Source organism: Stenotrophomonas sp. PS02301, assembly GCF_029959485.1.
Classification (GTDB): domain Bacteria; phylum Pseudomonadota; class Gammaproteobacteria; order Xanthomonadales; family Xanthomonadaceae; genus Stenotrophomonas; species Stenotrophomonas maltophilia_Z.
This window is the reverse complement of record NZ_JASCOO010000031.1, coordinates 1-42,294: the sequence shown is the minus strand read 5'-3', so window position 1 is coordinate 42,294 and position 42,294 is coordinate 1. Positions and strand designations below refer to the sequence as shown.

At 63.6% G+C, this 42,294-nt stretch carries 28 protein-coding genes and 1 pseudogene; 27 read left to right on the top strand and 2 right to left on the bottom strand.

Annotated elements, in window-relative coordinates; translation table 11 throughout:
• The first annotated feature begins 99 nt into the window (after window positions 1-99).
• The 20 genes and pseudogenes from QMX81_RS10055 to QMX81_RS09960 all read left to right on the top strand — a co-directional run bounded on the left by QMX81_RS10055 (window position 100) and on the right by QMX81_RS09960 (window position 31,611).
• Window positions 100-16,605: a hemagglutinin repeat-containing protein gene (locus QMX81_RS10055; protein ID WP_282261106.1), complete on the top strand. Its 16,506-nt coding sequence runs from the start codon at window positions 100-102 to the stop codon at window positions 16,603-16,605.
• Complete coding sequence (locus QMX81_RS10050) at window positions 16,602-17,225, top strand: hypothetical protein (RefSeq protein WP_147433819.1); 624 nt, start codon at window positions 16,602-16,604, stop codon at window positions 17,223-17,225. The genes QMX81_RS10055 and QMX81_RS10050 overlap by 4 nt, the downstream gene beginning before the upstream one ends.
• Window positions 17,226-17,309: 84 nt before the next feature.
• Window positions 17,310-17,525, top strand: a complete 216-nt coding sequence (locus tag QMX81_RS10045; protein ID WP_147433820.1) for a hypothetical protein — start codon at window positions 17,310-17,312, stop codon at window positions 17,523-17,525.
• A 7-nt stretch (window positions 17,526-17,532) separates the two neighbouring features.
• Window positions 17,533-19,644: a hemagglutinin repeat-containing protein gene (locus QMX81_RS10040; protein ID WP_282261099.1), complete on the top strand. Its 2,112-nt coding sequence runs from the start codon at window positions 17,533-17,535 to the stop codon at window positions 19,642-19,644.
• Between the two features lie 175 nt (window positions 19,645-19,819).
• Window positions 19,820-20,146: a hypothetical protein gene (locus QMX81_RS10035; RefSeq protein ID WP_147433931.1), complete on the top strand. Its 327-nt coding sequence runs from the start codon at window positions 19,820-19,822 to the stop codon at window positions 20,144-20,146.
• A gap of 117 nt (window positions 20,147-20,263) precedes the next feature.
• A complete protein-coding gene (locus tag QMX81_RS10030) occupies window positions 20,264-20,743 on the top strand; it encodes a hypothetical protein (protein WP_220668932.1) in 480 nt (159 codons plus the stop codon).
• 248 nt (window positions 20,744-20,991) lie between these two features.
• Window positions 20,992-21,282 carry a barstar family protein gene (locus QMX81_RS10025; RefSeq protein WP_282261094.1) on the top strand — a complete coding sequence of 97 codons (291 nt, stop codon included), beginning with the start codon at window positions 20,992-20,994 and terminating at the stop codon, window positions 21,280-21,282.
• Window positions 21,283-21,354: 72 nt separating this feature from the next.
• Window positions 21,355-22,110, top strand: a complete 756-nt coding sequence (locus tag QMX81_RS10020; RefSeq protein WP_282261092.1) for a hypothetical protein — start codon at window positions 21,355-21,357, stop codon at window positions 22,108-22,110.
• A gap of 45 nt (window positions 22,111-22,155) precedes the next feature.
• Window positions 22,156-23,589, top strand: a complete 1,434-nt coding sequence (locus QMX81_RS10015) for a toxin glutamine deamidase domain-containing protein (RefSeq protein ID WP_259462223.1) — start codon at window positions 22,156-22,158, stop codon at window positions 23,587-23,589.
• Window positions 23,590-23,974: 385 nt separating this feature from the next.
• On the top strand, window positions 23,975-24,289 hold the full coding sequence (locus QMX81_RS10010; protein WP_121042179.1) for a DUF1153 domain-containing protein: 315 nt from the start codon (window positions 23,975-23,977) through the stop codon (window positions 24,287-24,289).
• Window positions 24,289-25,113, top strand: a complete 825-nt coding sequence (locus QMX81_RS10005; RefSeq protein ID WP_282261085.1) for an IS3 family transposase — start codon at window positions 24,289-24,291, stop codon at window positions 25,111-25,113. The genes QMX81_RS10010 and QMX81_RS10005 overlap by 1 nt, the downstream gene beginning before the upstream one ends.
• Before the next feature lie 307 nt (window positions 25,114-25,420).
• Entirely contained in the window at window positions 25,421-25,897 is a 477-nt protein-coding gene (locus tag QMX81_RS10000; protein WP_147433817.1) for a hypothetical protein, read from the top strand.
• A gap of 499 nt (window positions 25,898-26,396) precedes the next feature.
• A pseudogene (locus QMX81_RS09995) lies at window positions 26,397-27,483 on the top strand (IS3 family transposase).
• Window positions 27,484-27,648: 165 nt separating this feature from the next.
• On the top strand, window positions 27,649-27,975 hold the full coding sequence (locus QMX81_RS09990) for a hypothetical protein (protein WP_121036598.1): 327 nt from the start codon (window positions 27,649-27,651) through the stop codon (window positions 27,973-27,975).
• A 295-nt stretch (window positions 27,976-28,270) separates the two neighbouring features.
• Window positions 28,271-28,501: a hypothetical protein gene (locus QMX81_RS09985; protein ID WP_336619085.1), complete on the top strand. Its 231-nt coding sequence runs from the start codon at window positions 28,271-28,273 to the stop codon at window positions 28,499-28,501.
• 126 nt (window positions 28,502-28,627) lie between these two features.
• Entirely contained in the window at window positions 28,628-29,152 is a 525-nt protein-coding gene (locus tag QMX81_RS09980) for a contact-dependent growth inhibition system immunity protein (protein WP_282261071.1), read from the top strand.
• A gap of 103 nt (window positions 29,153-29,255) precedes the next feature.
• Window positions 29,256-29,726 (top strand): hemagglutinin repeat-containing protein, encoded by a 471-nt coding sequence (locus QMX81_RS09975; RefSeq protein WP_282261069.1) that lies wholly within the window; start codon window positions 29,256-29,258, stop codon window positions 29,724-29,726.
• 119 nt (window positions 29,727-29,845) lie between these two features.
• Window positions 29,846-30,112: a hypothetical protein gene (locus QMX81_RS09970; protein WP_282261068.1), complete on the top strand. Its 267-nt coding sequence runs from the start codon at window positions 29,846-29,848 to the stop codon at window positions 30,110-30,112.
• A gap of 133 nt (window positions 30,113-30,245) precedes the next feature.
• The gene (locus QMX81_RS09965) at window positions 30,246-30,596 is read left to right on the top strand and encodes a hypothetical protein (RefSeq protein ID WP_282261066.1); all 351 of its coding nucleotides are present in this window, start codon (window positions 30,246-30,248) and stop codon (window positions 30,594-30,596) included.
• Window positions 30,597-30,696: 100 nt separating this feature from the next.
• Window positions 30,697-31,611: a PoNe immunity protein domain-containing protein gene (locus QMX81_RS09960; RefSeq protein ID WP_336619084.1), complete on the top strand. Its 915-nt coding sequence runs from the start codon at window positions 30,697-30,699 to the stop codon at window positions 31,609-31,611.
• A gap of 544 nt (window positions 31,612-32,155) precedes the next feature.
• Here the strand turns inward: QMX81_RS09960 and QMX81_RS09955 are convergent.
• A complete protein-coding gene (locus QMX81_RS09955; RefSeq protein ID WP_282261062.1) occupies window positions 32,156-33,607 on the bottom strand; it encodes a hypothetical protein in 1,452 nt (483 codons plus the stop codon).
• Window positions 33,608-33,904: 297 nt separating this feature from the next.
• On the opposite strand from QMX81_RS09955, the gene QMX81_RS09950 reads away from it, so the two are divergent.
• The 6 genes from QMX81_RS09950 (at window position 33,905) to QMX81_RS09925 (ending at window position 39,763) form a co-directional block, all read left to right on the top strand.
• Window positions 33,905-34,651 carry an N-acetylmuramoyl-L-alanine amidase gene (locus tag QMX81_RS09950; RefSeq protein ID WP_282261060.1) on the top strand — a complete coding sequence of 249 codons (747 nt, stop codon included), beginning with the start codon at window positions 33,905-33,907 and terminating at the stop codon, window positions 34,649-34,651.
• Entirely contained in the window at window positions 34,648-35,820 is a 1,173-nt protein-coding gene (locus QMX81_RS09945) for a murein transglycosylase A (RefSeq protein WP_121044490.1), read from the top strand. Before QMX81_RS09950 ends, QMX81_RS09945 begins: the two co-directional genes overlap by 4 nt.
• Window positions 35,821-35,911: 91 nt before the next feature.
• Window positions 35,912-36,970, top strand: coding sequence for an ATP-binding protein (locus QMX81_RS09940; RefSeq protein ID WP_121044488.1), 1,059 nt, complete (start codon window positions 35,912-35,914; stop codon window positions 36,968-36,970).
• Window positions 36,963-38,414, top strand: a complete 1,452-nt coding sequence (gene ntrC / locus QMX81_RS09935; RefSeq protein ID WP_121044485.1) for a nitrogen regulation protein NR(I) — start codon at window positions 36,963-36,965, stop codon at window positions 38,412-38,414. The genes QMX81_RS09940 and ntrC overlap by 8 nt, the downstream gene beginning before the upstream one ends.
• A gap of 93 nt (window positions 38,415-38,507) precedes the next feature.
• A complete protein-coding gene (locus QMX81_RS09930) occupies window positions 38,508-39,074 on the top strand; it encodes a superoxide dismutase family protein (protein WP_259260601.1) in 567 nt (188 codons plus the stop codon).
• A 53-nt stretch (window positions 39,075-39,127) separates the two neighbouring features.
• A complete protein-coding gene (locus tag QMX81_RS09925) occupies window positions 39,128-39,763 on the top strand; it encodes a superoxide dismutase family protein (RefSeq protein ID WP_121044480.1) in 636 nt (211 codons plus the stop codon).
• 103 nt (window positions 39,764-39,866) lie between these two features.
• Here QMX81_RS09925 and QMX81_RS09920 read toward each other — a convergent pair whose 3' ends face one another.
• Window positions 39,867-40,754, bottom strand: a complete 888-nt coding sequence (locus tag QMX81_RS09920) for a hypothetical protein (protein WP_070472014.1) — start codon at window positions 40,752-40,754, stop codon at window positions 39,867-39,869.
• Between the two features lie 92 nt (window positions 40,755-40,846).
• On the opposite strand from QMX81_RS09920, the gene QMX81_RS09915 reads away from it, so the two are divergent.
• Window positions 40,847-42,142 carry an acetyl-CoA C-acetyltransferase gene (locus QMX81_RS09915; protein ID WP_121044474.1) on the top strand — a complete coding sequence of 432 codons (1,296 nt, stop codon included), beginning with the start codon at window positions 40,847-40,849 and terminating at the stop codon, window positions 42,140-42,142.
• Window positions 42,143-42,294: the final 152 nt, after the last annotated feature.

Sequence of the window (42,294 nt, the reverse complement as noted above, 5' to 3'; positions counted from 1 at the left end):
TGGGCCTCCACCGGGGGGGCCGGGTCCGCCCCCCCGCGCCCCGCCCCGCCGCCCCGGGGCGCCCCGCGACCCCACACCGCATTGAAAGGAAGCAACGCCGTGAATCGAGTCTATCGCCTGGTTTTCAACCGTACCCTGGGTGTCATGCAGGTCGCCTCCGAACTGGTGACCGCACCCCGCGGGGGCTGCGATGCGCGCGGCGGCAACACGATGGCCACGCTGCGGCCGATGAGCTTCGCGCTGTGGCTGGTGCTCGGCTGGGTGGGCCTGGTGCAGCCGCTGTCGGCGCAGCAGGTGCCCGATGCCGGCCGCATCATCGCCGACCCCGGCGCACCGGCCCAGCAGCGGCCCACGGTGGTGACCTCGGCCAACGGCACGCCGCAGGTCAACATCACCACGCCCAGCGCGGCCGGTGTCTCGCGCAACCAGTACCAGCAGCTCGATGTCGGCCGCCAGGGCGTCATCCTCAACAATTCGCGCACGGACGTGCAGACGCAGATCGGTGGCTGGGTGCAGGGCAATCCCTGGCTGGCCACCGGCACCGCGCGCGTCATCCTCAATGAGGTCAACGGCAGCAACCCCAGCCATCTCAACGGGTATGTCGAAGTGGCCGGGGCCCGGGCCCAGGTGGTCATCGCCAACCCGGCCGGCATCCAGATCGATGGCGCCGGCTTCCTCAATGCGAGCCGGGTCACCCTGACCACCGGCACGCCCATCCTCAACAACGGCGCGCTGGAAGGCTACCGGGTCCAGGGCGGCGCGATCCGCGTGTCCGGTGCGGGCCTGGATGCCAGCCTGACCGACTACACCGACATCATCACCCGCTCGCTGCAGGTCAACGCCGGTATCTGGGCCAACCAGCTGCAGGCCAGCCTGGGCACCAACGTGGTCAGTGCCGACCACAGCAGCGTGACCGCCCAGGTCCCCACCGGCGGTGCGCCGGCCTTCGCGCTGGATGTCGGCGCGCTCGGGGGCATGTATGCCAACCGCATCTGGCTGGTCGGCAACGAGCATGGCGTCGGCATGAGCAACGCCGGCAAGATCGGCGCGCAGGCCGGCGAACTGGTGGTCACCGCCGATGGCCGGCTGGAGAACACCGGTGCGCTGCACGCGCAGCAGGACACCCGGATCACCGCCGCCGGCGGCGTGGCCAATGCGGGCACGCTCAGCGCCGAGCGCGAACTGCGCGTGGAGACGCCCGCCGATCTGGACAACAGCGGCGGCACCCTCAATGCCCGCCGCATCGAGGTGAACGCCGATGCGCTGCGCAACCGCGGCGGCAGTATCGAGCAGGTGGGCAGCCAGACGCTGCAGTTGAGCGGCGCGGACATCAGCAACGAGCAGGGCCGGATCGGCACGGTGGCCAGCACCTCGCCGGGGCAGGAAACCGGCGGCGGCACTACCGGACAGCCCGGCAGCGGCGGTACGCCAGGCACCGGCACGCCCACGCCGGGCCAGGGCGGCACCGGCGGTACCACGCCGCCCACGCCCACCGCCCCGCTGGCGGCAGGCACGCTCAACATCGCCACCTCGCTGAACAACGACGGTGGTGCCATCGATGCCACCGGCATCCTCCAGCTGAGCGCCCGCAACAGCCTGGACAACAGCCGCGGCACGCTGGGGGTACAGACCCTGCAGGTGGAGGGCGAAGCGCTGCGCAATGTCGGCGGCCGGCTGGAGGTGCAGGGGGCGGCCTCGGCCCAGGTGCAGACGCTGGACAACAGCGGCGGCCACCTGGCGCTGGCGCAGACCTTCCAGCTGCAGGCACAGTCGCTGTTCAACCGCGGCGGCACCCTCGCGCACGGTGGCAGCGCGGCCACCACCTGGTCCATCGGCACGCTGGACAACAGCGACGGCAGCCTGGCCAGCAACGCCACCACCTTCGGCCTGGACCTGGGCCATCTGATCAACACCCGCGGCAGCCTCAGCCATGCGGGCAGCCACGGGCTGCAGCTGCGCGCTGATCGCCTGGACGGTGTGCAGGGCACCATCGCCACCGCCGGCGACATCGCCCTGCAGCTGGGCAGTGCCGACCACCGCAAGGCGCAGTTGATCGCCAACCAGGTGAGCCTGACCGCCGGCGACGTCGACAACCGCGGCGGGCGGGTGCTGTCCACCGGGCAGCGGGCCAGCACGCTCACCGTGCAGGGCACGCTGGACAACGGCGATGGCGGCACCCTGGCCAGCAATGGCGATCTGCAGATCACCGCAGCGCAGTTGGGCAATGCCGGCGGCACCGTGCAGCAGGCCGGCACCGGCAGCCTGCGTATCGATGCGGTCAACCTGCAGGGCCAGGGCGGCACCGTGTTCAGCAATGGCAGCTTGGTGGTACAGGGCGACACCACCAACCTGCGCGATGGCACCACCTCCGCGCAGCGCATCGTGATCACCACCGGCGATCTGATCACTGCCGGTGGCACGCTCACCTCGGCCGGCACCGAGGTACTGGACCTGCAGGTGGCCCGCACCCTGGACAACACCGGGGGCACGCTGGGCAGCAACGGCGCGCTGGCCATCGACAGCACCACCTTGATCAACACCGGCGGCAAGCTGATCGCCGCGGGCACCGGGCAGACCACGCTGCACGCCAGCGAGGCCCTGCACAACCAGGGCGGCACGCTCTCCAGCAATGGCGACCTGCGCATTGATGCCGGCCGTCTGCTCAATGGCGGCGGCAGCATCGATCATGCCGGCAACGGCGCGCTGCAGATCACCACGGCCACCCTGAGCGGCGGCGAAGGCAACATCGCCAGCAACGGCCTGCTGCAGTTGCAGGCGCAGACAGTGGACCTGCACAAGGCCACGACCCGCGGCCGCGAGGTCGACATCCGTGCCGGCGCGCTGGACAACACCGGCGGCACCCTGCTCTCGCTGGGCGAGCAGGCCATGCAGCTGCGCATCCGTGGCAGCCTGGTCAATGACGGCGGCACCCTGACCGCCAACGGCGCGCAGCAGATCGAGGCGGGCGCGCTGTCCAACCGGGCCGGCGCGCTGAACGCGGCCGGCACCGCCGATACCCGCCTGATCGTGGCCGGCACGCTGGACAACACCGGTGGCACCGTGGCCAGCAATGCAGGCGCACTGCAGCTGCAGGCAGGTGCCCTGGTCAATGCCGATGGCACGATCAGCCATGCCGGTCAGAACGGGCTGTCCATCACCACCGGCCGGCTGGACGGTCAGCGTGGCCGCATCGGCACCGCCGGTGCGCTGGAGCTCAGCGCCGGAGCCGTCGACCATCGCGGCGCGTCCGTGGCCGCCGAGCAGCTGGACATCACCGCGCAGTCGCTGGACAACCGCGGTGGCAGCATCATCGCCACCGGCACCGCCGCCAACACGCTGCAGGTCACCGATACGCTGGACAACGGCGATGGCGGCACCCTGGCCAGCAATGGCGATCTATCCATCAGCGCCAACACCCTCGGCAACGCCGGCGGCACGATCCAGCAGGCCGGCACCGGCACCCTGGCCATCAAGGTGGACACGCTCAACGGCCACGCCGGCACGCTGCTCAGCAACGGCGCGCTCGACCTGCAGGGCGACACGCTGGATCTGCGCAATGGCACCACCTCGGCACAGCAGATCCGCATCGACAGCGAGCGCCTGATCACCGCCGGTGGTCAGCTCAGCGCACTGGGCACCCAGGCACTGCAGGTGCAGGCACGCAACCTGCTGGACAACAGTGGCGGCACCCTCGGCAGCAACGGCGCGGTGGACATCAGCGCCGGCCGCTTCATCAATGACCACGGCAAGCTCATCGCCGCTGGCGAGGCCGCCTCGCAGGTGCGCGTGGCCCAGCTGCTGGACAATACCGGCGGCGCGATCTCCGGCAATGGCGATCTGCGGATCGAGGCCGAGGTGCTGCGCAATGCCGATGGCACCCTGGTCGCGGCCGATGCGCTGCACCTGCAGGGCGAAACGCTGGACCTGCGCGATGGTGCGGTGGGCGCCACGCAGATCACCGTGCAGGCCGGCAGCCTGGACAACACCGGTGGCACGCTCAGCGCCACCGGCACGGCGGACATGCACCTGCAGGTGCGCGAGCAGCTGACCAACGATACCGGCACGATCGCCGCCAACGGTGCCCAGCGCATCGAGGCCGGCGCGCTGTCCAACCGGGGTGGCACGTTGAGCTCGGCTGGCACCGGCAACAGCCAGATCCACGTGACCGGTCAGCTGGACAACAGCAAGGGCGTGATCGCCAGCAACGCCGCTGCACTGGAGGTGGCATCGGGCAGCCTGCGCAACATCGACGGCACCCTCAGCCATGCCGGCACCCAGGGGCTGACCCTGAGCACCGGGCAGTTGCTGGGCCAGGACGGCCACATCGTCACCGCCGGCGGCCTCACGCTCACCGCGGGCGAGGTGGACCACCGCGGCGCGACCCTGCAGGCCACGCAGATCGCGCTGGCGGCACAGGCGTTCGACAACCGCGGCGGGCAACTCGTGGCCACGGGTACCCAGGCCAACCACATCGACGTGGCCGGCGCCCTGGACAACGGTGACGATGGCCTGGTCGCCAGCAATGGCGACCTGACCCTCAACGCAGCGCTGCTCGGCAATGCCGGCGGTACCGTGCAGCAGGCCGGCAATGGCCTGCTGGCGATCAACGCCGCCACCCTCAACGGTGCTGGCGGCACCCTTCTCAGCAACGGCACGCTGCACGTGCAGGGCGACACCACCGACCTGCGCGCTGGCACCACCTCGGCCCAGCGCATCCGCATCGAGACCGGCGATCTCACCACTGCTGGCGGCACGCTCACCGCCACCAGCACCGATGCACTGGTACTGCAGGCCCGCGAGCGGCTGGACAACACCGGCGGCACCGTGGCGACCAATGGTGCGCTGGGTCTGCGCGCCTCCACCCTGCTCAACACCGGTGGCAACCTGCAGGCCGCAGGGGCCGCCGCGAGCCAGCTGAGCATCGGCCAGGCGCTGCAGAACCGCGGTGGCAAGATCCTCACCAGCGGCGATCTCGACGTCACCGCGGCCAGCCTGGACAACCAGGGCGGCACGGTCCACAGCGCCACCGACCTGAGCGTGGGCGTGGATGGCCTGCTGGACAACAGCAACACCGGCCTGATCGCCAGTGGCGGCGATGCGCAGCTGCGCGCGGGCACGCTGGACAACCGCAGCGGCAGCATCGAACAGGCCGGCGAGGGCCAGCTGCAGATCGATACCGGCACGCTGCAGGGCGCCGGTGGCCGCATCATCAGCAACGGCGCGTTGACCCTGCAGGGCGAAGCACTGGATATCCGCGGTGGTACCACCGCAGCACGCCAGGTCACGGTGACCGCCGGCCGCCTGGACAACGCCGGTGGCACGCTCAGCAGCACCGGCGAGCAGACCATGGTCCTGCAGGTGCGCGACGCGTTGGGCAACGATGGCGGCACCATCGCCGCCAACGGTGCGCAGCAGATCAACACCGGTACGCTGTCCAACGTTGCCGGTACGCTGAGTTCGGCCGGGACCGCAGATACCCACATCGAGGTGGTCGGCCAGTTCGACAACACCCGCGGCACGTTGGCCAGCAACGGCGGCGCCCTGACGGTGCAGACCGGCAGCCTGGTCAATGACACCGGCCGCATCCACCATGCGGGCCAGAATGGCCTCACCCTGCAGGCCGGCAGCCTGCAGGGCCAGAAGGGCAGCATCGCCACCGCCGGCACACTGACCCTGCGCGCGGACGCGATCGATCACCGCGACGCCACCCTCAGCGCCGGCCAGCTGGACATCATCGCGACCGCCCTCGACAACCGCGGCGGCACCGTGCTCTCCACCGGCACCCAGGCCAACACGGTGCGGGTGGATGGCACGTTGGACAACGGCGACGACGGTACCCTGGCCAGCAATGGCGACCTGCAGATCACCGCAGCCACCCTCGGCAACGCCGGCGGCACCGTGCAGCAGGCCGGCACCGGCACGCTGAGCATCACCGCGGCGACCCTCAATGGCCACGGCGGTACGCTGGTCAGCAATGGCGCGCTGGCGCTCAGCGGCGACACCACCGATCTGCGCAACGGCACCACCTCGGCGCAGCAGATCCGCATCGACACCGGTGATCTGACCACCGCCGGCGGCAACCTCGTCGCCACCGGCACGGGGCCGCTGGCGCTGAACGTGCGCAACCGCCTGGACAACACCGGCGGCACCTTGGCCAGCAATGGCACGGTGGATCTGCGCGCGGCCACTCTCATCAACAACCAGGGCACGCTGCAGGCGGCTGGCGCGGGCAGCAACCAGCTGCAGCTTGGCCAGGCGCTGGAGAACCGCGGCGGGCGCATTCTCGCCACCGGCGCGACCGTCATCGGTGCGGCCAGCGTAGACAACCGCGGCGGCACCCTGCAGACCGGCGGGGCGTTGACCATCGGCGTGGACGGGCGGCTGGACAACAGCGGCCAGGGTGTCATCGCCAGCGGCGGCGATGCGCACCTCACCGCCGCCACCCTGGACAACCAGACCGGCAGCATCGAGCACGCCGGTGAAGGCACGCTCGCCATCGAGGTGACCGACCTGCACGGTGCGGGTGGCCGCATCGTCGGCAACGGGGCACTGCAACTGAAGGGCGATACGCTCGATCTCAGTGGCGCCACCACCGGCGCGCGTCAGGTCACGGTGACCGCGGGCAGCCTGGACACCAGCAAGGGCACGCTCACCTCCACTGGCACGCAGGCCATGACCCTGCAGGTGGACAGGGCGCTCACCAACAACGGCGGCACCATCGCCGCCAATGGCGCCCAGCAGATCACGGCCGGTTCGCTGTCCAACATCGACGGCACGCTGAGCGCGGCCGGCGCCGGCGATACCCGCATCAACGTGCTCGGCACGTTCGACAACACCCGCGGCGATGTGGCCAGCAATGGCCGCCAGCTGCAGATCGATGCCGCGCGCCTGATCAATGAGGAAGGCACCCTCAGCCACGGCGGCACCCAGTCGCTGACCCTGACGGTCGGCCAGCTCGACGGCGCGAAGGGCACCATCGTCAGCGCAGGCGCACTGGCGCTGCAGGCCGGTGCGGTGGACCACCGCGGTGCCACCCTCAACGCAACCCAGCTGACCGTCCAGGCCGAGTCCTTCAACAACCAGGGCGGCACCGTGCTGGCCACGGGCGGGCAGGCCAGCAGCCTGGACGTCAGCGGCGTGCTCGACAATGGCAACGGCGGCACGTTGGCCAGCAATGGCGACCTGCAGATCACCGCGGCCACCCTCGGCAATGCCGGCGGCACCGTGCAGCAGGCGGGCACCGGCACGCTGGCGATCAACGCTCACACCCTCAACGGCCAAGGCGGCAAGCTGCTCAGCAATGGCAGCCTGGCGCTGATCGGTGAGAACACCGACCTGCGCGATGGCACTACCGCCGCGCAGCGCATCCGTATCGAGACCGGGGAACTGGTCACCGCAGGCGGCACGCTCACCGCCACCGGCACCGACGTGCTGGCGCTGAACGTGCGCGGCCGGCTGGACAACACCGCCGGCACCCTCGCCAGCAATGGCACGCTGGATCTGCGCGCCGCGCAGCTGCTCAACAACCAGGGCACCGTGCAGGCGGCCGGGGCGGGGAGCAATCAGCTGGCCCTCGGCGGTGCACTGGAGAACCGCAGCGGTCGCATCCTGACCACCGGCAACGCCACGGTCACCGCGGCCAGCGTGGACAACCGCGGTGGCACCCTGCACAGCGATGGCAGCTCCACCCTGACGGTCACCGTCGATGGCCTGCTCGACAACAGCGCGCAGGGTACGGTGTCGTCGGGTGGCAACGCGCACATCACCACGCAGTCCCTCAACAATGAAGCGGGCACCCTGGCCGCCGGCGCCGCGTTGCAGCTCGATTCGGCCACGCAGGTACGCAACACCGCCGGCCTGATCCAGGCCGGTACCGATCTGCGCGCGACCAGCAACGGCATCGACAACCACAGCGGCCGGATCATCGCCGGCACGGTGGATCTGGATACGCGCGGCTACACCCTGGATAACCGCGCAGGCACCGTGGCCAGCCTCACCGGCGGCGCCGCGCTGCGCACCGGCCTGCTGGACAACAGTGGTGGGCTGCTGCAGTCCGCCGGCAACCTGCACATCAACACGGCCGGCCAGGCGCTGATCAATACGAACGCCAACGGCAACGGCATCAACAGCAGCGGTACGCTGGAGATCCACAGCGGTGCGTTCGACAACCGCGCCGGTGCGGTATTCGGCCAGGGCGCGATCACCGTCAATGCCAGCAGCGTCGACAACACGGCCGGCGGCGCGCTGGTGGGCGCAACCGACCTGACCCTGCGTGCGCAATCGGTGGCCAACGCCGGCGGCAAGATCACGGTGGGTCGCAATGCGGACATCGTCCTGCCCGGCGCGCTGGACAACCGCGGGGGCCTGGTGGCCGCCGGTGGCACGCTCGCCCTGCAGGCGGGCAACATCGATAACCGATACACCCTGAGTGCGCCCACTGGCCCGGCACTGGGCTTGCAGGGCAAGCACCTGCAGCTGGGCACCGGCAGCCTGGACAACCAGCAGGGCCAGATCCTGGCCGACACCCTGGTGGTGCAGGTGGCCGGGCAGCTGAACAACACCGGCGGCCAGATATCCGCGTCTGAAACCTCTGACATCCGCGCCGACAGCATCGCCAACGCCGGCGGTTCACTGGTGGCCGGCAGCAACCAGATCGTGCGCACGCGTGAGATCACCGGTGACGGCAAGCTGCTCTCGCAAGGTGACATGACCCTGGAGCTGGGCCAGAGCCACACCAACACCGGCGAACTCGCCGCCAACGGCACGCTCACCCTCGCCATCCAGGGCAACCTGGACAACCTGGGCAAGCTGCAGGGCGCCGGGGTGAACATCAGCGCCGGCAACATCCACAACGCCGCTTCCGGCGAGATCAGCAGCGTCGGCCTGACCCGGCTGGTGGCCAGCGGTGAGCTGCTCAACCGCGGCCTGCTGGACGGGCGCATCACCCACATCGACGCCGGCACGCTGAACAACATCGGCACCGGCCGCATCTACGGCGACCACATCGCCATCCAGGCCGGCACCCTCAACAACCTGGCCGAAAACGTGGGCGGCGCCCAGCGTTCGGCCACCATCGCCGCACGCCAGCGTCTGGACCTCGGCGTGGGCGTGCTGAACAACCGCGGCCAAAGCCTGATCTTCAGCGATGGCGATGCGGCCATCGGCGGGGCGCTCAACGGGCTGACGGCCGTGGGCAGCGCGCAGCGCATCGACAACCTCAGCTCCACCATCGAGATCGCCGGCAACCTGGACATGTCCGCGCTGGCGGTGAACAACATCCGCGAAAACGTGGTGGTGCAGCAGCAGACCATCCAGCATGGGCCGGTCACGCTCACCCAGCCGGGTTGGTTCAAGAACGGCAACAACACCGCCGGGAATCTGCGCGACACCTCCAACTTCCAGCCCTACGAGGTCTATTACCTCAATCCGGCCGACATCCTGGAAGACACCGCGTACATCACGCCCGACGGCCAGCAGATCCGCCGCGCGGTGGTCCGGCTGACGGCCAGCACCAGCGCCTACTACTTCGCGCGCGGTGGCCTGGACGGCGAGCGCGGCGAGCGCTCGCGCCTGCCCGCGCAGGATGGCACGGTGGTCATCTACTACGTCAGCCGTGCGGACAGCCGCAACAATCCGGACCAGCTGGGCGCCGGGGCCGAAGATCCGTTCCGCGATCTCTCCTTGATGCCGCCGGGAAACCGGCAGTTCCGTTACGACTCGGACACCCTGGCCTACAACAACGCCTACGGCACCTGCACCACCACCTGCGTGCAGTTGATCACCTACCCGGACTACGACAATCCGGAGGCGATGCTGATCAACATGCAGCGCCACACCAGCAACACCAGTGGCAACGAGAAGACCCGCGTCGCCACCCGTACCACCACCGAAGACGTGGTGGTCTCCGCCGGTGCCGATGCGGTGATCAATGCCGGTGGCCACATGCGCATCGCCACCGATGCATTGCGCAACGAGTACGCCAGCATCGCAGCCGGTGGCAACCTGGCCGTGGTCGGGTTGAACGTGGGTGAATCCTCGATCATCAACACCGCCAAGACGCTGTTCCGCACACATAGCTTCAGCAATGTCTCCATCACCTATGGCGGCTCGCGCAGCCAGTGGAATGCCGCGCCGATCTCCGAGCAGCTCGGCGTGCTCGGTGCGGGCATCACCGCCGGCGGCAAGCTGAGCATCGATGTCGGCAACCTGCGCAACGAGAACACCGGCCGTGACGCGCCGAACGTGCGCGATGGCGACAGCATGGCCAACCTCAACACTGGTGGGCCGGGCGCAGGCTCGGTCGGCCCGGGCGCAGGCGCGGTGCAGGGACCAGGGCAGAGCAGCGGCCAGGGCGCCGGCCCGGTGAACGCACAGGGGCCGACGGCGGCCGGCGCGGCGCACGGTCAAACCGGCAGTGCGGCACAGGGGCCGGGGCACGCCGGTGGCCATATCGCCGATGGCGCGCACGCCCAAGGACCGTCTGCGGCCGGTGCCGCACAGGGCGCGGCAGGCCAGGGCCTGCAGGGTGCCGACCGTACCAGCGGCCAGCTGGCCGATGCCGCCAACGCGCAGGGGCCAAGCCAGGTCGGCTCGGCGGGCCCGGGCACGGGCACCGTGCAGGACATCGTGGCCGGGCAGGCAGCACAGGCCACGGCCACCGGCCCGGGGGCCGTGCAGGCCGGTAGCCACGCCGGCAGCGGTGGCAATGCCGCACTGGCCAACAAGCAGGCCGTCGCCGCCGCCGGCAATGACCCGCACGTGGTGGTCACCACCACGCCCAATGCCAGTGCACCCAGCGCCAGCCTGTTCAACGTGGATGCCAACCGCGGCAGCTACCTTGTGGAAACCGACCCGCGCTTTGCCAGCTACCGCAGCTGGCTCAGCTCGGACTACCTGCTGCAGCGCGCCGGCTATGAGCCCTCGCAGACGCAGAAGCGCCTGGGTGACGGTTTCTACGAACAGAAGCTGGTGCGCGAACAGATCGGCGAACTCACCGGCCGCCGCTTCCTCGATGGCCATGCCAGCGACGAAGACCAGTACCGCGCGCTGCTGGAGGCCGGTGCCACCGTCGCCAGTGCGTGGAGCCTGCGCCCCGGCGTGGCGCTGACCGCCGAGCAGATGGCCCGTCTCACCAGCGACATCGTCTGGCTGGTGGAGCAGGACGTCACCCTGGCCGACGGCACCACCGTGCGCGCGCTGGTGCCGCAGGTGTACCTGCGGGTGATGCCGGGCGATCTGGATACCAACGGTGCGCTGCTGGCCGGTGCCGACATCGACATCAAGCTGCGCGGCGACCTGGTCAACAGCGGCGCCATCGCCGGGCGCCAGCTGGTGAGCATCGATGCCGGCAACATCCGCAACGTCAGCGGTGGGCAGATCAGCGGCCAGCAGGTCGGCCTGCAGGCCACCCACGACATCGACATCATCGGCAGCACGGTCACCGCCACCGATGCACTGGGGCTCAAGGCCGGTGGCAACATCACCGTCGCCTCGACCACGCGCGAGTGGCGCGACAACGGCGACCTGCTGGTGCAGCAGACCACCACGCTGGACCGCGTAGCCGGGCTGTACGTGACCAACAAGGACGGCGCCGGCGTGCTCAGCGTCAACGCCGGTGGCAACGTGGAGCTGCGGGCCGCGCAGCTGGCCAACGCCGGGACCGACGGCCTGACCGCCATCGTGGCCGGTGGCGACCTCAGCCTTACCTCGGTGGCCGAGCAGAGCAGCGTTTCGCTCACCCATGACGCCCGCAACTTCAACAGCCAGAGCCAGTTGATCAACATCGGCACCACCATCCGCGGTGCCGGCGATGTGGTGCTCAAGGCCGGCAACGATCTGAACCTGACCGCTGCCAACGTCTCGGCCGCCAACGCACTGGTGGCCCAGGCAGGGCGCGATATCAACAGCGTTGCCGTGGTGGACACGCGCACGTTCGACAGCGGTGCCAAGAGCAAGAACGGCTCGCGCGAGGTCACTGCCGCCGATGGCTGGGTGCTGGGCAACCAGCTCACCGGTGGCGAAGGCGTTGCCCTGCAGGCCGGCCGCGACCTCACCCTGCAGGCCACCACGGTGGACAGCAGCGACGGCGGCGTGCTGCTCTCGGCCGGGCGCAACCTGGCGCTGACCACCGCGCAGGAAACCCACGATCTGGTGGTGGACGAAACCACCCGCAAGAAGAAGACGCTGTCCAGCACCACCACCACTACCCATGACCAGAGCTCGGCCAGCTATGCGGTGGGCAGCACCATCGGTGGCAAGACGGTGGACATGATCGCCGGCAACGATGTGACCATCACCGGCTCCACCGTGCTTGCGGACAACGACCTGCGCATCGCCGCGGCCAACAACATCACCATCGAATCGGCGCAGGACACCTACAGCGAGGCCAGCAGCTTCAGCCAGAAGAAATCCGGCATCACCGGCGGCTTCGGCAATGGCGTGGCGTCGGTGGGGTACAGCAGCTCGCGCAGCAACAATGACAGCGCCACCCAGTCCACCACCCAGGTGGCCTCGGCCGTGGGCTCGATGGACGGCAACGTGCTGATCAATGCCGGCAACCAGCTGACCATCGCGGCCTCCGATGTCGCCGCCGGCAACAACCTCACCCTGGCCGGCAAGGACATCAACCTGATCGCGCGGCAGGACACGCTGGAGACGCAGAGCAGCGCCTCCAGCAAATCCAGTGGCCTCTCGGTGGGGGTGACCTACGATCCCACCAAGGCCTATCGCAGCGCCCGCGATTCCACCACCGACGGCATGGCCGACAGTGGCTCCACCATGGGCAAGATCACCCGCAATGCCGAAGGCGCCGCCTCCGGCCTGCGGGCGGCCACCACCTCCACGGTGATCACCGCGGGCAGCCAGCGCTCCAACAGCAACGAGAGCCACTCCAGCAGCGATGCGCGGGTAAGCCAGCTCAGTGCGGGCGGCGACCTCACCCTGATCGCCAACGGCGGCTCGATCTACAGCCAGGGCGCGCAGATGGCAGCCGAGGGCGATGCCCTGCTGCTGGCCACCAAGGACATCGTGTTCGATGTCGCCCACAACACCGAATCCAGCACCAGCCAGAGCAGCGGCAAGGGCTGGGGCATCGCCAACAACACCAGTGGCCTGCCGTTCGGCACCAACAATTCGCGCAGTGAAGGCAGCGGCAGCAGCGACACCATCACCGGTACCCAGCTGTCGGTGGGCGGTGGGGTGCGCATGGCGACCAGTGAGGGGGATGTCAGTCTCACAGCCGCCAACATCGCGGCCGAGAAGGACGTGAACATCCACGCCGCGGGCGACCTGACCATCCGCAGTGGCCAGGACACGGTGAGCAACACCAACACCTCGCAGAGCAAAGCGATCGGCACGGTGCAGATCTCCGACACCGAGAAGTTCTCCGGCTGGCACCGGCAGGAGCATGACGATGACAGTGCGCAGGTATCGCAGGTGGCCAGCAATGTCGGCAGCCTGGGCGGCAACGTCAACCTGAGCGCTGGCGGCACCTACAGCCAGATTGCCAGCAACGTGGTGTCGGCCAAGGACATCAACATCACCGCCGCGCAGATCGAACTGCTCACCGCCGACGAGGTCGGGCACTCCTCGCAGCGCGATGACGATCTGAAGATCGGCGTGTTCGCGCGGGTGAAGTCGCCCTTCATCGACCTCATCAACAACGTGGATGCGGCCCGGCAGTCCGACGGTCGCCTGTCGTCCATGCAGAACATGGCAGCGGCCGCCAATGCCTACCAGTCGGCCAGTGCGATCGCCAACGCGGCCGGTGCCGGGGGCAGCGGTGCCTTGTTCAATGCCGAGGCCGGTATCGGCTTCAAAACCGCCAACAGCAGCGCGGACAGCAGCAGCGTGGTCTCGCAGGGCTCCACGCTTCAGGCTGGTGGCAACCTCAACCTGACCAGCACCAGCGGTGACATCCATGTGGTGCAGGGCAACCTGAGTGCGGGCAACACGGTGAGCCTGGATTCGGCACGCGACATCCTGCTGGAAGCCGGTAAAGCGCAGCTTGCCGACCGCAGCAAGAGCAGCAACGCTGGCGCGGAAGTGGGCGTGGGTGTCGCGGTAGGCGCGCAGACCGGCGTGTACGTGTATGCCGAAGCCAGCGTGGGCAGCAGCAAGTCCAACGCGGACAGCACCACCTGGCAGAACACCACGCTCACGGGCCAGAACATCTCGCTCAAGGCCGAGGGTGACACCACCCTGCGCGGTGCCACCGCGACGGCCGACCGCATCGATGTAAAGACCGGCGGCACGCTGACCATCGAGTCGCTGCAGGACGTGGCCGAAAGCATGTCCAAGAACAGCCAGGTGGGCGGCCGGGTGCAGGTGTCGTTCGGCACCGCCTGGAGCGCCGACGGCTACGCCAGCGCGGGCAAGTCCAACGGCAGCTATCAGGGCGTTGGCCAGCAGTCGGGCCTGTTCGCCGGCGATGGCGGCTACCACGTCGATGCCGGCCACGTGAACCTGGTGGGCGGTGCGATTGCCAGCACCAACGCCACCCACAGTGAACTGACCGCGCAGACGCTGACCTTCAGCGACCTGCAGAACCAGATGCAGCACAGCACCAGCTCGGGCGGCATCAGCGGTGGCTACGGCGGGCGGGCAGAGAACTGGAAGCCGACCACGGAGGGTGCCACGCCGAACTTCGGTGGCGGCGTGCCGATGAACGAGAAGGGCGGCGACAGCAGCACCACTTACGCCACGCTGACGGAAGGCAACATCGTCATCGGCAGCCAGAAGGTGACCGCCGCCGAGCTGGGCGTGAACACCGATGCCGCCACGGCGCACCGCGCGATTGAGGCGATGCCCAATGCGGAGCTGCAGCTGGCCAATCAGCAGGCGATGGCGAATGCGATGGGCACGGTGATGGCCACCAGCAAGCAGATTGCTGGGGATATCGGCAACCAGGCAATGCGGGACCTGGAGAATTCCTATCTCTCTACCCTATCTGATGAGGAGAAGGATCGCTTCAAGAGCCAGAGCGCGGAAGGCAAGTCCAATGAGCTCGCAGCCAGGTTCCCGTACAGCTACAGCGACGCCGTGGCACAGCAGCAGAAATGGGGCATCGGCAGCCAGAATGGCCGCGCGCTGGAAGCAGTGACTACGCTGCTGGTGAGCGTCGTATCGGGCCAAGGCGGCGGGCAGGTTGCGGCCAATGCATTGGCACCGTATGCAGCTCAGCTGATCGGCGACAAGTTCGATACGAACCACGGCAGTGATCCGAACGCGGCATTGCAGTTGCTGTCACATGCGCTGTTGGGTGCGCTGCTTGCTGAGGCCAATGGTGGTAACGCAGCAAACGGTGCGGGCGCAGCGGCCGGTGGCGAACTGGCGGCGAAGCTGCTGACCGAGGCGCTGTATCCCGGTTACACCGGCGAGCTGAATGATCAGCAGAAGCAGACGATTTTGGCGTTGTCGCAAGCGGTCGGGGCGGTGGCGGGTGGGATTGGCAACGGCGTTGCGGAGGCGGCGCTTGGCACCGGTATTGCGGGCAACTCGGTTGAGCACAACTGGCTAAGCCAAGGCGAATGGGAGCAGTACGAGAAGGCCAAGAAGAACTGTTCTCCGGCCGGCGGCGACAGTTGCGCGACCATGGAACGATTGGAAGCGCTATCAAAACAGCGGGACACAGAGCGGGCTGACTACATCAATGCGGCACGTGAGGCTTTGATTGCAAGCGGATATGAGATCACCCCCAAGGTAATGGCGGCAGTTGATGCGCGCTATTGGGAAAAGCAAGGCGTTGATTTCTACGACGCGCGCTTCTTGGGGAAAAATGTCCAGGCAACCTACAAGGGAGTGATCTGGCAACTCCGGGACGCTATTTCCGAAAATGCCGAGACAATGAATGGAATCATACCTGGCAGCGGAACGAACGCAGCGGTCATCGCGAGCATCATGGATTCTCTTGGCCAGTCTGTGGGTGGATGGACAGGAACCAATCCTGCTAATGGCAAGGAAGTTGTAGGTGTAGAAGCTTGGGATGCCCGGTTCCTGACGGTCGTAGACATTGCGACGGCAATGATTGGGGGAGGAACGGCCAGTGCAAGGGCGGTGGGCAAGCCGCTCATTGCTGAGACCGCTGAGGTATTGGTTGAGCAAGCGGCGAGGACTGCGGTTCGAGACAGCGCCGCTCCAGCCGCTAGGTCAATGGAACAGCTCCTCCCGAATGGAAAGGTGCCAGGCACCCGAGGCGGCGAATTTAACAAGTGGTTTGACAACCTCAGTTCAGAAGAGCTAAACCTCCTGTGGCAGAATAAGGAAGTACGGACGTCTATCGAGACTAGAATTCGCTATCCAGGCCAGTTACATGAGTGGTGCATGGTCTGTAGAGCACCGGAGTTCAAGGAATGGGGCGTCTCAATGGATGAAATTCAGCGATTTAGAACTAAAACTTCGGAGTTGGATTGGGTCAATCCTTACACTGGCGTCAAAGGCGGGCATGGTAGGGATAGTTCAACCACATTTCATAATGAGTTGAAGGCCGTCATTGATGGGAGTAAGTCTTTGGAAGATTTCAATCGAGGAGTCATGCTGTTGCGAGACAAATGGAAAATCGAACCGCATCTGCTTCCTGAGCTGCCAACTTCGGGGGTAAGGAGGTGACAACTCTTCTAGAGGATTGGTCTGCCTACTGTCGCGGCGATGCATTCTTCGATAAATCTCATTTTCTGGGATTGCTGAAAAGTCACAATAGCGACGAGGAGCTCGCGGTGATATTCAGCTATCTTCCGCATTCCGGCGCGCTCCTGGAGATCGCAAGAACGGTACTGTCCAGTGGAAATCTCTCCACTTACCTGCTTCCTAAAGTGGTGGCAGACAAGCAGTCTTTGCTAAAAATAGGGCATCGCTGGTTGAGTGAAATAGAGCGTTCCTCAACTATATTGGGTGATGAGGAGATTGCAGAGGTTTGCCGTCACGCATCCATTGAGTTAGTTGGCGAAGAAGTTCTGAAGGTTGCTCTATCGAAAGACAATCCGAATGTCTGGTTCTTCGATCTTATTTCTGATTCTGTATTGGAAAATCTCGTTTCAGATTCGGAAATTGTCTATGCGTTGCTTGAGGCATTCTACGGTCTTTCGGCGGATTATTATATTGCGTGGTATATGGCTAGTCCGCTAATTAACCTTGATATTGACCTATCCGCGTACTTTGAGCTTTGGAGCAATGGTGGGCGCTGCGTTCTGGTCGAAGATGCCCTGTATATTAATCAACTTTCTCGTTGATCCCGAGATAGCTTTATAGTTGGTTAGGTGCTGCCGCTGCCGCTGCCGCTGCCGCCGTTGTCTGTCGCCGTCTGGATAAGAATGGTGACTAATTCCGACGACGCACTGTTCAATGCCGAGGCCGGTATCGGCTTCAAGACCGCCAAGGGCAGTGCCGACTGCAGCAGTGTGGTCTCGCAGGACCTTACCCTTTTGGCAGGTGGGAACCTCAACCTGACCAGCACCAGCGGTGGCATCCACGTGGCGCAGGGCGTGGGTGTCGGCGGTAGGCGCGCAGGCTGCCTTCTATGTCTACGCTGAAGCGAGCGTGGGCAGCAGCAAGTCCAACGCGAACAGCACCACCTGGCAGAACACCACGCTCACCGGCCAGAACATCTCGCTCAAGGCCGAGGGTGACACCACCCTGCGCGGTGCCACCGCGACGGCCGACCGCATCGATGTAAAGGCCGGCGGCACGCTGACCATCGAGTCGCTGCAGGACGTGGCGGAAAGCATGTCCAAGAACAGCCAGGTGGGCGGCCGGGTGCAGGTGTCGTTCGGCACCGCCTGGAGTGCCGACGGCTACGCCAGCGGAGGCAAATCCAACGGCAGTTATCAGGGCGTGGGCCAGCAGTCGGGCCTGTTCGCCGGTGATGGCGGCTACCACGTCGATGCCGGCCACGTGAACCTGGTGGGCGGTGCGATTGCCAGCACCAACGCCACCCACAGTGAACTGACCGCGCAGACGCTGACCTTCAGCGACCTGCAGAACCAGATGCAGCACAGCACCAGCTCGGGCGGCATCAGCGGTGGCTACGGCGGGCGGGCAGAGAACTGGAAGCCGACCACGGAGGGTGCCACCCCGAACTTCGGTGGTGGCGTGCCGATGAACGAGAAGGGCGGCGACAGCAGTACCACCTACGCCACGCTGACCGAGGGCAACATCGTCATCGGCGGCCAGAAGGTGACCGCCGCCGAGCTGGGCGTGAACACCGATGCCGCCACGGCGCACCGCGCGATTGAGGCGATGCCCAATGCCGAGCTGCAGCTGGCCAATCAGCAGGCAATGGCCAATGCGATGGGCACGGTGATGGCCACCAGCAAGCAGATTGCTGGGGATATCGGCAACCAGGCAATGCGGGACCTGGAGAATTCCTATCTCTCTACCCTGTCCGATGAGGAGAAGGATCGCTTCAAGAGCCAGAGCGCGGAAGGCAAGTCCAATGAGCTCGCAGCCAGGTTCCCGTACAGCTACAGCGACGCCGTGGCACAGCAGCAGAACTGGGGCATCGGTGGCGACAACAGCCGCGCGCTTGAGGCTGTTACCACGCTGCTGGTGGGTGCTGCCTCCGGGCAGGGCGGCGGCCAAATGGTGGCCAACGCCCTGGCGCCGTATGCGGCGAACCTGATCGGCGACAAGTTCGATACGAACCATGGCAGTGATCCGAACGCTGCACTGCAGCTGCTCTCTCATGCGCTGTTGGGTGCGCTGCTGGCTGAGGCCAATGGTGGTAACGCAGCAAACGGTGCGGGCGCAGCGACCGGCGGTGAACTGGCGGCGAAGCTGCTGACCGAGGCGCTGTATCCCGGCTACACCGGCGAGCTGAATGATCAGCAGAAGCAGACGATTCTGGCGCTGTCGCAGGCGGTGGGGGCCGTGGCTGGAAGCAGCGCTGGTGATGGGCTTGCAGGAGCTGCACTGGCAGCTGGGATCGAAAAAAATGTGGTGGAGAACAACTACCTTAGTGCCCCGCAGCGGAAGGCGAAGGATGCTGACCGTGCAGCATGTGGAAAGGACTCAGTGTGCCTGCAGGCCACGGACGCGCGCTGGGCTGAGGTCAGCCAAGAGCAGAGCCGTGATGTCATGGAGCGGTACGCACCCTATCTCACGCCCGACGAGCAGTATGTACTCTTCAGTCTGAAGCCTGGAACGAAGGAGTACGACCAGATCCTGGCCAGCGCGATTGCGCGGGAGGCGTCCAGCCAGCCTCCTCATCTGGGAACACTGCTCAACAGAGAGATCGGGCTGCTGCGCGAAACGGATTGGGATGGCGCACTGTTTGGTCCGTTGGCGCCTGGCATGTCGCTGACTGACAGGAACCGGATTGAGATGGCGTTGCTCGGGCCTATTTTCGGCATGCCCAGTGCAACTCTCACTGCGTTTGGTGTTGACCCGCAAACCGTAGCGATGACCAATCAGCTTGGGATGCTTGGGTGGGATATCGCGGGGTCAGGTTTCATCTTCAGACCCAAGAGTACCCGCGGACCCGCTAACGTTGATGGAGGGAGCACCCAAGTGGTGCTTATCCAAAATTCTGCTGGCAATCTCACAAAGCCCACACCTACAACCGGAGCTCCGCGAAATAAAATTCAGCTAATGGACGGCTTCTATGTGGTTGACGGGCTGAAGATCAGTGAGTCCTACTATGAGAGGCTTTGAAGGAAGGAAGGCCCGCTCCATTCCTACAAGTGAAGGAGGTCTTCGCCAGCAATCCTGTGATTACGCCTGACCCTAGGGGTGCCCCAGGCTATTTCAGATACGAGGGGGCAGGATTGGAGGTTATTTACAATCCGATAACAGGTCAGATTGGTCATATTCAGCCAGTGAGAAAGAAATGATAGAAATATTTTCTGAATTTGAAGGTGAGCTTGAAGAATATCGAAAGGTCGTTGGTAATCTGAGGCGCGCACTAATAGCGTGCGAGCTCAGAATTTCTGAGATCATTGCTTCCATTGGTTGTCTTGATTATGATGCGACCGCGGCCGAATTTGATGAGCTCCATTCAATTCAGGGTGTTCTGGCAACTGCAAAATACAAGTTTGAGTTCCCATTGGGAGACCGGCTTGATGATTTTGTGTATCACATGGATAGAGATGACGAATATTCTAGGCGTTACTGGCATGGAAGGTTTGTTGACGGGGTAAGTTGGCCTGTTGACTAAGATGTGGGTCGATATGGGTGCCAATGATCTAACTTGGGAAGGAGGCTTTCTTGCGGGCCGAATTTAACTTGGCGCAGGCTTGGTCTAACCTCTGAGTTTGGTCCGTTGGCGCCCGGCATGTCGGTGAGCGACAGGAACCGGATTGAAATGGCGTTGCTCGGGCCTATCTTCGGGATGCCCAGTGCAACTCTCACTGCATTTGGTGTCGACTCGCAAACCGTACCGATGACCAATCAGCTTGGGATGCTTGGGTGGGATATCGCGGGATCAGGGTTTGTTCTCAGGCCCAAGAGTACCCGCGGGATGGGCAAGGTCGATGGCGGCAGCACCAAGGTGGTGGAGACCGAATCGTTGCCGCTGACGGGTCAAAAGCCTAGCTTGGAAGGTCCAGGACCAAATGCGCTGGACTTCACTGGTGGGGCGCCGAACGCGCTCTCGGGCATCGGTAATTCTGCGCATAACGCGGCAATCTACGCGAAGCTCAAAGTGGATCTGCGTACCACAGCAGATGCGAACGATATCGTGGTTTGCCTCAGGGCGACTGGTCAGTTGCCTCCGAGCTATGTGACTAAGAGCGAAGCAGCGCAGAATGGCTGACGACCTGGCAAAGCGCTAGAAAACAGCGTCCCGGGCGGGCAGATTGGTGGCGATGTGTTTCACAATACGACCGGCGTGCTTCCAAGCAGCGTTGGCAGAGTCTAGTAGGAGGCCGATGTAGAACTAACCGGTTCAAGATCCAAAGCAAGCCAGCCAGGAACTCGGCCCCTCTACTCAAACGACGACCTGCTGTTCATCACGAATGATCACTATAATTCCGTGCATGGCATTGGGCGATGGAAATGATATTGAATAAGATTATTATCGATGGAGAGCTTATCAACTCAGAACGTGATTTTCATGCGCAGATTGCAGAGCAGCTAGGCGTCGGTGTGTTCTATGGCAGAAACTTGGACGCACTATGGGACCTCTTGAGCTCCAGTATTGAACGCCCAGTCGAGCTGTCGTGGATCTCAAGTCAAAAATCTGTACTAGCGCTTGGACCTCGTTTTGACGACATAGTCGAAACTTTGCGACGAGTTGTCGAGCAGGATGCTCAATACGGTTGGGAAGATAGGTTCAGCTTTGCGTTGTCATAAATCATCAATGGCACGGAGTTGTCATTGGGCCGGTTGCTGACCATCGAGTAGCTACAGGACGTTGCAGAAAGCATGTCCAAGAACAGCCAGGTGGGCGGCCGGGTGCAGGTGTCGTTCGGCACCGCCTGGAGCGCCGACGGCTACGCCAGCGCGGGCAAGTCCAACGGCAGCTATCAGGGCGTGGGCCAGCAGTCGGGCCTGTTCGCCGGTGATGGTGGGTACCACGTCGATGCCGGCCACGTGAACCTGGTCGGCGGTGCGATTGCCAGCACCAATGCCACCAACAGCGAGCTGACCGCGCAGACGCTGACCTTCAGCGACCTGCAGAACCAGATGCAGCACAGCACCAGCTCGGGCGGCATCAGCGGTGGCTACGGCGGCGCGATGGAGGGCAACACGCCGGTGTTTGCCGGTGCCACGCCGAACTTCGGCGGTGGCGTGCCGATGAACGAGAAGGGCGGCGACAGCAGCACCACCTACGCCACGCTGACCGAAGGCAACATCGTCATCGGCGGCCAGAAGGTGACCGCCGCCGAGCTGGGCGTGAACACCGATGCCGCAACCGCACACCGCGCGATTGAGGCGATGCCCAATGCCGAGTTGCAGCTGGCCAATCAGCAGGCGATGGCCAATGCGATGGGCACGGTGATGGCCACCAGCAAGCAGATTGCCAATGATGTGCAGGCCTATAAGGCCAACAAGGCCGTTGAAGCCTACTTTGCCGACCTGACACCACAGGAAAAGGCAAATTTCAATGCCATGGATGCAGCGGCGCGTGATGCGGTGCTCACCCGATACAGCCAGGCCTACCGGGACTCGAAGCAGTAGGATATCGGTGGTGACAACAGCCGCGCGCTCGACGCAGTTACCACGTTGCTGTTAGGTGCCACCTCCGGGCAGGGCGGCGGCCAAGTGGTGGCCAATGCCCTGGCGCCGTATGCGGCGAACCTTATCGGTGACAAGTTCGATGCAAAACACGGCAGTGACCCAAACGCCGCGTTGCAGTTGCTGTCACATGCGCTGTTGGGTGCGCTGCTGGCTGAGGTCAATGGCGGTAACGCTGGGGGTGGTGCGGCAGCAGCAGCTGGTGGCGAACTGGCGGCGAAGCTGCTGACCGAGGCGCTGTATCCCGGCTACACCGGCGAGCTGAATGATCAGCAGAAGCAGACGATTCTGGCGTTGTCGCAGGCGGTGGCCGCCGTGGCTGGAAGCAGTGCTGGTGATGGGCTTGCAGGCACTGCATTGGCCGCTGGAATCGCGAAAAACTCTGTTGAGAACAACTATCTCGATGCCAAGCAGCTTCTTGCATTGGCTGAGGAACGCAAGGAGTGCAACGGCAACGAAGCCTGTGAGAGCGCGGCAAGTGAGCGCTGGGCTAAGGTCTCAAAACTGCAGGGCAAGGAGATGTTGGCGACATGTCAGCAAGCTGACGGCGCATGTGATCTTCAGTTCGCTCAGGCATGGGCATATGGGAAGACCGATGCGAGCCAACTTGGCTTGGGTCTTGACCAAGCGGCAAGCAAGGAACTTGTCATGAGGTTCCTCGAGACTGCCGCCGGCAAACCGTATAGGGGAGGGACAGGCTCATTCTTCATGCAAATGGGGATGGGGGCAGTGGATCCCGCGTCCGAGCTCGTAACCGGAGCATTGGGCTATGCGCTCGCCTTGGGAGATATAGCCCTGGCCCCTCAATATCATCGTGACCCTGTCACGGTTGAGTTCAAATACGAACGCATGATTGTGGGAACGCCGATCTTTGGGGACACATCTGGTAACCCAATCGAAGCCGGACGCTACAAGCTCGGAAATCTCGCGGGCCTCGACTTGGCTCTGCTCGGCGCGGCTTGGAGAAGCGGCAAGGTAGCAAGCGACATCAATCTTCGAAATGCGGGCGGGCTAGCTGATGAGGCTGCCGGCTCGATACGAGATGTTAACCCTGGCTATCCAAACTTTGGTCGAACTCACAATTGCGTGAACTGTTCCATCGCCACTGACTCAACCTTGGCAGGAAATCCTGCATCAGCACTGCCAATCAACCACACAAACGGCGTCCCGTTGAGCGTTCTGGAAAAGCAATACGGATCAAAGTTCGGCCCCATCACTCAACCCGATGATATCGTCCAACAAATGTTGCGTTCTGGAACTGGATCTCGAGGCATAATTTACGGGTCGTATGGTCCAGGACAGACTGGTCATGTATTCAATGTCGTCAATCAAAACGGGGTAATTCGCTTCCTTGATGGGCAGACAGGTAAGGCTGCTGATTTGAGCAAGTTCAAAACCCTGCATCTTCTAAAGACAAGGTAAATGAGGTGAGTTGTGATCACATACAGCCGGGCTCTATCGCAAGCTGTTGAGTACTTGGGGCAGTCTGAGATTCCGCTCCAGATTTGCCTTGAGGGTGAGTTCCAGGAAGGTTGGTACTTCTGCTACCAGTCAAAAGAGTTTTTAGAGACCGGGGACTTCTCTGCACAATTGGCGGGTAATGGACCCTTCTTGATTGATAGGGACTCTGGGGAGCTTGTGGTACTTGGCACAGCTAGACCATTGGAGGAATACCTAAATGAGTACGTGGAACAGAAAAGAGCGAGAATAGCTTGACTCGGTCTCTCTTAAAGGACTGGCGTAATCAGATGATGCAATGACCCACTGATTTCCTGCTCAGGTGTTACTTTCCCCGAAGGAGACACCGATGAGCGAAGTGATGGAAGAAGAGATCAAGCGTTGGACGGCCCGTCGCAAGTCGGCACTGGTCCTTGAGATCATCCAGGGCAAGACCACCGTGGCTGCGGCCAGTCGCCAGTTCGACCTGACGCCGGCGGAGATCGAGAGCTGGGTGGACGATGGCAAGCGCGGCATGGAGAACGCGCTGCGGGCCAAGCCGGAGGACGTGCGCGAGCAGTATGAGCGCCAGCTCAAAGACCTGCAGGAAGCCTACGGCGAGGCCATGCTGGAGATCCGCGCCCGAAAAAAGCTGGCGTCCCTGTTGGGAAAGGACGAGAGCTGATGCTCTCGGTCCAGCAGGGGCTGAAGGACGAAGGTGTAGCGATACCGATGACCAAGCTGTGCCAGTGGTTCGGCGTGGCGCGGCGGACGACGTACTACAAGCCGACCCGTTCGCCTGCAAAGGTCAAAGCGGAGCTTGCCGAGCCGATCAAGGAGATGATCGAGGCGGAGCCGTCGTTCGGCTACCGCACGGTGGCTGCATTGCTGGGCATGAACAAGAACACCGTCCAGCGGATCTTCCAGCTCAAGGGCTGGCAGGTGCGCAAGCGCGCACTTGGGCAACGGCCCAGGATCCAGGCAAAGGTCTCTCGTGCCGAACGACCCGACCAGCGATGGGCCACGGACCTGTGCCGTGTATGGGGCGGCAAGGACGGCTGGCTGAGTCTGGCGCTGGTGATCGACTGCAGCACGCGGCAGCTGCTGGGCTGGCACCTGTCGCGCACCGGCAAGGCGAGCACTGCCTCAGCCGCTCTGGAGCAGGCCTTGATCACCCGCTTTGGCACGCTGGGACGTGTGCCGGAGCCTTTCCTGCTGCGCTCGGATAACGGTCTGGTCTTCACCAGCCGTGACTACACGCGCCTGGTGCGCAGCTACGGCCTGAAACAGGAATTCATCACGCCGCACTGCCCGCAGCAGAACGGGATGGTGGAGCGCGTAATCCGGACACTCAAGGAGCAGTGCGTGCATCGCCACCGCTTTGAGAGCCAAGTCCATGCCCTGCGGATCATTGGCGACTGGATTGGCTTCTACAACCAACAGCGCCCACATCAGGCGCTGAAGATGATGCCCCCGGACGCGGCTTATGCCGCTACATTAACCGCATGACCTGAGCAGAAACCGGTGGGTCATTACACTACACCCGACTGGATTCTTATAACCCCAAGTACACGCAGTTGTCGAACATCAATGAAGCCACCGCAATAAAATATATAAACGAAGCTGTCTCAAAATATCCTGCCGGCGCTGTCATTGCCAACGTGCCTTCGAGTGGAACGTTGGCGGGGAAGCGGCTCGTAGGGGATTTAATTTTGGAGATTCCTCCGCAGCTGAAGCCGATTCCAAAGTCTATTCTAGATCACGCGGCGCGCCGAAATGTTACAATTAGAGATTCAAATGGGAGGGTGTATTGATAATGGATTCTATTATTTACTGTCAGCAGTGGTTTCGAAGATACAAGAAAATTGTAAATCCAATGTCCGCGGAAGAGGCGGAGAGGCTGCATAATGCCGGGCTTTCATACGCAGCACTGCTAGGGCCTGAGGATGCTCCTCGGGCATATGTTCAGATGCTGTTGGATAAGAAAGTAATATTAGTTGGATTCTTGGATGCGCATTGCCGTGAGTATTTGAGCTATCAGTTTGAGTTCATGGGCGGCTCAAGAATTTTCCTGAGTTTGGCTACATTTAGGAAGTATTCTATCGAAAGTGAATCCGTTATTTACGGCGAAACCTACTCATTTTCGGTTTCCGGAGAAGCTGCGATTCTGGAAACAGACTTCAGTACAAATGAGTCTCGTGAGCTTAGTAAGGAATATGATGCAAGTAGCCATTTTATCGAAATGCCTGACTTTGGTGATTTTGAGAGTCTGGCCAGAGAGGAGTGGTTATAGTGGTCCGCACAATTTCTAGAATTTGATGGAAATTTGCGGAACTCACCTTGCCGATGCCACTGTGGAGATCGTTCTGACCGCTGGAGCTTGGCGCATGCTCCTTTGCAATATCTCGTTCATGAGAGGATAGGCGAGTAGCTGACCACGTTCCCGATCTCCCGGTCATATTTCAATCGAGGATCTATTCTGTTGCGAGGAGAATGGAAAATCGAACCTCGCCGGCCTCCTGAACTTCCAGTTTCGGGGTGAAGAGGTGACAACTCTTCTAGAGGGTTCGAACAGGAGACTTTGTCGATGCAGCATGAAATCATCTACTGCCAGCGGTGGTTTTGACAGTATAGGAAAGTCGTGGATCCAGTTTCAACGGATGAAACGAAGTTTCGGCATCGTACCAGGCTTTCATATGTCGCTCTTTTGGGTGGTAAGGAAAGGTAATCCCCCCGCAGGTTAGCCGCAGCCAGAAGTGGAATTTTCTCGTAACCTAACCCGAGGAGATCCCATGAAGAAATCACGATTCACAGACAGCCGGATCATCGCCGTACTCAAGCAGGCCGAGGCCGGCACGCCTGTCCCGGACCTTTGCCGACAGCATGGCATCAGCTCAGCGACGTTCTACAAGTGGCGCAGCAAGTTCGGCGGCATGGATGCGTCCATGGTGTCCCAGCTAAAAGAACTGCAGGACGAGAACCGGCGGCTGAAGAAGATGTACGCCGATGCGCAGCTCAGTGCCGAGCTGCTGAAGGAAGCGCTCTCAAAAAAATGGTGAGGCCATCTCAGCGTCGCGAGATGGCCAGACGGGCGGTCCAGGCAGGCATCACCAGCATCGTTCATGCGTGCAGGACGTTCGAGGTGAGTCAGACCTGCTACCACTATCAGGCCAAGGCCTGCCAAGAAAATGCGATCATCGCCGACTGGTTGCTCAGGCTGACCAGCGCCTACCGCGATTGGGGCTTTGGGCTGTGCTTCCTGCACCTACGCAACGTGAAGGGCTTCGCTTGGAACCACAAGCGCGTGTATCGGATCTATCGCGATTTGGAGCTGAATCTGAGCATCAAGCCGCGCAAGCGCATCGTCCGGGAAGTGCCGGAGCCTTTGGCCGCGCCTGAGGCGGTCAACCAGACATGGTCGATGGATTTCATGCACGATCAGCTGGCTGATGGACGCAGCTTCCGGATGCTCAACGTACTGGATGACTTCAACCGCCAGGGACTGGCGATGGAGGTCGACATCTCCTTGCCTGCGGCGCGCGTCATCCGCAGCTTGGAACAGGTCATTCAATGGCGCGCAAAGCCCCGCGCCATACGCTGCGACAATGGGCCCGAGTACATCAGCGGAGCGCTGCAAGCATGGGCCGAGCGGCAAGACATTGCGCTGCTCTACATCCCGCCAGGCAATCCTCAGCAGAACGCCTACATCGAGCGCTACAACCGGACCGTGCGTCACGCTTGGCTTGCTAGCATCTGTTCAATGACATCGAACAGGTCCAGGAAATCACCACTCGTTGGCTATGGACTTACAACCACGAACGCCCAAGCATGGCGCTCGGCGGCATCACGCCAGTGCAGAAGCTTGCACTGGCAGCGTAGTTCCATTTTTGGCGACCGCTAAAAGCGGGGGGATTACACAGTAGTCGGGCCCAACCTTAGGCCAGGCAACATCTGGGAGACGTTCGAGCTGCCAGCGCTTAAGCAGAATCCAAAAGTTGATAAGATCATGACAGTCGACCCTTCTACTGGTAAGGATAAGCTGGTTTGGTCAAGAAAGTAGACACTATGAGCCTAATGAAAATAAGTATAGGTTCCATTTTTGCTGCCTACTATGGATTCGGGTTTGAAGCGTATCCGAAGGCCAGCAGGGAACGCTTGGAGGAATTGGTAGGTTCAGAGAGCCTGCGTGATTCGGAGAAGTTGATCGAAGAAGTGGTTAGCGAGCTTGGGCAGCTTCGTCCGGACTGGTCAACTCAATCCCTAGAATCCGTTGGTGATTGGGTCAAAGTGCAGATGCTTGCTACACGCCCAACTCTGGACGGACTCTCGCTCGATACACTGGCGTGGGTGTTCACCTGGTCCAATCGATAGGCCATGTACGGAACACCTAGTCGGCGTTCCAATTGCCAGTGTGATGATGATGACCTCCTCCCAATAATTCAGACCAGCCAGAACTAGAATATTCGGCGACACTCAGGCCCAAGGAGGCCCGTCGCCATGTGGAACCGGCTGCGGGCGCACTATTGGTACGCCTGTATTGACCGAGACCGCCGGCGCGTTGGCAGTGCAGGCCGGACGGGTCGGCGGCCCAGTTGGCGTGGAGAACGTCGGCCTGGTCGCACAGGGATGCAATGGGGCAAGGGCATCCATGCCCTAGGAATACTATCTGGCGAAGTTGATGCCGGAAGAAGCCAAGTTATCGGCCAAGTTCAAGACGTTCGACCTCTTCGATGACGCGACTGGCTTGGCAATCAGCGCGAAAGATCTGCATGCAACCAAGCTTTCCCGACTGACCAATCCGCGGCAGATATTTACGACCCTGAGGGGAAATATTGACGATGCAGCTGCTTTACTGGACACCGGCTCAGCAATGTCAGCCTGTTCGCATCGCAGATAACGCAGCGTGAGGTCCATGTGGCAATTCCAAAGAACACCGGGTCGGCTCAGTGGGATGAGGTTATGAAGGCTGTGGAATACGGCAAGTTCAAGGGAATTACAGTCAAGGTCACCACGGTTGAGTAATATGAATGACGTTGAAAAGAGACCGTCCGCGGTCATATTGAGTGGGAAGGATTTCATTCTTGTGCATACCCTTTCAGGCTACCGAAGTATGCGATGGGACCCGTTGGGGGAAAAAATCTTGTTACATGGCGGCGCCGAAGATCACCTAATCGGTGAGGCCCTTCTTAGAGCGCTGGATGCAAGCCGCTTTGTTCTCGCCGCGCCTCGTCATGACGTCTGGATCCATCCGGACGTGACCTTTGACAAGGACCTTTACGACCTAAAATTGAACGGGCAGTACTACGAGGCATGTATTGACGACGTTGTGCGTCAATTGGGGTACAAGAACAAGCGTGCGCTGTTCAAGGCTGTATCCAGCTGCCATGCCGAGCGCATTCGCGAGCAGATAGTCGTATCCCCTTCCGTCCAAGAAAAGCTCGATGCATGGGCAGCGCTGCCGGAAGATCAGAACGTCGTTTTGAGCGCCACAAGCACTCCTTCAGAGATTGGCGTCGGCGTTCGCCTTGCTATTTCACGCTGTAGTTGAACATCGGGCAGATCTATCAGCCATCGGGGCGCGGCCACTGCTGGTAGGACCGGGCTGATGTGGGTCACATGGCCCCTTGGGGTGCCGCGCCCGTCCAACTCGAGTGTTGCAAAGGAATCGCCACAGACAATCACGCTCGTTCTCCGGCTTCTATGTCTACGCTGAAGCGAGCGTGGGCAGCAGCAAGTCCAACGCGAACAGCACCACCTGGCAGAACACCACGCTGACCGGCCAGAAACTCTCGCTCAAGGCCGAGGGTGACACCACCCTGCGCGGTGCCACCGCGACGGCCGACCGCATCGATGGAAAGACCGGCGGCACGCTGACCATCGAGTCGCTGCAGGACGTTGCAGAAAGCATGTCCAAGAACAGCCAGGTGGGCGGCCGGGTGCAGGTGTCGTTCGGCACCGCGTGGAGCGCCGACGGTGACGCCAGCGCGCTCAAATCCAACGGCAGCTATCAGGGCGTGGGCCAGCAGTCGGGCCTGTTCGCCGGTGACGGCGGGCACCACGTCGATGCCGGACACGTGGACCTGGTGGGCGGTGCGATCGCCAGCACCGACGCCACCTTGTGAATCCCGTAATCTCTGATATCCATTCGGTCAAGAAGCCCGCCGAACCAAGCGGTGACGCGGCCATAGGCAAGCAATAGCCCTGAAATGTCGACAAAGAAGCGCGAGAGATCACCGAGTCTATGAGTAACCGAAAATTCGTATTGCTATGGTTGGCTGTGATTGTTCTGGCAATCGCCGTCCCCGTGCGCGTACTTTACGATCATAAGTTGATGTTCGAGTGGCTCGCCGCTGCGATGATCGTTGCGTACTTCGCCACGTGGTCATTCGCGGTCAGGGCGCGGATAAGTACCGTGCCTGGCCGCACCGAAGTGAGCGTTGCGGTGATTGCCTGGATCTCATTGCTGTTGAGTGCGGTTCTATTGGTACTGAAGATGCCGACTTCGTGAGATCGTCATATGCCGGGGCGGGACGGGGAGCCGATCCCTTACCCAGTCGGTGATGAACGATACGTCTTGTGATCACGGCAGGATCGGTTGAGATGGTAGGGGGGCTGCTTTGAATTCGATGAGTGGTGAGAAGATGGGCACCGTGTTCAAGAAGATATATCTAGCTCTATGGGGGGAGTGCTTGCTGTTTTGCGTGATTCAGCTGCTCCTTGTGCCTGCAATTTTGCTGCCTGAATCCTGGTTGGCCGATGGCGGCGGATCTTGGGCACGATTTGGGGAGGCAGTGCAGTGGGGTGTCCAGCACTATCCGGCTTCCTTTTCGCTGCTCAACCTTGTCCTCATTCCTCTCATGGTCGTGGTCTTCATTGGCAAAGTTGGTTGCGGGCTCCGCCCGTCCCGGTCCGAGGTGGGGCTGATGATGGCAGCGCTGAGCTTGCTCTTACCGTTCCAGATTGGAATATTCGTTGTGTTTGTCATTTCATAGTCGCTAGCGCGGAGCTTGGCTATAGGGCCGTGTAGCACGCATGGCAGTAGTAGCCACGATGATGGAGGCCCGAATTTTCTTGTTTTTGCGGGTTTGAGGTGTGGCAGTGGCTGAATTGAAACGTGATCCAAGAGGTTCGATGTCGTACTGGAACACATGGACAGTCTTCTCAGAGTCCTCCATCGACGCCATGTGGCGTCAGATAAACGAGGGCGTCGAGAACGAGGTCTATAAGCCTCAGTTTCTTTTCGACATTGCGCGGCGCCATGCGGATTTGCTGCTTTACCGCCACTCGCGCGGGGACGCCGTGCAGGCGATCGCTAGCAAGTTCGATGGACTGTTGGTGGCGTGGGAAGAGTCTGATCGAGTTGGTGCGAAGATTTGGGATAAGGAAACATATCTTCTTCGTCGCTCCTGGGCGAAAAATCTAGATTTCTACAACTTGAGCTTTCGCCTGATCGGAATGGCGATCTTGCTGGATGTCCCGGACAGCCAGTGGCGTCGTCTACTCGCTCTTATCGGCAACAATGGTGAGGACGCGGTACTGAATACGGTGATTGCATATCGCAGCCCAGGGCGTGTCATCGGATCTCATGTATGTTTCCCTAGGGCATACAAGAAGCTTCACCAGGTATTATTGGCTGAACCATGTGATAGGCCCGCACTGCTGCTCAGCTATCTGGAAGGCTGGTTCGAAGGACTGGAGGGCGCTGGATGTGGAGATCTGGATCGAGCGTTCAGAACCCCGTACTGGTGGAAGTTGTGTGCAGATGAAGCGCATGTAATGAAGGGTGGTTACTTCGGCTGTTGGTCTGTCGAGGCTGCCGTGGTGGCGAAGGCGCTGGCGATTGATGACGATGCTTGCCTGACGCATGTGAACTATCCGGTTGACCTGCTTGCTGACGGGCGCAGCCCTCGATACGTAGACATTGCGTCGCCATTTGAACCGGCGGTCGAAGCTGATGATCTCGCGCAGAGAAAGAGCTGGCTTTCCAGGATTCTAAAAAGAAAGTGACGCAATCGAAGAACGCCAAGCAAGGCGCAAGAAAGGCACATGGATGAGGATCGATGACAAATTGCGCCTTTGAGTGCTGCAATGAGTCGGAACTGCCTGCGGAACTAGAGCATCGCGTTGCCGGATTTGGCTTGCGGCCCGTGGTCGGCTCGATGAGGATGTCCTAAATGATGCAACGTTCTTACATTTTTTCCTGGATAGTGTGCTTGACCAGCTTGGCGGCAGTGCTGACCAACTACGTAATGAGCTACAGCTTCCTTGGCTGCGACGGCAGAGGTTCGTTCTCGCTCGCGCTATGTCATTTTCTGCGCCCTTGCATGGATGCTTTTCTACTCATCGCTTTTGTATCGCTCCCTGTACTGACTCTCGCCCTGATTGTGCGTGTCGCTATGTCCGGTCGGTTCCGTCGGTGGGAGACGCTTCTTGCAACGGGATCGCTGCTCCTGTTCGCGGCAAGTGCAACGTTCTTCCCATCTTCATAGGTGAGCAGCCACGTAATCCTGTGGGCGGGATACACCGCGGGGGGCGGTCAGGATAAATAGTCTCAGCGGCCCGGGCTGTCGACGTCGCTGGCGCTGATCGGCTCAAGTATCCACCTGCCTTCCGTATCGACGCTCACGTCTACCGTGAACTCACCCTCCAGACTGTCACTGGCCAGCAGCAGCCGCGTGCCATCGAGCAGGAATTCCTCTGGCTGCAGCACGATGGTGAACACACCGTCGGTCGCACCGCCCACCATCGCGCGGTTGCGAACCAGTAGATAGCCGTCGCCGACGATATAGCCGCCCACGATGGATCCCGTCATGGGGGGGGCGCCTTCCCCGCGAAACTCACCGGTGAGGTGCGGATTCGTTTCTTTGCGGGCCTCCTCGACGGCATCCACCAAGCGCGGGTCAGCCACCAGGCGATAGGGCGAGGGAATCAAAAGGCGTGCGGCGCTGGAGCCCATGTAGAGGTCGAGCAGCGGCTGCAGATGTGCGCCGCGCTCACTGTTCAATTCCTCGACCAATGCCTGGTTGCTGGCGTCAATCTCAGGGACCGGATGGATATCGCCAGTGACTGGATACAGGGCAAGCAACATATCAAGCGGACTGCGCCCGGCAGCCACATCCATCTGCCAGTGCTGTTGGGTTGTTTCGAGCAGCGCACCTGCAAGGCTGCCCAGCAGATACGTCTGGTACCCATGGCCGCGGGTGAAATTGGGCTGCAATCCAGCATGCCACGGAAAGACGTAGCGCAGCGACTGGCGAATCCGTGCATCACGATCGGTTGGGTCAGCGATGTCAGCGGCGGCCAGCAGCTGCAGCTCGGCATACTGCGCCATGCCTTCGATGATCTCCTGGCTCGTCATCTCAGTCACGCTTCCATGGACGTCTGCAAAGGCCTGATACCACGTGGAGGCGTGGCGCAGGTGCTGGCTCTGCTCGGCCGGCTGCGCCAGGGCCCGGTGCATTGCATCGTACAGATGCGCTCGCTGCCTTGACCACGACGCGGTGACGGGGTACTCGGCGAAACCATTGGCGCGCGGTGCGACCCATCGGCTTCTCATCTGGAAGTCATGGAACTTCTCGTGAGTGGCCAGCCGAAAGATCCGACGTGCCGGCTCGGTGTCGCCGGGAAAGATGGGCGATGGTGGGCCGCTCACGGCCGCATCCAGCTGGATGACCACTGCGCGACGTCCCGCGACATCGGCAAAGAAGAACACCCAATCGGGGAACCCAGGTGCCAAGGGGTCAATCACGCTGCGATCCAGTTCGCGTTGGCCGTCAGTCGTCACTTCGACCGCCCGATTCTCGAACAGCAGCACTGCGGATTGCGCATCGAAGTCCGCACCCGGCCAGATATCGGGGGCAAGAGGCCACGATCTGGCTACCATTGCCTGCACCTCGTCCACAATGTTGCTCGGATCGTATGCGTTCGCCGCGGTGGGGTTCGAGGTGACAAGCACGCCTATCCCGACGAGGCACACCATCATGTCTGTCATCCATCCTTTCATGCATTGACTCCTCATTTGGTCCATCGCGTGTTACGACCTCGAACCCGACAGCGGTCGTGCGGAACGGGTGATCCAGCGGACTCTGAGGGCTGATGCCTGTGGTCGACAGTCGGGAAAGTCTGAAAGGCCCTGGATAGCGATACACATCCCACATTGAGGTGGGAGAATCTCGATGATCGCAATCAGAAATCCGCTGCCTAGTGGTGTCGTCAATCCACAGCTTGGATGCGGTGTTGGCCGGTTGTCCTCACGGCGGGCGCACTTGCAAGGATGCGCAAGGTGACGTGCAATGCGACCATGACCCTCAATCGATTCCTAGTGTCGGCGATGGTGCTGGTGTTGTCCGCCTGCGCCAGTACCACCGTCCGCAGCCCGCTCGCCAGCTGGGTGCCGTCGCCGAACCACAACGTGCGCGCGCCGGTCGTTATCGTCCTGCACCACACCGATCAGCATTCCGTGCAGGAGAGCCTGGATACGCTGCGTAGTGCCAACAGCGGCGGCAAGGTCAGCTCGCACTATCTGGTCGGGGCCGATGGCCACATCTACCAACTGGTGGGCGATGACCGGCGCGCCTGGCATGCCGGTCCCGGGCGCTGGGGCACCATCACCGATCTCAACTCGGCCTCGATCGGCATCGAGATCGACAACGACGGCGACACGCCGTTCGCATCGGCACAGATCGCGGCCTTGATCCGCCTGCTGGTTGACCTGTGCACGCGCCTGCGCATCCCGCGCAGCCAGATCATCGCGCATGCCGATCTGGCCCCGTCGCGCAAGCAGGATCCCAGCCGTTTCTTCCCGTGGCAGCAGCTGGCCGAAGCCGGTTTCGGCGTATGGCCGCGCGCGACCGATGGCCCGGCGCCGATGGGCTTCGATCCCTGGATGGCCCTTCAGACCTTCGGTTACCCGATGGACGACCGGGCGGCGGCCGTCGGCGCCTTCCATCGCCGCTTCCGCGGCCGCGACGATCTGCCCGCAGATCTCGATGCCGAAGACGCCCGCATCCTGCACTCGCTGCTGTTGCAACAGGAACGCCGCCCATGAAGTTCACGGCCGTCCTCTCCGTACTCAAGCACGCCGCGCTGATGGGCGTGGGATTGGCGCTGTTGAGTGCCTGCGCGGTCGCGCCGCAGCGCCCGGCATCACCGCCGGTGCAAACCAGCACCTACGCGAAGGCAAACTGGAACGCATTGCCCGCCGTCGCGGATGCCGATCTGCAGGCTGGCTTCGCGGCCTGGCGCAGTGCCTGCCCGCGCCTGAAGACGGAGGCCAACTGGGCACCCACCTGCGCAGCGGCGGCCAACGTTGCCACCACACCGGCCGGCATCCGCCAGTTCTTGCAGGCCAATCTCGACGTCTATGCGCTGCGTGCCGCCGGCAACCGGGCCGACGGCCTGATCACCGGCTACTACGAGCCGATCTATGCCGGCAGCCTCACCCGCACCGCGAAGGCATCGGTGCCGGTGTACGGCGTGCCCGACGACATGGTCAGCGTCCAGCTCGACAGCCTTTACCCCGAACTCAAGGGCAAGCGCCTGCGCGGCCGCGTGGAGGGGCGCGTGCTCAAGCCGTATGACGATGCAGCGCGGATCGCCACGAACGGCGTCAAAGCCCCCGTATTGGCCTGGCTGACCAGCCCGATGGACCTGCAGTTCCTGCAGATCCAGGGCTCCGGTCGCGTGCAGCTGGCCGATGGTCGTCAACTGCGGATCGCCTACGCCGACCAGAATGGCCATCCCTACCGCCCGATCGGCCGCTGGCTCGTGGAGCAGGGTGAGTTGAAGCAGGCCGACGTGAGCATGGCCGCCATCCGCGCCTGGGCCGATGCCCATCCCGCACGCGTGCCCGAGCTGCTGGCCAGCAACCCCAGCTATGTGTTCTTCACCCGTGGCCCGGACAGCGATGACGGCCCGCGCGGCTCGTTGAACGTGCCGCTGACCGCCGGCTACAGCGTCGCCGTGGACCGCAACGTCGTGCCGCTGGGCAGCCTGTTGTGGCTGTCCACCACGCGGCCGGACGGTACCGCGCTGGTGCGCCCGGTCGCCGCGCAGGACACCGGCGGTGCCATCACCGGCGAAGTACGCGCGGACCTGTTCTGGGGTACCGGCGATGCGGCCGGCGAGCTGGCCGGGCACATGAAGCAGAAGGGCACGATCTGGATGCTGTGGCCGAAGGGTGTGGCGTTGCCGAAGGCGCCCGACCCCGCCAACTGACGGCGGGTGCACGCTGCCCGGGCGTTTGCCAGCGCGCCGCTGCGCGCAGCACAAGATCAACACGCCTGCCGTTTTGCACTACATTGGTGCAATGACCACCGCGCTCCTGCCCCCCGCCCTCGACGCCCTCGGCACTCCGGTTGCCTGGGCCGACGCCAGCGGCCGTGTGGTGGGCTGCAATCCGGCCTTCGCCCGCTGGCTGGGTGTGAGCGTGCGCCGCCTGCTGGGCCAGCCGCTGGCCTCGCTGGAGGCCCAGGGCGACGCCTTGGCCCACTTCCTGGCCCGCGATGAGCGCGACACCCTGCGCCTGCACCGGCTGGCCTTGGCGCTGCCTGGCGATGCACCCCGTTTTGCCGAGGGGTGGCTCAGCCGCTGGGACGAGGGCGGCTGGCTGCTGGAGGCGCATCCGGTCGATGAATTCCCGGGGTTGGACCCCACCCAGGCGCTGCCCAGCGCGCTCAGTGCCGCGCTCAAGGGCCTGGCGCATGAGCTGCGCAATCCGTTGGCGGGATTGAAGGGCGCGGCCCAGCTGCTGGCACGCCGCAACGCGCAACGCGATCCGGACGAGCGTGAACTGATCGAGCTGATCGGCTCGGAGATCGAACGCCTGAACGGCCTGCTCGAGCAACTGCTGTCGCCCGCGCCGGCCGCGCCGCATGCGCCGCTCAATATCCACGCCTCGCTGGAGCGCGTCCTGCGCCTGGCCGAGAGCGAGGGTGGCTGGGCGGTCCGTATACAGCGCGATTACGACCCCAGCATTCCCGAGTTCGATGGCGATGCGGACCGCCTTACCCAGGCCGTGTGGAACCTGGTCCGCAATGCGATTCAGGCAGGTGCGGGCACCGTCACCCTGCGCACGCGTGTGGAGCACGGCGTACGCATCACCGATCAGCTGCATACGCTGGCGCTGCGGCTGGAAATCGCCGATGACGGCCGTGGCGTGCCCGAAGACCTGGCCGAGCATCTGTTCCTGCCGCTGGTCAGTGGCCGCGCCGAGGGCACCGGGCTGGGCCTGGCGCTGGCCCAGCAGGTCGCGCGCGAGCACCGCGGCACCCTGACTTACCGCTCCCGCCCGGGCCATACCGTATTCACTGTGCTGCTGCCGATCGGGCAGGGCACCCCCGCCGAGGACACTGCCGCCCATGGCTGACCAGGTCGACACCACCGCCCAGCGCGTCTGGGTGGTCGACGATGACCGCGCGGTGCGCTTCGTGCTGTGCACCGCGCTGCGCGAGGCCGGCTACCGCGTCGAAGGGTTCGACGGAGCGGCTGCCGCGCTGGCGATGCTGGCCGAACAGGCGCCGCCGGATCTGCTGTTCACCGATGTCCGCATGCCCGGCGATGATGGTCTGGTCCTGCTGGACAAGCTCAAGGCGGCGCATCCGCAGTTGCCGGTGATCGTGATGTCGGCCTATACCGATGTGGCGAGCACGGCCGGTGCCTTCCGCGGCGGTGCACAGGAGTTCCTGTCCAAGCCATTCGATCTGGATGACGCGGTCGCGCTGGCGCAGCGCGTCCTGCCGGCCCCGGATGTCACCCTGGCCGAGCCGAGCGAGACCGCCAGCGCGACGCCGCCGGATCAGCGCCCGCAGTTGGTCGGCGATACGCCGGCGATGCGCGCGCTGTTCCGCGCCATCGGGCGCTTGGCGCAGGCACCGCTGTCGGTGCTGATCAACGGCGAAACCGGCACCGGCAAGGAACTGGTCGCGCATGCGCTGCACCACGAGTCGCCGCGCGTGCAGGGCCCGTTCGTCGCGCTCAATACCGCGGCGATTCCCTCCGAACTGCTGGAAAGCGAACTGTTCGGCCATGAGGCGGGCGCGTTCACCGGTGCACAGCGTCGCCATATCGGCCGCTTCGAGCAGGCCAATGGCGGCACCTTGTTCCTGGATGAAATCGGCGACATGCCGTTACCGCTGCAGACGCGCCTGCTGCGCGTGCTGGCCGAGGGCGAGTTCTTCCGCGTGGGCGGGCGCGAGCTGATCCGCGTCGATGTGCGCGTGATCGCCGCGACCCACCAGGATCTGGAAACGCTGGTGGCGCAGGGGCGCTTCCGCGCCGATCTGCTGCACCGGCTGGATGTGGTGCGGCTGCGGTTGCCGCCGCTGCGCGAGCGTCGCGACGATGTCGCGCAGCTGGCCGAGACCTTCCTGGCCGCGGCCGCACACAAACTCGATACGCCGCCCAAACGACTGACTGCTGCTGCGTTGCAGGCGCTGCGCGAACACGATTGGCCCGGCAACGTGCGCGAGCTGGAGAACGTCTGCTGGCGCATGGCCGCGCTGGCGGCGGCCGACAGCATCGGCGTGGCCGATGTGGACAGCGCACTGCACCGCGGTGCGGGTGCGCCGCGCTCACGCAGTGCCGGTGATCCGGGGCAGTGGGAAACGCTGCTCTCGGCGTGGGCGCGCCAGCGTCTGGCCGAAGGTGCCGAAGGCCTGCACGCGCAGGTGCGCGATCGGGTCGACCAGGCGCTGCTCGAAGCGGCCCTGCAGATCACCCATGGCCGCCGTGCCGAGGCCGCCGCGCGGCTGGGCATGGGCCGCAACACCCTCACCCGCAAGCTCGGCGCCGGCCGCCGTCGCGGCGGATGAGCCGCATGTCCACATCGCGTGTGCGCCATGTCCGGGCCGCTTTCATGGCCCGTGGACGAGCACACGGTTAGTTTGCAACCAAGGAGTCTTCCCATGCGCAGTTCCCAAGTCGTCCTCGCTGCGGTGATCGCGGTCGGTCTGGCCGCCTGCGGCAGCACACCGCCGCCGCGCCCGGTCGCCCCCGTCGTACCGGTGGTCAGCACCGCGCAGATGGCCGAATCCAATCTGTCGCCGGCCTCGGCCAGTCTGGTCAGTGGACGCCTGGCGCTGGTGCCGGACGCCCGTGGCGTGCACATCACCGGTGTCATCGGTGGTCTGCAGCCGCTGCAGGTGGCCGGGTTCCACGTGCATGAGCGCGGCGACTGCAGTGCAGTGGATGCCAGCAGCGCCGGTGCGCATTTCAATCCTGCCGGGCAACCGCATGGCCGCAACAGTGCCGGTGCGCATCACGCCGGTGACATGGACAACCTGCGCGCCGATGCGCAGGGCCGCGTCAACGTGGACATCCGCCTGCCAGCGGTTACCCTTGGCGGCGGCGCAGCCACCGATATCGCCGGACGTGCGCTGATCGTGCACGCCAACGCCGACGATTACCGCAGCCAGCCGGCCGGCAACGCCGGTGCCCGAATTGCCTGCGGCGTCATCCGGGTCGTGCGCTGATCGCGCAGTCCCACGACGTCGTTTCTTCCAACGCTACCCGCAAGGAGATCCACATGCGCCTGATCCACACCACGCTGTTCGCTGCCATCGCCGCGCTCGGCCTGACCGCCTGCAACAAGCCGGCCGACACCACCCCGGAAGCCACCCCGGCTGCCGAAGCCACGGCGTCCCAGCCAACCGCTGAAGCGACCCCCGAGGCACCGCCGGCAATGACCAGCGAAGCCCATGCCAACCACACCGCCAGTGCCGACCTTGCTGCCACCCAGGGCAATGACGTCAAAGGCACCGTGACCTTCAGCGTCGTCGACGGCAAGGTCCACGTGAAGGGCCAGGTCAGCGGCCTGAAGCCGAACAGCGAGCATGGCTTCCACATCCATGAGAAGGGCGACTGCAGTGCGCCGGACGGCGCCAGCGCCGGTGGCCACTTCAATCCGGGCCAGGAAGACCATGGCAGCGTCGCCAGCGAGCCGCATCACGGTGGCGACATGCCCAACATCAAGGCCGACGCCCAGGGCAACGCCGTGGTCGATGCCCCGGTCTCGACCAACGTCAACATCGGCAAGGGCGATGGCTTCGACATCATCGGCCGCGGGCTGATCGTCCATGCCGACGCGGATGACTACAAGACCCAGCCGACCGGCAATGCCGGTGCACGCCTGGCCTGCGCGGTGATCAAAGCGGCCCCGTAATCCGGGCCGTGTTTGACGAAAAAACGCCGGCGAACGCCGGCGTTTTTTTTAAATAACGGGGACGGAGGTAGTTAAGCCGCCGGCTTAACTACCTCCGTCCCTATTAACGCGCCAGCAATTCGCGCGCGTCCTGCCCGGCCTCGCAATGCACGAACAGCACCGGCAGGCCGTGCGCTTCCAGCACGGCGGCCATCTGCCGCTGGCGGATCAGGTACTGGTCGTAGATGCCCTGCAGGCGATCACAGTCGCCGGTGCCGTGGTTGTAGTACGCACACCAGCCGGCGGGATCGAACAGCGCCATACGCACTTCGCCATCAGCGTATCGAAGCAGCGGCTCCGGCGCGGCATCCAGCCACTCTTCCACGTGCGGTGCCATCAGCGCGGTTTCGATCAGCGGCCACAGAATCGCCAGGCCCTGGTTGTCGTACTGCATCGACATCATCGCGGCGAGGTCATTCACCGTGAAATAGCGGGCGTGCTCGATCTGCGCGCCGAAGGCATTCTGCGCCTGCAGCGCGGTATCGGCCTGCGCCATGCCCTGGGCCAGCAGCACCTCTTCCAGTGCTTCGGCCACGGCCTGGGTCTGGACGACTTCGGTGCCGGTCAGCAGGAACGGGACGACCCGCAGGCCGCCGCCGGTGAGGCTGGCATCGGCCTGGAACGGCAGCGGGACATCGCCGTCGGCGCCGGCACCAAAGGCCAGCACGCGCGGGCCCTGGTTGCGGCCCGGGGCGCGCATCTGCAGTTCTTCCAGGCGCCGGTGCACCGGCCAGCCCGGGCGCAGGATTTCCGCCGGATCGAAATGGGCGCCGGCGAACACGAAGTCCAGCCCGCTGACGCCGGGCACCAGCTTGGCCAGATCGCGGCCGACGCGTTCGGCCAGTTCACCAGCCTGTTCGGAGGACAGCGCGGCATGGCGCGGGGCGTCGCCGCCGGCCAGTTCCAATGCCAGTACGCCAATGGCATTCATGCCGTGGTCGGGTTTGCTCATGGTTTCACGGTTGGCCCATCACAGGGCGGCAGCTACACTTGGCCCCATTATGCCTGCTCCTTCGTGCAGGCCATGTTGCAGACACCCCTCCCATGCCAGGTATCTCCATGCCCAACGCCCGTCCCGTCGCCATCCTCGGCGGCGTCCGCATTCCGTTCTGTCGCCAGAACACGGCTTATTCGGACGTCGGCAACCTCGGCATGTCGGTGCGTACCCTCGGTGCGCTGGTCGAACGCTTCGGCCTGCACGGCCAGCAGTTGGGCGAAGTGGCGATGGGCGCTGTGATCAAGCACTCCAGCGACTGGAACCTCGGCCGCGAAGCCACGCTGTCCTCGGGCCTGTCCCCGCTGACCCCGGGCATCACCATGCAGCGCGCCTGCGGCACCTCGCTGGACACGATCATCGCGGTGGCCAACAAGATCGCGCTGGGCCAGATCGATTCGGGCATCGGCGGCGGCTCGGATACCACCTCCGATGTGCCGATCGTGTACGGCAAGAAGCTGCGCGCGCGCCTGCTGGCGGCCAACCGGGCCAAGAGCACCGGCGACAAGCTCAAGGCACTGACCCGCGGCTTCAAGCTGAGCGAGCTCAAGCCGGAATTCCCGGGCGTGGCCGAGCCGCGTACCGGCAAAAGCATGGGCGACCACTGCGAAGACATGGCCAAGGAGTGGAACATCTCCCGCGACTCGCAGGACGAGTGGGCTGTGTCCTCGCACAAGAAGCTGGCCGCCGCCTATGAGCGCGGGTTCTTCACCGATCTGATCGCGCCGTTCCGCGGCGTGGAGCGCGACAACATCCTGCGCGCCGACACTTCGCTGGAAAAACTGGCCACGCTGAAGCCGGCGTTCGACAAGGTCTCCGGGCGCGGCACGCTGACCGCCGCCAACTCCACCCCGCTCACCGATGGTGCCTCGGCGGTGCTGCTGGCCAGCGAAGAATGGGCGCGCGCGCATGGCCATGAGCCGCTGGCCTACCTGCGTGATTCGCAGGTGGCCGCGGTTGATTTCGTGCACGGCGAAGGCCTGCTGATGGCACCGACCATCGCCGTGCCGGAGATGCTCAAGCGCAACGGCCTGACCCTGCAGGATTTCGACCTCTACGAAATCCACGAAGCGTTCGCCGCCCAGGTGCTGTGCACGCTGCGCGCGTGGGAAAGCGAAGACTACTGCCGCAACCGCCTCGGCCTGGATGCGCCGCTGGGCAGGATCGACCCGGCCAAGATCAATCCGCTGGGCTCCTCGCTGGCCACCGGCCACCCGTTCGCCGCCACCGGTGCCCGCGTGATCGCCACGGCGGCCAAGCAGCTGGCCGAGCGCGGCGGCGGCCGCGCGCTGGTCTCGATCTGCACCGCCGGTGGCATGGGCGTGGTGGCGATCGTCGAGCGCTGATCGCCCTGCGCTTCATTGAACGAAGAAGGCCGCCCAAGGGCGGCCTTCTTTTTTGTATCCGGCGGAGGTGTGCACCCTTCGGCTCTGGTAGTGCCGGCCGCTGGCCGGCTCCTCAAATCCTCTCCGGGACTCCGCATTGCCGGCCAGCGGCC

Coding starts and splice junctions, on each gene's coding strand:
- QMX81_RS09965 (WP_282261066.1), top strand. CDS start 30,246: ATGGGCACCGTGTTCAAGAAGATATATCTAGCTCTATGGGGGGAGTGC.
- QMX81_RS09980 (WP_282261071.1), top strand. CDS start 28,628: ATGAATGACGTTGAAAAGAGACCGTCCGCGGTCATATTGAGTGGGAAG.
- QMX81_RS09950 (WP_282261060.1), top strand. CDS start 33,905: ATGACCCTCAATCGATTCCTAGTGTCGGCGATGGTGCTGGTGTTGTCC.
- QMX81_RS09955 (WP_282261062.1), bottom strand. CDS start 33,607: ATGAAAGGATGGATGACAGACATGATGGTGTGCCTCGTCGGGATAGGC.
- QMX81_RS09945 (WP_121044490.1), top strand. CDS start 34,648: ATGAAGTTCACGGCCGTCCTCTCCGTACTCAAGCACGCCGCGCTGATG.
- QMX81_RS10030 (WP_220668932.1), top strand. CDS start 20,264: ATGTCGGTGAGCGACAGGAACCGGATTGAAATGGCGTTGCTCGGGCCT.
- QMX81_RS09915 (WP_121044474.1), top strand. CDS start 40,847: ATGCCAGGTATCTCCATGCCCAACGCCCGTCCCGTCGCCATCCTCGGC.
- QMX81_RS10010 (WP_121042179.1), top strand. CDS start 23,975: ATGAGCGAAGTGATGGAAGAAGAGATCAAGCGTTGGACGGCCCGTCGC.
- QMX81_RS10000 (WP_147433817.1), top strand. CDS start 25,421: ATGGATTCTATTATTTACTGTCAGCAGTGGTTTCGAAGATACAAGAAA.
- QMX81_RS09930 (WP_259260601.1), top strand. CDS start 38,508: ATGCGCAGTTCCCAAGTCGTCCTCGCTGCGGTGATCGCGGTCGGTCTG.
- QMX81_RS09925 (WP_121044480.1), top strand. CDS start 39,128: ATGCGCCTGATCCACACCACGCTGTTCGCTGCCATCGCCGCGCTCGGC.
- ntrC (WP_121044485.1), top strand. CDS start 36,963: ATGGCTGACCAGGTCGACACCACCGCCCAGCGCGTCTGGGTGGTCGAC.
- QMX81_RS10020 (WP_282261092.1), top strand. CDS start 21,355: ATGTCCAAGAACAGCCAGGTGGGCGGCCGGGTGCAGGTGTCGTTCGGC.
- QMX81_RS09970 (WP_282261068.1), top strand. CDS start 29,846: ATGAGTAACCGAAAATTCGTATTGCTATGGTTGGCTGTGATTGTTCTG.
- QMX81_RS10005 (WP_282261085.1), top strand. CDS start 24,289: ATGCTCTCGGTCCAGCAGGGGCTGAAGGACGAAGGTGTAGCGATACCG.
- QMX81_RS09920 (WP_070472014.1), bottom strand. CDS start 40,754: ATGAGCAAACCCGACCACGGCATGAATGCCATTGGCGTACTGGCATTG.
- QMX81_RS10035 (WP_147433931.1), top strand. CDS start 19,820: ATGATAGAAATATTTTCTGAATTTGAAGGTGAGCTTGAAGAATATCGA.
- QMX81_RS09940 (WP_121044488.1), top strand. CDS start 35,912: ATGACCACCGCGCTCCTGCCCCCCGCCCTCGACGCCCTCGGCACTCCG.